The 55,034-nt window shown below is 66.9% G+C and carries 54 protein-coding genes and 1 pseudogene (1 of these 55 running past the window's edge); 22 read left to right on the forward strand and 33 right to left on the reverse strand.

Annotated elements, in window-relative coordinates; translation table 11 throughout:
- Positions 1–2,773, reverse strand: partial view of an alpha/beta fold hydrolase gene (locus tag ACSQ86_RS25450; protein WP_436309796.1) — the 5' portion only. 998 nt of this gene lie to the left of the window's left edge; 2,773 of the gene's 3,771 nt are visible here — the first part of the coding sequence; it begins with the start codon at positions 2,771–2,773; the stop codon falls past the left edge of the window.
- Positions 2,770–4,314 carry a hypothetical protein gene (locus ACSQ86_RS25455; RefSeq protein ID WP_436309797.1) on the reverse strand — a complete coding sequence of 515 codons (1,545 nt, stop codon included), beginning with the start codon at positions 4,312–4,314 and terminating at the stop codon, positions 2,770–2,772. Before ACSQ86_RS25455 ends, ACSQ86_RS25450 begins: the two co-directional genes overlap by 4 nt.
- A gap of 222 nt (positions 4,315–4,536) precedes the next feature.
- Between ACSQ86_RS25455 and ACSQ86_RS25460 the strand changes: the two genes are divergently transcribed.
- Complete coding sequence (locus ACSQ86_RS25460; RefSeq protein WP_436309798.1) at positions 4,537–5,190, forward strand: N-acetyltransferase family protein; 654 nt, start codon at positions 4,537–4,539, stop codon at positions 5,188–5,190.
- Between the two features lie 65 nt (positions 5,191–5,255).
- Positions 5,256–6,692: a cytochrome P450 gene (locus ACSQ86_RS25465; protein WP_436309799.1), complete on the forward strand. Its 1,437-nt coding sequence runs from the start codon at positions 5,256–5,258 to the stop codon at positions 6,690–6,692.
- On the opposite strand, the gene ACSQ86_RS25470 is transcribed toward ACSQ86_RS25465, so the two are convergent.
- The 3 genes from ACSQ86_RS25470 to ACSQ86_RS25480 are packed head-to-tail and all read right to left on the reverse strand — an operon-like array spanning position 6,675 to position 9,651.
- Positions 6,675–7,277 carry an SCO family protein gene (locus ACSQ86_RS25470; protein ID WP_436309800.1) on the reverse strand — a complete coding sequence of 201 codons (603 nt, stop codon included), beginning with the start codon at positions 7,275–7,277 and terminating at the stop codon, positions 6,675–6,677. The genes ACSQ86_RS25465 and ACSQ86_RS25470 overlap by 18 nt on opposite strands.
- Positions 7,274–7,711 carry a hypothetical protein gene (locus ACSQ86_RS25475; RefSeq protein WP_436309801.1) on the reverse strand — a complete coding sequence of 146 codons (438 nt, stop codon included), beginning with the start codon at positions 7,709–7,711 and terminating at the stop codon, positions 7,274–7,276. Before ACSQ86_RS25475 ends, ACSQ86_RS25470 begins: the two co-directional genes overlap by 4 nt.
- Before the next feature lie 32 nt (positions 7,712–7,743).
- Positions 7,744–9,651, reverse strand: a complete 1,908-nt coding sequence (locus tag ACSQ86_RS25480) for a galactose oxidase-like domain-containing protein (protein WP_436309802.1) — start codon at positions 9,649–9,651, stop codon at positions 7,744–7,746.
- 203 nt (positions 9,652–9,854) lie between these two features.
- On the opposite strand from ACSQ86_RS25480, the gene ACSQ86_RS25485 reads away from it, so the two are divergent.
- Positions 9,855–10,322: an SET domain-containing protein gene (locus tag ACSQ86_RS25485; protein WP_436309803.1), complete on the forward strand. Its 468-nt coding sequence runs from the start codon at positions 9,855–9,857 to the stop codon at positions 10,320–10,322.
- On the opposite strand, the gene ACSQ86_RS25490 is transcribed toward ACSQ86_RS25485, so the two are convergent.
- Positions 10,319–11,605, reverse strand: coding sequence for a lytic murein transglycosylase (locus ACSQ86_RS25490; protein WP_436309804.1), 1,287 nt, complete (start codon positions 11,603–11,605; stop codon positions 10,319–10,321). The two genes, ACSQ86_RS25485 and ACSQ86_RS25490, sit on opposite strands and share 4 nt — an antisense overlap.
- A gap of 34 nt (positions 11,606–11,639) precedes the next feature.
- Complete coding sequence (locus tag ACSQ86_RS25495; RefSeq protein ID WP_436309805.1) at positions 11,640–12,275, reverse strand: FABP family protein; 636 nt, start codon at positions 12,273–12,275, stop codon at positions 11,640–11,642.
- A 134-nt stretch (positions 12,276–12,409) separates the two neighbouring features.
- Between ACSQ86_RS25495 and ACSQ86_RS25500 the strand changes: the two are divergent.
- A pseudogene (locus ACSQ86_RS25500) lies at positions 12,410–13,149 on the forward strand (hypothetical protein).
- Between the two features lie 4 nt (positions 13,150–13,153).
- Here ACSQ86_RS25500 and ACSQ86_RS25505 read toward each other — a convergent pair.
- The 5 genes from ACSQ86_RS25505 to ACSQ86_RS25525 are packed head-to-tail and all read right to left on the reverse strand — an operon-like array spanning position 13,154 to position 17,566.
- Positions 13,154–13,945 carry an IclR family transcriptional regulator gene (locus ACSQ86_RS25505; RefSeq protein WP_436309806.1) on the reverse strand — a complete coding sequence of 264 codons (792 nt, stop codon included), beginning with the start codon at positions 13,943–13,945 and terminating at the stop codon, positions 13,154–13,156.
- An 18-nt stretch (positions 13,946–13,963) separates the two neighbouring features.
- Positions 13,964–14,656 carry an amino acid ABC transporter permease gene (locus ACSQ86_RS25510; RefSeq protein WP_436309807.1) on the reverse strand — a complete coding sequence of 231 codons (693 nt, stop codon included), beginning with the start codon at positions 14,654–14,656 and terminating at the stop codon, positions 13,964–13,966.
- Positions 14,653–15,420 carry an amino acid ABC transporter permease gene (locus ACSQ86_RS25515; RefSeq protein ID WP_436309808.1) on the reverse strand — a complete coding sequence of 256 codons (768 nt, stop codon included), beginning with the start codon at positions 15,418–15,420 and terminating at the stop codon, positions 14,653–14,655. The genes ACSQ86_RS25510 and ACSQ86_RS25515 overlap by 4 nt, the downstream gene beginning before the upstream one ends.
- 30 nt (positions 15,421–15,450) lie before the next feature.
- The gene (locus ACSQ86_RS25520; RefSeq protein ID WP_436309809.1) at positions 15,451–16,350 is read right to left on the reverse strand and encodes a transporter substrate-binding domain-containing protein; all 900 of its coding nucleotides are present in this window, start codon (positions 16,348–16,350) and stop codon (positions 15,451–15,453) included.
- Positions 16,351–16,387: 37 nt separating this feature from the next.
- Positions 16,388–17,566, reverse strand: coding sequence for an aminotransferase class V-fold PLP-dependent enzyme (locus tag ACSQ86_RS25525; protein ID WP_436309810.1), 1,179 nt, complete (start codon positions 17,564–17,566; stop codon positions 16,388–16,390).
- Positions 17,567–17,993: 427 nt separating this feature from the next.
- Between ACSQ86_RS25525 and ACSQ86_RS25530 the strand changes: the two genes are divergently transcribed.
- Positions 17,994–18,260 (forward strand): hypothetical protein, encoded by a 267-nt coding sequence (locus tag ACSQ86_RS25530; protein WP_093103801.1) that lies wholly within the window; start codon positions 17,994–17,996, stop codon positions 18,258–18,260.
- 139 nt (positions 18,261–18,399) lie between these two features.
- On the opposite strand, the gene ACSQ86_RS25535 is transcribed toward ACSQ86_RS25530, so the two are convergent.
- On the reverse strand, positions 18,400–18,819 hold the full coding sequence (locus ACSQ86_RS25535) for a cupin domain-containing protein (RefSeq protein ID WP_436309811.1): 420 nt from the start codon (positions 18,817–18,819) through the stop codon (positions 18,400–18,402).
- Positions 18,820–19,112: 293 nt separating this feature from the next.
- Here ACSQ86_RS25535 and ACSQ86_RS25540 point away from each other — a divergent pair, with 293 nt between their 5' ends.
- The 8 genes from ACSQ86_RS25540 (at position 19,113) to ACSQ86_RS25575 (ending at position 25,439) form a co-directional block, all read left to right on the forward strand.
- A complete protein-coding gene (locus ACSQ86_RS25540) occupies positions 19,113–19,577 on the forward strand; it encodes a DUF6130 family protein (RefSeq protein WP_436309812.1) in 465 nt (154 codons plus the stop codon).
- Positions 19,578–19,738: 161 nt separating this feature from the next.
- The gene (locus ACSQ86_RS25545; RefSeq protein WP_436309813.1) at positions 19,739–20,044 is read left to right on the forward strand and encodes a hypothetical protein; all 306 of its coding nucleotides are present in this window, start codon (positions 19,739–19,741) and stop codon (positions 20,042–20,044) included.
- Positions 20,045–20,136: 92 nt separating this feature from the next.
- Positions 20,137–20,364, forward strand: coding sequence for a hypothetical protein (locus tag ACSQ86_RS25550; RefSeq protein WP_093103798.1), 228 nt, complete (start codon positions 20,137–20,139; stop codon positions 20,362–20,364).
- Positions 20,365–20,465: 101 nt separating this feature from the next.
- Positions 20,466–21,650 carry an amylo-alpha-1,6-glucosidase gene (locus tag ACSQ86_RS25555; protein ID WP_436309814.1) on the forward strand — a complete coding sequence of 395 codons (1,185 nt, stop codon included), beginning with the start codon at positions 20,466–20,468 and terminating at the stop codon, positions 21,648–21,650.
- Positions 21,651–21,731: 81 nt separating this feature from the next.
- Complete coding sequence (locus ACSQ86_RS25560; protein WP_436309815.1) at positions 21,732–22,376, forward strand: DUF3348 domain-containing protein; 645 nt, start codon at positions 21,732–21,734, stop codon at positions 22,374–22,376.
- Positions 22,377–24,182, forward strand: coding sequence for a hypothetical protein (locus ACSQ86_RS25565; protein ID WP_436309816.1), 1,806 nt, complete (start codon positions 22,377–22,379; stop codon positions 24,180–24,182). It abuts the gene before it with no gap.
- Positions 24,182–24,829, forward strand: a complete 648-nt coding sequence (locus tag ACSQ86_RS25570; protein ID WP_436309817.1) for an OmpA family protein — start codon at positions 24,182–24,184, stop codon at positions 24,827–24,829. The genes ACSQ86_RS25565 and ACSQ86_RS25570 overlap by 1 nt, the downstream gene beginning before the upstream one ends.
- Before the next feature lie 25 nt (positions 24,830–24,854).
- Positions 24,855–25,439 (forward strand): DUF2894 domain-containing protein, encoded by a 585-nt coding sequence (locus ACSQ86_RS25575; RefSeq protein WP_436309818.1) that lies wholly within the window; start codon positions 24,855–24,857, stop codon positions 25,437–25,439.
- Between the two features lie 30 nt (positions 25,440–25,469).
- Here ACSQ86_RS25575 and ACSQ86_RS25580 read toward each other — a convergent pair whose 3' ends face one another.
- The 4 genes from ACSQ86_RS25580 to ACSQ86_RS25595 form a co-directional block, all read right to left on the reverse strand.
- The gene (locus ACSQ86_RS25580) at positions 25,470–26,249 is read right to left on the reverse strand and encodes a transporter substrate-binding domain-containing protein (protein WP_436309819.1); all 780 of its coding nucleotides are present in this window, start codon (positions 26,247–26,249) and stop codon (positions 25,470–25,472) included.
- A 241-nt stretch (positions 26,250–26,490) separates the two neighbouring features.
- Entirely contained in the window at positions 26,491–29,004 is a 2,514-nt protein-coding gene (gene ligD / locus ACSQ86_RS25585; RefSeq protein ID WP_436309820.1) for a DNA ligase D, read from the reverse strand.
- Positions 29,005–29,019: 15 nt separating this feature from the next.
- A complete protein-coding gene (locus ACSQ86_RS25590) occupies positions 29,020–29,874 on the reverse strand; it encodes a tetratricopeptide repeat protein (protein WP_436309821.1) in 855 nt (284 codons plus the stop codon).
- Positions 29,871–30,770, reverse strand: coding sequence for a Ku protein (locus tag ACSQ86_RS25595; RefSeq protein ID WP_436295251.1), 900 nt, complete (start codon positions 30,768–30,770; stop codon positions 29,871–29,873). The genes ACSQ86_RS25590 and ACSQ86_RS25595 overlap by 4 nt, the downstream gene beginning before the upstream one ends.
- A 90-nt stretch (positions 30,771–30,860) precedes the next feature.
- On the opposite strand from ACSQ86_RS25595, the gene ydiK reads away from it, so the two are divergent.
- The gene (gene ydiK, locus ACSQ86_RS25600) at positions 30,861–31,937 is read left to right on the forward strand and encodes an AI-2E family transporter YdiK (RefSeq protein WP_436309822.1); all 1,077 of its coding nucleotides are present in this window, start codon (positions 30,861–30,863) and stop codon (positions 31,935–31,937) included.
- 12 nt (positions 31,938–31,949) lie between these two features.
- Here the strand turns inward: ydiK and ACSQ86_RS25605 are convergent, their stop codons facing one another.
- A complete protein-coding gene (locus ACSQ86_RS25605) occupies positions 31,950–33,077 on the reverse strand; it encodes a heparan-alpha-glucosaminide N-acetyltransferase domain-containing protein (protein ID WP_436309823.1) in 1,128 nt (375 codons plus the stop codon).
- A gap of 196 nt (positions 33,078–33,273) precedes the next feature.
- Here ACSQ86_RS25605 and ACSQ86_RS25610 point away from each other — a divergent pair, with 196 nt between their 5' ends.
- Complete coding sequence (locus ACSQ86_RS25610) at positions 33,274–33,789, forward strand: DUF1772 domain-containing protein (RefSeq protein WP_436309824.1); 516 nt, start codon at positions 33,274–33,276, stop codon at positions 33,787–33,789.
- Here the strand turns inward: ACSQ86_RS25610 and ACSQ86_RS25615 are convergent.
- Both ACSQ86_RS25615 and ACSQ86_RS25620 read right to left on the reverse strand, forming a co-directional pair.
- Positions 33,740–34,066 (reverse strand): hypothetical protein, encoded by a 327-nt coding sequence (locus ACSQ86_RS25615; protein WP_436309825.1) that lies wholly within the window; start codon positions 34,064–34,066, stop codon positions 33,740–33,742. The genes ACSQ86_RS25610 and ACSQ86_RS25615 overlap by 50 nt on opposite strands.
- A 159-nt stretch (positions 34,067–34,225) precedes the next feature.
- On the reverse strand, positions 34,226–36,898 hold the full coding sequence (locus ACSQ86_RS25620; RefSeq protein WP_436309826.1) for a C1 family peptidase: 2,673 nt from the start codon (positions 36,896–36,898) through the stop codon (positions 34,226–34,228).
- Between the two features lie 165 nt (positions 36,899–37,063).
- Between ACSQ86_RS25620 and ACSQ86_RS25625 the strand changes: the two genes are divergently transcribed.
- From ACSQ86_RS25625 to ACSQ86_RS25650, 6 genes are all read left to right on the forward strand, one after another.
- Positions 37,064–37,891 (forward strand): TIGR02594 family protein, encoded by an 828-nt coding sequence (locus tag ACSQ86_RS25625; protein WP_436309827.1) that lies wholly within the window; start codon positions 37,064–37,066, stop codon positions 37,889–37,891.
- 102 nt (positions 37,892–37,993) lie between these two features.
- Positions 37,994–38,341 (forward strand): hypothetical protein, encoded by a 348-nt coding sequence (locus ACSQ86_RS25630; RefSeq protein ID WP_436309828.1) that lies wholly within the window; start codon positions 37,994–37,996, stop codon positions 38,339–38,341.
- 144 nt (positions 38,342–38,485) lie between these two features.
- Positions 38,486–39,667, forward strand: coding sequence for a glutamate carboxypeptidase (locus tag ACSQ86_RS25635; RefSeq protein ID WP_436310300.1), 1,182 nt, complete (start codon positions 38,486–38,488; stop codon positions 39,665–39,667).
- A gap of 143 nt (positions 39,668–39,810) precedes the next feature.
- Positions 39,811–41,037 (forward strand): molybdopterin-dependent oxidoreductase, encoded by a 1,227-nt coding sequence (locus ACSQ86_RS25640; RefSeq protein WP_436309829.1) that lies wholly within the window; start codon positions 39,811–39,813, stop codon positions 41,035–41,037.
- Positions 41,038–41,355: 318 nt separating this feature from the next.
- On the forward strand, positions 41,356–42,447 hold the full coding sequence (locus tag ACSQ86_RS25645; protein WP_436309830.1) for a phosphatase PAP2 family protein: 1,092 nt from the start codon (positions 41,356–41,358) through the stop codon (positions 42,445–42,447).
- A 51-nt stretch (positions 42,448–42,498) separates the two neighbouring features.
- On the forward strand, positions 42,499–43,230 hold the full coding sequence (locus ACSQ86_RS25650) for an MBL fold metallo-hydrolase (protein ID WP_436309831.1): 732 nt from the start codon (positions 42,499–42,501) through the stop codon (positions 43,228–43,230).
- Between the two features lie 22 nt (positions 43,231–43,252).
- Here ACSQ86_RS25650 and ACSQ86_RS25655 read toward each other — a convergent pair whose 3' ends face one another.
- Both ACSQ86_RS25655 and ACSQ86_RS25660 read right to left on the reverse strand, forming a co-directional pair.
- A complete protein-coding gene (locus ACSQ86_RS25655; RefSeq protein ID WP_436309832.1) occupies positions 43,253–44,251 on the reverse strand; it encodes a 4-hydroxythreonine-4-phosphate dehydrogenase PdxA in 999 nt (332 codons plus the stop codon).
- A gap of 20 nt (positions 44,252–44,271) precedes the next feature.
- Entirely contained in the window at positions 44,272–45,240 is a 969-nt protein-coding gene (locus tag ACSQ86_RS25660; RefSeq protein WP_436309833.1) for a Bug family tripartite tricarboxylate transporter substrate binding protein, read from the reverse strand.
- Between the two features lie 80 nt (positions 45,241–45,320).
- Here ACSQ86_RS25660 and ACSQ86_RS25665 point away from each other — a divergent pair, with 80 nt between their 5' ends.
- Entirely contained in the window at positions 45,321–46,274 is a 954-nt protein-coding gene (locus ACSQ86_RS25665; protein ID WP_436309834.1) for a LysR family transcriptional regulator, read from the forward strand.
- A 13-nt stretch (positions 46,275–46,287) separates the two neighbouring features.
- Here ACSQ86_RS25665 and ACSQ86_RS25670 read toward each other — a convergent pair whose 3' ends face one another.
- From ACSQ86_RS25670 to ACSQ86_RS25720, 11 genes are all read right to left on the reverse strand, one after another.
- On the reverse strand, positions 46,288–47,130 hold the full coding sequence (locus ACSQ86_RS25670) for an ABC transporter substrate-binding protein (RefSeq protein WP_093103765.1): 843 nt from the start codon (positions 47,128–47,130) through the stop codon (positions 46,288–46,290).
- Positions 47,131–47,165: 35 nt separating this feature from the next.
- Complete coding sequence (locus tag ACSQ86_RS25675) at positions 47,166–47,900, reverse strand: amino acid ABC transporter ATP-binding protein (RefSeq protein WP_436306358.1); 735 nt, start codon at positions 47,898–47,900, stop codon at positions 47,166–47,168.
- A gap of 75 nt (positions 47,901–47,975) precedes the next feature.
- Positions 47,976–48,734, reverse strand: a complete 759-nt coding sequence (locus ACSQ86_RS25680) for an amino acid ABC transporter permease (RefSeq protein WP_436309835.1) — start codon at positions 48,732–48,734, stop codon at positions 47,976–47,978.
- A 3-nt stretch (positions 48,735–48,737) separates the two neighbouring features.
- The gene (locus ACSQ86_RS25685) at positions 48,738–49,439 is read right to left on the reverse strand and encodes an amino acid ABC transporter permease (RefSeq protein ID WP_436309836.1); all 702 of its coding nucleotides are present in this window, start codon (positions 49,437–49,439) and stop codon (positions 48,738–48,740) included.
- Between the two features lie 27 nt (positions 49,440–49,466).
- Entirely contained in the window at positions 49,467–50,219 is a 753-nt protein-coding gene (locus ACSQ86_RS25690; protein WP_436295236.1) for an SDR family oxidoreductase, read from the reverse strand.
- Between the two features lie 112 nt (positions 50,220–50,331).
- Entirely contained in the window at positions 50,332–51,099 is a 768-nt protein-coding gene (locus ACSQ86_RS25695; RefSeq protein WP_436295235.1) for a LamB/YcsF family protein, read from the reverse strand.
- 13 nt (positions 51,100–51,112) lie between these two features.
- Positions 51,113–51,529 carry an acetyl-CoA carboxylase biotin carboxyl carrier protein gene (locus ACSQ86_RS25700; RefSeq protein WP_093103757.1) on the reverse strand — a complete coding sequence of 139 codons (417 nt, stop codon included), beginning with the start codon at positions 51,527–51,529 and terminating at the stop codon, positions 51,113–51,115.
- Position 51,530: 1 nt separating this feature from the next.
- Entirely contained in the window at positions 51,531–52,517 is a 987-nt protein-coding gene (locus ACSQ86_RS25705) for a biotin-dependent carboxyltransferase family protein (RefSeq protein WP_436309837.1), read from the reverse strand.
- Positions 52,514–53,182 (reverse strand): 5-oxoprolinase subunit PxpB, encoded by a 669-nt coding sequence (gene pxpB / locus ACSQ86_RS25710; RefSeq protein WP_436309838.1) that lies wholly within the window; start codon positions 53,180–53,182, stop codon positions 52,514–52,516. Before pxpB ends, ACSQ86_RS25705 begins: the two co-directional genes overlap by 4 nt.
- Positions 53,179–54,531, reverse strand: a complete 1,353-nt coding sequence (gene accC, locus ACSQ86_RS25715; protein ID WP_436310301.1) for an acetyl-CoA carboxylase biotin carboxylase subunit — start codon at positions 54,529–54,531, stop codon at positions 53,179–53,181. Before accC ends, pxpB begins: the two co-directional genes overlap by 4 nt.
- 12 nt (positions 54,532–54,543) lie before the next feature.
- On the reverse strand, positions 54,544–54,960 hold the full coding sequence (locus ACSQ86_RS25720) for an acetyl-CoA carboxylase biotin carboxyl carrier protein (protein WP_436309839.1): 417 nt from the start codon (positions 54,958–54,960) through the stop codon (positions 54,544–54,546).
- Between the last annotated feature and the right edge of the window lie 74 nt (positions 54,961–55,034).

Consider the following 55,034-nt stretch of genomic DNA (forward strand, 5'->3'; position numbering starts at 1 on the left):
CGCCGACGTCCACGCTGTGCGGCACCGGCACCGGTGCGTGCAATGCGCGCCGCTGTAGCTGGGGGAGGTCGAGCGCCGGGAAGTTGTTCAAGTCCGCCAGCAGTCCGCCGTAGGCGCGGAACAGCGTCGTGGCGAAAAAGCCGCCGAACTTGGCCAGGTAGGCGGCGTTGATGGCGTCGCGCGCGGCCGGCACCTGCTGCTCCACCTCGCCCAGCAGGTTCGCGGGCGGCTCGAGCTTGATGGAGGAGGCCTGCCACAGGAGATCGTCGAGGTCGAGCGTCAGGATGCCCTGCGCGACCAGCGGGCTCTCGGCGCTTTCCACGTCGTGCACGCGCACGAACAGCGTGGTGGTGTCGGTCCAGGGTGAGGACCCGGGCCGCTGGTGCAGCAGCTTGTGGCCCTTGAAGCGCAGCCGCGAGTCGCCGCGCTGCAGCATCATCTCGTAGGTCATGGTCCAGGTTTCCACGCGCTGCGCGTCGGCCGGCAGCAGGTGGAACACGCCGCTCACCACCGGCATCGGCTCGTGCCACAGCGCCGGGCAGGTGACGGTGCCGGAGATGGTTGCGGCGTGGGTCGGGTCCGAGACCATCGCGTGCAGGTCGTGGGTATGGATGGTCAGCTCGAAGCACATCGTCTGGTTGCGCACGCGGCCCCAGGCGCAGGCGACTTCGTAATCGTCGGCGATGCGGCGCGCCGCGTCGGGGCGCGCGACCACCGCCTCGGTGCTGATCCAGCCTTGCATGGTTTCGGTGAACTGGAAGCTCGGGCTGAGCAGCGCCGGATCCTTCTCGATGAGCTTCTTGATCGCGTACTTCGCCAGCTCGATGGCGCCTGTTTCGAGATTCCCGGTCACGCTCTGGAGCAGCGCTTCGGCGTCGTGCGCGATCGACGAGATCTCGCGCTCCAGCCGCTCCAGCAGGCCCGAAGGAGGCGCGGCGGGAGGCGAGGATGCGCTGCTGCGCGTCGGCAAGATCTGGCGTGGCTTCAGGCCGAGGTCGATCGCCCAGCCTCGCGCGTCGCACAGGTTCTGGCTGGCGCGCTCGGCCAGCGCCGTGATGGTCAGCAGCGGATTCACGCCTGCCGCGCCCGGCAGCACCGCGCCGTCGCAGACGTACAGGCCCTCGTGCACCGCACCGCCGTCGTTGCCCGAGAACACCTGGCTCTGGTGGTTGACCACGCCATCGCGCGCACTGTCGCCCATGCCGCAGCCGCCGAGCGGGTGCACGGTGATCAGCTTGCGGCCGAGCGATTCGGCCGACAGCGGGTTCGGGATGAACTGGCCCTGGACCGCGTCGTTGGCGGCCTTCAGCCACGCCTCGTCCCTGGCGATCGTGGGGCTGGCGCCGGCGTTCGGCCAGTCGATGCGCAGCCGGTCGTCCTCGAGGTGCAGGCGGCCGGCCGCCTCGTCCACGCTCATCACCAGGTAGGTCTGCGTGCGGGCCACCGCGCCGCTGTAGGCCAGTTGGGTCAGGCTGCCGGGGTCGCCCTGCACCGCCTCGCCCAGGGCCTGGGCATCGAGCAGGCGGGACTTGGCTTGCGTGGCGCCGTACGCGAACTCGCCGCCCAGCATGGCGTCGGCGAAAAACAGCGCCGGCGTCAGCAGCGGGGCCAGCGCGCCGGGGATCACGCCCTCCTCGATCACCAGCCCGTCGCCCACCTCGGGCGTCTGGCGCATGTCGATCACGCCGGTGATGCACGGCCCCGGCAGATCGGCCGGCGCGACCTCGTTGCGCCCCGTGCCCACGCCGTTGATCTTGCGCTGGACCGCCTGGCCCTCCGCATCGGTGCCGGACTGCCAGTAGCTGTTGTAGCCCAGGGCGAGCACATCGCCGTTGCCGGAGAAGCGCTGGCCGAGCCGGTCCGACAGCGGCAGTCCGTGCGCCTTGGAGCGCAGCAGGATCTCGGTCGAGCCCAGGGCGCCTGCGCCGAGCATCACCACATCGGCGGTGACGCTGCGCCGGCCAGCGGTCCCCTGCGCGGCCGGGCCGTCCGGACCCCGCAAGCCGACCTCGTCGAAGAACACGCGCCAGCGCGCGCCGTCGCGCTCGACGTGGCTGACCCGCGCGCCCGTGAAGATCTGCGCGCCGTGGCCGTGCGCGTCGGGCAGGTAGTTCATGCGCGTGGTGTTCTTCGCACCCACGTTGCAGCCGCTGGTGCAATCGCCGCACAGGTTGCAGCGCGGCTGCGTCACGCCGAACGGGTTCACCTGGTCGACGAAGTTCACCGCGATCGGCGGGCGCTTGAACGGCTTCTTCATCGCCGCGGCCGATTTCTGCAGCGCCAGCAGCTTGTTCAGCGGCGGGAAGTCTTCCGAATCCTCGGGATAGGGCGAGGGGTCGAGCATCTGCCGGGCGCGTGAGATGTAGGGATCGAGCAGCTTCGGGTCGCGGCGGAACTCGGCCGGCCAGGGCGTGGCGTCGAACAGGCGCGGATCGATCTCCAGCGCGACGTTGGCATTGATCAGCGAGGTGCCGCCCAGGCCGCAGCCCACCATCGCCAGCATGTCGTCGTTCAGGTGCAGGTTGTACAGGCCGTCGGGCGCGCCGAGCTTGCCGCGCGCACCGTCGATCTGCATGTCGGCCTGCGCGGTGGCGATGTCGTTCGGGAACTGGCCGGGCAGGATCTCGCGGCCGCGCTCCAGCACGCAGACCGTCTGGCCGGCACGCGCGAGGCGCGAAGCCGCCACGCCGGCGCCATAGCCGGAACCCACCACGACCACCGTGTAGTGCGAGGCGATCTCGTCGAGTGAGCGGGAAATGGGCTTCATCATCATGCGTTCGCCTTTGCCATCGTCTTTGCCCGGGCCTCCATCTCGGCCCGTGCGTCCGCAATCACCGCGACCGAGGCGGTGAAGAATTCGTCGAGCAGCAGCGTGGCGCGGCTCTGCGTGGCCTGTTGCGCGTTGCGCGAGAACGCCTCCCAGGCCGGTGCCGTGCGTTCGATGCCGGCGGCCAGCGCCGCCAGCATCGGGTTGTCGCGGTCGCGGAAACCGCCGATGCCGCGTGCGTGCACGGGGGGCATGCGCCCGTTCACCGGATCGTTGAACAGGCGCAGCGACGCGACGTTCAACGCATCGTCGATGAACATGGCCGAGGCGCCCTGCGTGGTGGTCATGGTGGGCTGGTCCATCACCCAGCCGCCGGTGTTGAAGATGCCGACCGGCCGGTCGAAGCCGGCCACCGGCAGCTCGTCCTCGAAAGGCTTGTGGCTGTGGCCGAAGACGAAGCTGAAATCCAGCTCCGACGGCTTGAGCCCGGCCTGCTCGAGCTGCAGCTTCACCGGCCCCGACAGGTACCAGCGCAGGTCCGCCACGTCGTCGGCGCTCATCACTTCGGCATAGCCGTCGCGCTGCGACTCGGCGCCCCGGCCCAGCGTGGCGTCGAGCGTGCCGAGCACGAGCTGGCTGACCGTGATGCCCTGGAACACGTCCATGCTCCCGCTCATGCCGAAGTTCTGGTCAAGCTTGGCCACCAGCAGGGCGGCCAGCCGTTGCGAGAAGTCGTGCGATGCGGCGGCATCGCGCATCACCTGGTAGAGCTTGCCGGCGCCGGCCCCGGTCATGCCGGAACTGCCGAGGTCGGACCACATGAAGTCGACCCAGGCGCCGTTCTGGCCCTCCAGGTCCGAGATCGTCACGGTGCCGGGGTTGCGTCCCGCGCTCCGGCCCGGAGCCTGCGCATTCAGGATCGTCATCACCCGGTACATCGGGTCGATGTAGTGCCCGTGGTGCAGCACGACGCAGCGGCGGCGCGACGCATCGAGCAGGCCGAGATTCGGGTAGGCGATGTCCACCCGCGCGTCGGCCAGGCCCGGGCAGCCGGCCACGAGGCGCGTCAGCATCGACGAAGCGATCCGGGCGGCACCGGCCACATCTCCCGCTACAGCGTCCTCGAACAGCGCGGTGTGCTTGATCAGGTCGTCCTCGATGCGGCCCTGCTGCAGCGCGTCCTGGAACTGCTGGTCCTGTGCGATGCGCCAGAGATGGTGGTCGTGGTTGCCGGGCACGTACAGCACGCGCGGGGCGAACACCGGACGGCCGCCGTCCTGCATCACCGTTTCCACGAAGCACCGGAAGGCCGCCGCCACGTCGCCCATCGGCGACAGGCCCATGTCGAGCACGTCGCCCAGCAGGATCAGTGTCGGGGGCGGGCCGTCCATGGTGAACAGCAGCTGGCGCAAGGCGCTGCCGAAGGCGATCTGGGTGTCGCTGGGGCGGCCGGGATCGGGCCGTCCCTGCGCGTCGGCGTAGGTCAGGGTGCTGTAGGCGGCGCCGAGGTGAAGGTCGGACAGGCAGACATAACGCGGTGCATTCAAGGCCATGGTTCGTGGGCGGATCGGTGGACCCGGCCGGGTCCGTGCCGGGACTGTCGCCGAAGGCGGCCGCGGCGTCATGAATTCGGCCCTTAAGCGTTCTGAATTCGGGAGGCCGGCGGCCGCCTGAAGCGGGCTTCAGCACGCTTCAGTACTACTTAAGGACTGGAAGGGCGCGGCGCGAGAAGCTTGGCACTCCTTTTCACCAGCCAACGGAATAGCCCCATGCTCAAGCTGAACACCACCCCGGCCGCAGCCATTGCCGCGACGCGGCGTGCCGTGGGACTGCCTCGGCACGTGCGGCTGCGCAACGGCGTACCGGCCCAGATCCGTGCCCTGCGTTCCGACGACGCGAAGCGCTTCGGCGGCTTCGTCGCCAGGCTGTCGGCCGCCTCGCGCTGCGAGCGCTTCGGCCGCGGCTTCGGTGCCTGCTCGCCGGCCATGCTGCTGGATCTGGTCAACGTGGACGGCGTTCGCCATGCCGCTTTCGTCGCCACGCTGAGGCTGGACCACGACGAGGAGGTGATCGGGGAGGCGCGCTACGACGTCGGCGCGGACGGCGACTGCGCGGAGCTGACGCTTGTCGTGGCCGACTTCTGGCAGGGCCAGGGGTTGGCCGAGCAATTGCTCGATCGCCTGCTCGAAGCGGCGCGCGATGCCGGCCTGCATCGGCTTGTCGGCGAGGTGCCGTCTTCCAACCGCCGGATGATCCGCTTCATGCAGCGCATGGGCTTCGTCGCGTGCGCCCAGGGCGCCGATCGGCCGGTGCTGCGCATGGAACGTGGCGTGGCCCCGCGGCTGCAGCAGGCGCCCGCGCCGCGGCCCGTGGACGTGCTGCGGCGCTGGCTGAGCAACCAGCTCTTCCAGTTTGGCTTCTGAATGGCCTCCCGTGGGTCGAGATAAGATGCCGCGCTTTTAGCGCGCCGGCGCACGAAGGGACCGACATGGCGATCACCACCGATGGACCGCGTGCGGATGCACCTCTGCGGCGTATTCGCGAGCTGCCGGGGCCGCGCGGCCTGCCTCTGCTGGGCAATGCCCTCCAGATCGAGCGCGAACGCCTGCACCAGAAGGTCGAGCAGTGGGCGCGCGAGTACGGCGAGATCTACCGGTTCCGCATCGCCTCCCGCGAGTTCGTCGTCATCTCCAACCCGGGGACGGTCGCCGCGGTGCTGCGCGACCGGCCCGACGGATTCCAGCGCGGCGCAAAGCTCAACGCGGCGGCTCGCTCGCTGGGCTTCAATGGCCTGTTCACCATCAACGGCGACGAATGGAGGCGGCACCGGCCCATGGTGCTGCGCGGCCTGGACCCGACCCACATCAAGGCCTTCCATCCCACGCTGGTGAAGGTCACGCAGCGTTTCGAGGGCCGCTGGCGCCGGGCCGCGGAGGCCGGACAGCCGATCGACCTGCAGGCGGACCTGATGCGCTACACCGTCGACGTGACCGCGGGCCTGGCCTTCGGCACGGACATCAACACGTTGGAGTCGGACGAGGAGGTGATCCAGCAGCACCTGGACAAGCTGCTGCCCGCGCTGGCCAAGCGCGTGCTGTCGCCGCTGCCGCGCTGGCTGACGCGGCGCGACCGGGCGGTGGAAGCGGATCTGGCGGCGGTGCACGGCGCCGTGAACGGCTTCATCGCCGCCGCGAGGCAACGGCTCGCCGACGAGTCTGAACTGCGCGAGCACCCCCGCAACCTCATCGAAGCCATGGTCGCCGAGCGCGACCGGCCCGGCTCCGAGCTGACCGACGAGGACGTTTCCGGCAACATGCTGACCATGCTGCTGGCCGGCGAGGACACGACGGCCAACACGCTGGCGTGGATGGTCTGGCTGCTGCATCGCCATCCCGAGGCCGCGCAACGGGCCGCCGAGGAAGTTCGCCGCGTGATCGGCGAGGGATCGCATCCCACCCACGAGCAGCTGGGCCAGCTCGATTTCGTGGAAGCCTGCGCGCACGAGACGATGCGGCTGAAGCCGGTCGCCCCGCTCCTCATCCAGGAGGCCGTGCGCGATACCGTGGTGGACGGTGTGGCGGTGCCTGCCGGCACGCCGGTGATGTGCCTGATGCGCCCCGGGGCCGTGAATGCCGCGCATTTCGCCGATCCCGAGGCGTTCCGGCCGGAACGCTGGCTCGCCGGGGATGGCCCGGGCCGGGCCGCGGGCTCGGCCAAGCGGGTCGCCATGCCTTTCGGCGCCGGGCCGCGCACCTGTCCCGGCCGCTACCTCGCGCTGTCGGAGATGAAGATGGTGGCCGCCATGCTGCTCGGCGCGTTCGAGATCGCGGACGTATCCACCGCCGACGGCACGGAAGTGCAGGAGCGGCTGGCGTTCACGATGTCGCCCGTAGGCCTGAGGTTGCGGCTACGCAACGCGCCGTAGCGCGGCCATGACCTCGGCCGCCGGCGGCAGCTCGCTGGTACGCCAGACCAGCCGAGCGTGGCGATCGAACAGATAAACCTGGCCGGTATGGCGGTCGCCCGCGGCCGCGCCCCCCTTGAACAACGAGAGCATCGGGTCGAGCGCCTCGGGGGCAGGCGCCGCCGCGCTCCATATGGGCCTGGCGCCGAAACGCCGCAGCCAGCCGCTCAGGGCGGCGGGGTCGTCGGCCAGCGGGTCGATGCTCAGCGACAGCAGGCGCGCCGCCGCATCGCGCTCGGCCAGCAATGCGGCCTGCAGCGCCGAGAACAAGGCGCCCTGGATCGGGCAGACCGTGCTGCAGCCGGTGAACATCAATTGGACGGCGGTCGGGGCGCCGCGCAGCTGCGCCGCGAGCGTCGGCGCGGCGCCGTCGTGGCGCCGCAGCGGCAAGGCCGGGGCCGCCACGGCCGGCATCACCGGGCCGACGCCGGCGTTGGCACGGGCGGCCGGCGGCACCCCCAGCCACGCCAGCGCACCGGCGGCAAGCAGGCGCCGGCGCCCGGGGGATGCAACCCGGGATGGGACGAGGGGGCGATGCGCGTTCATTCGGGGGGGCCCTGCGTCAGGTAGTCCCACAAGGCCGCGCACTGGCCATCGTCGGCATCGAAGCGCGGCATGGCTCGGGGCAACACGATGTGGGCCGGATCGACGCCGGTGCGCAGCGTGCGGCAGAAGGACGCCTGCTCGTACGCGACGGGCGGGCCGCCCCGGCGCGGGCGGGCTTCGCGCAGCTGGCGCCGGTCCAGCGGCGGCGCGAAATTGGAGGCCGCGGCGGTGGACTTGCCAGGGCCGGCGTGGCACTGGGTGCAGCGCGTCGCCGCGACCGGCAGCGGCGCGCTGTGGCCGGACAGCGTGCCGGCGAGCGGCTCGGTGCCCTCGAACAGGCGCGCGCCGCGCGCCACCGAGGCCGGCACGGTGGGTTCGCGCCACCCGCGCCACGCCAGGCCCGCGGCCAGTGCGGTTGCGAGGGCCAGCGCCATCGGGAGCCTCAGCTTGCGAAGCGCGCCGGCCACTAGCGGATGTTGATGGTGCGCGCCACGCTGGGCACGCCGCTGCCGTCCAGCGCGAACAGCATGTAGTTGCCCGGCAGCACCACGCCGCGATCGGCCGGAATGCCCAGCTGGTAGTTGCCTGCCGTGCCCGTGAAGGAGAGCGGGATGCGACGCTGGTCGGTGTTGACCGAGTGAGTGGCCGACGCCATGCGCACCAATGCAAAAGTGGCCGCCGCGCGGTCGGTGGCCACGGCGATCTGGCTGCCCCATGTGGCGGTGGCCGGCGCGGCCGTGATGGCCGGGCGGGGTGCCGGCGTTCCGTCGGGCGCCAGCAGGTAGGGTGGCGTGTAGATCTCCGCGTCAGGGTGGTCGGCAGGGCAGGCGCACAGCCCGCCGCCGCCCGCCAGCACGCGTCCGTCCAGCAGCAGCAACGCCACGCTGTGGTAGTTGCGCGGTCTCTGCATCGGCGGCAGGGTGATGAAGCTCTCGAGCACCGGGCTCCACAGCTCGGTAGCCAGCACGCTGTAGGAGTCGGAGAAGGTCACGGGCTGCGTCTGGCCGCCGATCACAAGCACCTCGCCGTTGGGCAGCACCACGCTGTTGACGAAGGTGCGGCCATAGGCCATGGGCGAGACCTTGCGCACCGTGGGTGGGTTCGGCGCGCCCGCATTGATGTCGATGATGTAGGCGGTCTTGAAGGCGTTGCCGCTGTCGTGGTTCGGCGCGCCGCCGAGCTTGAGGATCTTGCCGATGTCGTACATCACGGCGCTCGCGGTCATGGCGTACGGGTCGTCGCTGCGCGGGCCGGCCTGCAGGATGGCACCGCTGCCGAGCGTGTCGATCCAGTGCATCGCGGCGGCGGGACCGGCGTGGAACACCCAGCCGCCGGCGGCGCCGAACAGCCACATGTGGTTGTCGCCTCGGTAGACCCCGGACGCGTCCGGGCCGGCCAGCGGCGGGTTGGAGACATTGCTCGCGTCCGGCATGTTGGCCGGTACGCCGGACAGCGTGCGCCAGGTCCTGGTGCTGGCCGACCACACCTCGCCATACTTGCCGCCCAGTCCGCCGTTCCACGAACCGCCGACCGTGAATACGGAGCCGTCGGACATCGTGGTGCTGGACTGGTAGGCACGTGCGATCCCGAGTTGCGCACCCGTCACCCAGCCGCCCAGCGCCGGGTCGTAGATCGAGGTCTTCACCGCATCGCTGCCGCCGGTGACCAGCACGCTGCCGTCGGCCAGCAGGCTGAGGCCAGGGCAGAACATCTGGTGGCCCGTGGCCGTGACTGTCAGGGGGCTCGACGATCGCGTGGCGGGATCGAACACCGAGGTGTAGGTGTAGGCCTCGTTGCTGCTCGAGCTGAAGCTGGTGGGCGAGCGGGCCGCCCACAGCAGCAGCTTGCCGTCCGGCAGGTTGGCGGCCGAGGCAGGCACGAGCGGCAGCGCGATCGGATCGGACCAGGGCTTGACGGCAGCGGTGGACTGCGCCGCGGTGTATCCGGCTGCCGTGAAGCTGTACTCGTTGGATGGCAGCCACTTTCCCTTGAATCGGGAGCGCAGCCGGACCACGAGTCCCGCGCCGTCCGTGGGCAGGTTTGTCACCGTCAGCATGGTCGCGCTGGTCACGGTGTCGACCACCGGTGTCGCCGAGGAGGTCGACTGGATCGCGAAGCCGTACTGGTTGGCGCCGGTGTTGGTCCAGACGAAGGTCGCGCTGCGGCTGGCGAATTTGGTGCCGGGGGGCGGACTGGTCAGGATCGCAGGCTCTCCGCCCGGCGCCGGCCTGCTCGATGCGGACACGTCCGCGGGCGCCGCGTTGGCGCCCTGCGCTCTGCCGCCGCCTCCGTCGTCGCCGCCGCACCAAGCCAGGAACACCAGGGACGCATAAGCAAGGCCGCGCAAGGCGCGCGCCGATGGAACGCTGGTCATCGTTCCTCCTTTTTTGATCTTCATCCGACAGGTGCCAGCTTAGTCCTTGCGCGCGCAAGAAACAATACAAAAGTATTCAAACATGGCGCGCGGCCCAGCTGTTCGGATGAAACCGCCGATCTGGAGCGACTTCAGAAAGAACCTGTTCAACTACCCGATACAGCCTTCGGCAAGTTCGGGCTCCGTCTACAAATCCGACTCACATGGCAAAGGTTCGCAAACACCATTCCTCTACCCCCTGCCTCAGGGTGGGGCCCAGCGAAGTCCACGGCCTCGGCGCCTTCGCGACGCGCGCGTTGCCCGCTTTCGCATTGCTGGGTATCTACGAAGGCCGGCGCTACTCACAGCAGGAGATCGCCGCCAAGGTCTGGGATGGCCAGCTCACTTACCTGTTTACCTTGTCCAATCGGGAAACCATCGATGGCGCCAAGGGAGGCAATGGCACTCGGCACCTGAATCACGCCTGCGACCCGAACTGCGAGGCGGTCGAGGAGTACGACGACGCAGGCCAGTTGTTGCTGAAGTTCCAGACGATCGCTCCCGTGAACGCGGGGGACGAACTGTTCGTCGACTATTGCCTGACAGCGGACGACGGCTCGCCGGCCTCGGACTATCCCTGCCGTTGCGGGTCTCCCAATTGCCGCGGCACTATGCTCGCAGACCTCGGCTAGCGCTGTTGCAGGCGCTGAAGCAACTCTGCGCTCGGATAGCCGTCCGCGGGCAAGCCGACACTGCGTTGATAGCGGCGCAGGCCGTCACGGGTGGCGGGGCCCATCACGCCGTCGGGCGCTCCGCTGGCAAAGCCACGCTGATTGAGCGCGGTCTGGAGCTCGATCAGTTGGCTGCGCGTGAGAGCGGCCAGATCCCGCGGCCAAGGGGACTGCACGTCGGGGCCGCCAGTCATGCGTTGCGCAAGAAGGCCGACCGCGAGCGCATAGCTGGTCGAGTTGTTGTAGCGCAAGATGGCTCGGAAGTTCGATCCGACCAGGAAGGCCGGCCCGCGAGCGCCCGCGGGCAGCAGGATCGTGCCGTCCGCAAACTCCGGCAGTGGCTGACCGTCCGCGCTTCGCAGCCCCTCGCCGGCCCATTGAGCCGTGGACTGGCGCACGGCTGTGTCGGCCCGACCGTAGTCGAAGCCAGTCGGCAACCGGACCTCGACGCCCCAAGGCTTGTCCGCCTGCCAGCCCGCGCGCGACAGGAAGTTCGCGGTCGAGGCCATCACGTCCGCCATGCTGCCCCAGATGTCACGCCGACCATCGCCATCGGCATCCACCGCGTAGGCCAGGAAGTTTGACGGCAGGAACTGGGTCTGGCCCATGGCACCGGCCCAGGAGCCGACCAGGTGTTCGCGATCGATGTCGCCGTTGTCGACGATCTTCAGCGCCGCGAGCAACTCAGCGCGCGCCCAGTCCGCGCGACGCCCCTCGAAGCCCAGCGTCGCCAGCGCGTCGATAGTCGGGGTACTGCCGTAATTGCTGCCGTAGTTGCTCTCCATGCCCCAGATGGCGACCACGATGCTGGGCGGGACGCCGTAGCGCGAGGCCGCCGCTTCGGCTTCGTTGCGAACCTGCAGGAGCTTGTCCTGGCCCGCCGCAACACGTTGGGGGGTCACGGTTCTATCAAGATAGTCCCAGACCGTGCGCGTGAGTTCGGGCTGCACACGATCCAGTTCGATGACGCGCGGCAGGTACTGGACACTGTCGAATGCGCTGCGCAGCGTGGCCTCGCCGATGCCTCCTGCGCGCGCGGTCGCGCGGAAGTCCGCGACCCACTGTGCGAACCGCTTGCGGAGCTCTGCGTCGTCCACGGCCGCGGGCATGGGCGTCGGGAGCGCCGTTGATGGCTGCGATGGCGCTGTAGATGGCACGGAAGCGCAGCCGCCCAGCAGAGCGACCGCGAGCGCCATCAGGGCAAGCCGGGGGAAATGCAGCGATGGGAAATGGGCTTGGTGCATTCTGACTATTCGCCACCGATCCTGGCGGCGACGCTCAATCCTGCATTGCCAACGGATTGGGAGCCGGCTCACCGATCTTCGTGAGTGTGTTGCGGTCGGTGTGATGAAAGGGTTCGGCAAGCCCTTGGATCTGCATGACGGTATCTTGGTTGTACGACCAGGTGCCATCGGCATTGAACGCGACCTCGATACGCCACTCCAGCGTGGTGAAAGCATGCTCGATGAACGCGTTGGACACGATGCCGTTCACGAGGCTCCCGCGCGTGGCGACGAGTTCAAAGCAGTCTGCGTCCGCCTTCACTTGGCCGCTCGCCATCGCTACCTGGCCTCGCGGAATCGCCAGTGTGTGCATGACGGTGCCGGTGGCAGGTTCCCACAACCAGTAGCCGACCTGATCGTGATACATCTTGGTCAGGCCCGGCTTGTGGATGTAGGTGTGATAGCGCAGGCCATACAGCACTTGCGGGCCGTTGGTCTGGGGATCGATCGGCTGCAATTCGTAGTGCTCTACATAGACCTGCGTCTTCGGTCCCTGCGCCTTGGGCTTGACGTCCACGCCCTTCTCGCCCTGCCACACGCCCGCCATCCTGCGCAGCGGGCCGAGGTTGGAGAGGGTTCTTCCATCCAGGTTGGAAGGCTCGGTGTAGATGTCTTCCGGAAACGTTGGCATGGGAGAGGCCGGGAAGTTGAGTTGCAGTCGGCGAGTTCGATCGCCTGATTCTGGCCGCATCCTGCCACAACAGCGCCAACCGCAGCACGGCTGCTTGCGATGGGCGATCCATCGCCGGTTACTACACTGGTCGGATGAGCCACCCCCCTCAACCGCATCGCGTGCGAGACCTTCTTGCTTCCTATTTCTGGAGTGGCGATGCCATCCGCAGTCGAAGCGTGAGTGATGTGGTGCTGTCTGGCACGGTCGACGTGCCTGCTCCCCCTGCAAGGCTGATGGCAGATTGGGAAAGGGAGACATCGTTGCGCTTGGGCCTGGAACCCGGAGACGTCGAGGCATTGCCTCTGGCGCGAGCGCGTGCGCGCTGGCCGGACTACAGGCACTGCGTGAAGGCGGCATCCGATTGGACGCGCACGCTCGGTCTGCCCGAGGTGCTTGCCTCCTGTGACGTAGCCCTCATGGCCTGCTGCGGCGCGAAGTACCACCATGACGGCGCACGCTATGGCGGTGCGGCCTTCTGCAATCTCTTCCTGAGCGAGGACCGGGGTCTGGACCTGCATTTCCCCGCTACAGGTCATCGAATCCCGCTTGCCAGGGGAACGGCAGTGATATTCGATACCGGCCAGCCGCACGCCGTCATCAAGCGCCGCAGCGGCGGCTTCCATGTGGCCGACTTCGCGCCCGACCAGGATTGCACCCAGGTATTCCTGACCTGGGAACTTCCTATCGGAATGCCGATGTCGCGCGCGCACTTCGGATCGACTTCGACATCGATCCTTCGACCTCGTTGCAACTGGATGAAGAGCAAGTCTGGCTGAACGGCGCACGGGCCAGTGTGTGTCCGGATTCGGGCCGGTGGTGCCGAGACCGCTGAGATCCTATCTAGGTTGGATCGCCCGCCTGATCCGATCTGCGTAGGTCGTCAACGTAGGTACCATCGCGACGACTTCCTCGAGCGTGCGTCGGCTCTTCGGCGCAGAAATCGTGAGCGCCGCCACGACCCGGCCATCTGTGCCCTGTATGGGTACTGCGGCACCGACGACGCCCACGATGTACTCGGACTCGTTGGCCGCATAACCTTGGTTCTTCACCTTTCGGAGGCGCTCGAGAAGCCCCTTCGGTTCGGTGACGGTCTTGGGCGTCAGCGGCTCCCAGGGGCCGGAGGCCATGAACTTTGCGAGTTCATCCGGCGGCAACGCTGCAAGAAAGACCTGACCGCTGGACGTGCAGTGCAGCGGCGCCTTTTGCCCAGCCTGGAACTGCAGCGTGAGCGGCGACTGGCCCATGACGCTTGCGATGTACTCGACCTCGCCGAAGGACATCAGTGCCAGCCCACAGGTCTCTCCGGTCTTTTGTGCAACGGCGGTCAACAGCGCCTGGATGGGCGCGTAGACAATCGTGGAGCTCAGGATCGAGGTCGCCAATCCGACCAGCTTGGGCGCGACGGCGTACTTGCCCTTGACCGGCATCTTCTGAAGAAAGTGCAGGTCCTCCAGCGAGGCGATCATCCGGTGAGCCGTAGGCCTGGGCAGATCGAGGAGGTAGACGATATCGGCTGCGGAGATCATGCCCATCTTGGCCGCCAGGTTGAGGACCGCGAACAGCCGTTCGACGGGCGTTCCTGCGACGGCTGTCGAAGTTTTCCTGGCCTTCCTGGTCGATGTGCTCATGACCGGATTATTGGGACTCTAGCGCCGTCCTGGAACTGCATAGCGATTCTTCAGTACGGCAACGAGTTGCGACGTGATCGAGCAAAGCACCATGTAAATCACGGCGACCGCCAGGTACATCTCGACGAGGCGCCCATCACGTTGGGCGATCTTCGACGCTGCACCCAGGAGATCGGTCACGGAAAGCACGTAGACCAGCGACGTGTCCTGAAACAGGATGATCGTCTGCGTGAGCAGGATCGGACTGACAACCCGCAGGACCTGCGGGAGGATGATCAGCCGATAGCTCTGCCAGGTGGACATTCCCAACGCTCTGCAAGCGCCATACTGCCCCTTTGCTATCGACTTGAACCCGGCGCGGATGATCTCGGCGTAGTAGGCGGCCTCGAACAATGTGAAGGTCACGAAGGCCGTCCACACAGGTCCGATCTGCACCGGCCTTGAAGCTCCCGTCATCCACATCAGCACGAGCGGCATGAGGAAGAAGAACCAAAAGAGCACCATGATCAGCGGCACTGAGCGAATCAGCGTGATGTACGCGCTTGCCAGTTGCGATGCCACCGGAACTTCAAGGTGCCGCACAAGAGCCAAGCCGATACCGAGTACCAACCCTCCGACGAAGCCGACCGCGGTAAGCTCCAGCGAGAACACCAATCCTTTGAGCAGGAACGGGTAGGCCTGCGCAATCACGGAGAAATCGAAGTGATTCATGGCTTTGCGGCCTCCTTCCTCAGCAAGAAGAAGCGGCGCCGCGCGATCGTGAGTTCCGAGCCAGGCGTGCGAAGGCGCCGTTCCAAGCCATGCATGATTGCGTAGACGAAGAGAGCGAGCAGCAGATAGAGAAGGGTTGCCGCGCCAAAGGCTTGGAACGTCTTGAAGGTGAACTCGTTGATCTGTCGGGCTTGCGCGGTGAGTTCGAGAAACCCGATGGTTAGTGCTACGGACGTGTTCTTGAAGATGCCCATCACCTCGCTGGTCAGCGTAGGCATGATGATTCGCAGCGCCTGCGGAAGCAGGATGGTGCGATACACCCTCAGCTCGCTCATGCCGAGTGCCCTGGCTGCTGAACGCTGGCCGTAGGGCAACGCCTCGATACCCGCTTTGACTTGCTCGGCCACGCGCGCTCCGGTGTAGAGCGAAAGCGCGATGAGGGCCGGAACGAACGCACCCCAGGGGGGCGGCATCTTCTTCATCGCGCTGCCGAGATCGGCTGGTAGCAGTTCCGGCAGTACGAAATACCAAAGGAACATCTGGACGATGATTGGAATATTGCGGAAAACCTCCACATAGAGCCGCGCGGCCAGCGCTATGCCCCGGTTGGAGGATGTCCGGCAGCATCCGACCAGCACCCCCAAGACGAAGGCAAAACACCAGCCTGCCAGCGCCAGAGCCACCGTCCAAGCCAAACCATTGAGCAGCCAGGTGAGATACAGCTCCTCTCCGTCCTGGACTGTTTCGAAAAGGACTTCGAACACGCCGAGCTCCGGTCAGTTGCAGATGGTTCTTCAGTCGATCCTGTCGCTGGGCGCCTTGACTCGCCCCTTCAGCTTTTCCGTCATCGGAAAGGAAAGACTCACGTTGCGCGGCGGAATCGGCGACTCGAACCACTTCTTGTAGAGCTTGTCGTACTCGCCGCTCTTCATGAGGTTGCCGAGCACGCCGTCGACCAGGGCTTTGAACGCTGGATCGTCCTTGCGCAGCATCAAGCCGTAGTAGATGTTGTCGAAGCCGCCCGGCACGAGGGCAAACGATGCCGAGTTGCGCGAGTTGGCCTTCTCGCCCGCCAGCAGGATGTCGTCTTCGAGCCAGGCTACGGCACGGTTGCTGTCGAGCGTGAGCATCGATTCGCCGTGATCCTTGGCCGCGATCGTCACCAGCTCCATCTTCTGCTCTTCGTTGAACTTGCGCGCGAAGCCAACGGCATTGGAGCCCTGCGTGACCACGACGGTCTTGCCCTTGAGGTCCGTGGGCTTCTTCACGCCGGAGTCCACGCGCACCAGCCAAAGCGGCTGGCTGACGAAGGTCGCAACGGAAAAGCCGACCTGCTTCTGCCGCGCCGCATTGTTCGCGGTGCCACCGCACTCGACGTCGACAGTGCCGTTCACGACCAGCGGGATGCGATTCGACGAGTTGACCGCCACGTACTTGACTTCGAGCTTGGGCAGGTTCAGCTGCTGCTTCACCTTGTCCACGATGGCCGCGCACAGGTCCATCGAGATGCCAACGGGTTTCTGCTGGCTGTCCAGGAATGAGAACGGCACGGACGACTCGCGGTAGCCGAGCGTGATCGCTCCGGTTTCCTTGATCTTCTGCAGCGTATCGCCGCCCGCCTGGGCGAAGGTGGGCATGCTCGCAACCAACAGGCTTGCTGCTGCGATGGTGAGAAAGGACGACTTCAAGTTCATGAAAGATTCTCCTGCGGGCAATGGAAATGGATGGCGCTCAGTCGACCTGGGTCGCAGCGGTCGGATGGCCGGTTCGGTTCAAGCGCTGCTGGATCAGCGACACAACCTGGTCAACGTCCTCGGCGGTGTTGAACATGCCGAAGGAGATGCGAACACCGCCTCGCTCGGGCGACACGCGAACCTGGTTCTGCGTGAAATAGTCGTGCCACTCGGCAACCGGCAGATCCATCACGTAGATGTGCGCACGGCTGGCACGAGCGCGCGGTCCAACGAGGCGCACGTCGAGCTTTTCGAGTTGGGCGATCAGCCGATCACCGAGCGCGAGCACATGCTCTTCGATTCGCTCGACGCCGGTCTTCTGAATGAGACCGATCGAGCTCGACAGGGCATGCAGATCCGGAAGGTTGTAGTTGCCGAACTCGAAGCGACCCGCATCCTTGCGCGGTGCAAGATCGTCAGGCCGCGCTATGTAGTCTTCGGGGGGATTCGCCAGGCTGCTCATTGCCAGGTACGCCGGTTGAAGCTCATCGAGGCCGGCCTTCACGTAGAGGATGCCCAGGCCCTGGGGTACCAGCAAACCCTTGTGGCAACCGGCGGCGAGCACAGAAACGCCCAGTTTCTTGACGTCGACCGGAACCACGCCGACCGACTGCATCACGTCGACAACCAGGTAGATGCCCTTTTGCGCGCACAGGCGGCCGATGCTGGCGATATCGTGCCGCTGGCCAGCATGGAAGGTCACGTGAGACAGCGAGATCACCTTGGTCGTGGCGTCGATGAAGCGCTCGAAGGTTTCCGCCGTCGCGATTTCATCGTCTGCCACCTTCACGAAGCGTACCTTTACGCCCTTGCGCTTGAGGTTGAGCCAGGCATAGGCGTTGTTCGGATGGTCGCCTTCGAGCATGAGGACCGTGTCCCCGCTCGCGAGCGGAACGGCATTGGCGGCGATGTTCAGTCCTTCAGACGTGTTCTTGGTGAAGGCGATCTCGCCGGGCGACGCGTTGAGCAGCGCAGCAACGTCCTCACGAGCGCGCTCCACGCGGCGCATCCATACCGGCTTCGGCCCGGCCATTTCGTTGCCTTCGGCGAGAAATTCCGCGAGCGCCTGGCGGACGCAAGTCGCCATCGGCGTCTGGTGCGCGGAGTCCAGGTAGAGCATCCGCTTGGTGACGGGAAACTCCTGGCGGATGGAGTCGAGTTCGAGAGTGGCTGACATGGTTTCCTCGGTTCATCAATCGGTGCCCCGAAACGGGGCGACTGGTGCACGGAACGCGTGATCACCGTGTAACGTCGATTGATGCGATGGCCCATCCTAGGAGCGCCATTGAGCCACCACGTCTCAATATTCGGCCAGGTCGAAGTCCGGGCTTACGAGGAAAAGCACCTGCAGGCCGCTCCAGAACTTGCGTCCGAATTCTGAGACGGAATTTAGTCGCCGAGCACCTCGGAGAGCGTCTTTCAAGCACTGTTCGGAGGGTCACCTCATTTTTTTGCGTCGCACTTTTCGGACGCGTGTTCAGTCCTCGGCGCCGCATGGGCAAATGCGAAGGGAGAGCCCCTGACGGACTGGCCAGTGGAATCTGTCATGTTGTTAGCATGGGTCGATTGAATGGTCGACCCGATAGAGAGAAGGCACAAGCCGTATGACGAACGCATCCAACCGACGAGACGAACTGAAGAAGCTGGTGCTCTGCGCCTCGTGCGCCGCAATCCAGCGCAACTGGCGCCGCGCGCCCGGGCATGCCGAACTCGTTCAGATGTCCAGTCGCAAGGCGGAGCGCAGCGATGGCGATAGCGGCGGTCACACGGTCACCATCACCAGCTACCGTTGTGACGCCTGCGGCACGCGGTGGGAGTACGAAAACGACAAGACGAACCAACAAGCGGGCTGGTCGGTCGTAGGGCAGTAGGTTCGCGCCTCAGGGTCGAAGGCCTGCTGTTGGCCCGACTGTCGAAGCCCAGCATCTTGCGGGTAACGGCCGGTTTCGCTGCGGAGCGAAAGTTCAGATGCGGAGGTCGACGGACAACAAGGGGCCCGAAGCTGGTCTCTCACTTCCCCGGCACGACGAGCGGCTTCCCTTTTTCGACGATGTACGTGGCGAGCTCCGCCGCGTTGCCGCTGCCGACGTTCGTCACCGTGTGGTTCGCTCCGGCCGGAATGAACAGGACCTCACCGGCCTTGAGCGTCACCGGCGGCTTGCCCTCGAGCTGGTACTCCAGCAAGCCTTCGATGGCATAGACGATCTCTTCGCCCGGATGGCTGTGCTTGGGAGCCACCACCCCGGGGGCGAAATCGACGCGCACCTGGACGACCTCGCGTCCCGGCGCGGTGAGATCGTGCCGCTGGAGATCGGTGCGCGCGATTCCCGGCGGCTGCGCCTGCGGCATGTGGGCGTAGGCAGGGGACGAGAACACGAACAGGCTGACAAGCGCCGCACTGGCGGATGCGATGGCGAAATAGGTCTTCATGGCTGGCTTTCAAAAAGTTGAAGAGTGCATTGGAGACGGCGCTCGTATCTGCGATGTGTCGAGCGGCCGTCGATTTGCATTCCCGTGTGTTCTCGCGCCTGTCAGACACAGTGGCGTACAGAACGACTGCCGGCGTGCGGCGCATGGCGCGTGGGCGACGCGCAAACCCAAGATGAAACGTACTGTGTTGATTTCTCGTGCCGATACAGAGGCATACGTTCTGCGCTCCGGAGGCTCAGTTCCCCACTGAAAATTCGGCCGTCGTCAACCAACCCTCTGCGAAAGAAAACGCCATGCCATCTGCTTTCAGACACCTTGCCGTCGCCGCTGCCGCCGCTGTTTTCTGCGTCGCAGCCTGGGCGCAAACTGCCACGGATATCGGCCGTCCCGCGGCTGTCATTCCGCTCGAATCGGAACCGCCGCCGAAACTCGTTGTGTATCCGCCGTTGGCCGAGCCTCTGGCTCGGGGCGTCGTCATCGTTCAGCACCGGACCGAGAACCTGCGGATCATCCCGGTCTTCGGCAAGAGCGCCGCCGAGGTATCGCCCCGTGTCGGCCACCTTCACGTGACAGTCGACGACCGGCCCGGCACCTGGGCCCACACGAGCGGCGATCCCATCATCGTGGTGGGTTTGAAGCCTGGCGTGCACAAGATGCTGATCGAACTTGCCGATCCGAGTCACAAGATCCTTGCCAGCGAAACGATCGCCGTGACTGTCCCGGAGCAGAAGGCGTCAAAGTCCCACGAGCACGGATAAGCCGTGCATGGGGCGATGCGCCAATTCAGGAGTCCTCATCGCCATCGCACGCCACGGGTGCAGCGGTCAGATTCACGACGATCTTGTTACTCCGCGCTGCGCTCCCGAGTGAATAGAGTTGTCTTGCGGCGCCATCCGAGGCGCGCCACAAGGAGCCGGCGATGACCAGTAAGACAAGCAAGCAGGCTTCCGGCCGAGTAGCACGGGCGCTCGAAATCTATCGAAGCATTGCCGCGTGCAATGCGTACATTGCACGCGGCAATGACGTCCACGCGCTCACAGCGGCGTTGATGTTGCCCTGCTACCAAGCTGAGTTCGGGAGCCTGGCGCTTGAGCTGACCCACGTGGAGGAGAACGAGCTAAGGTCTGTCCTCCGGCGGATTCGGAACTCTGAACTTGCCCTTCAAGAACGCGCGTCCGAAGCCATTGCATGCGAAAGCTCTGTCGCAGCGGATGGGGCGGGCTGAGGCAGTACCGGATGCGGACCCGTTGACGTGCCCGCCCTTTTTCGAAGCAGAATCCAGATTCCTCAACTTGGACCCCGGGGAGGAGGGACAAAATGGAAATGGAAGAAGTCAACGCGCGACTGCGTTCGCTCGAGTTGCGAGCTGTCGCCCAAACCGCGGCGATCGCGGTTCTGCTCCAGGAGCAGCCCAATGCATCGGCAAAGCTGCACCTGGTCGCCGAGCACCTTGTCGACGCACCCCCGATCCCGATGTCTGACGAGGACCTGGTGAAGGTCGCGGCGTATATCCAAGCAATGCTTGGTGGTCCCTGGATCGACTGACTGCTGCCGCGTCGCGATCTTCGCCAGAACGGGAGGGGATTCGTTCAAAGTCAACGGCAGCTCCCGCTGCCAAGCGGCGCCCCACCGCCCCCTACGCCCCCATGAAGAACCTAGACGCCCCCACGCTCGCGCTGATCGACACCTGCTCCCAGGCTTCACTCGAACTGCTGGAACGCAACCTGACGCCGCACGGCATCCTGGCCGCGAGCCGTACCGAGGCGGCCGAGGCGCGGCGCTACACGCGCATCTTCGGGCGCGACGCCGCGATCTGCGTGATGGCGATGTGCGGCAGTGGTGTGCCGGCGCTGGAGCAGGGAGCGGTGGCCAGCCTCGACGCGCTCGCGGCACAGCAGGCGGCCAATGGGCAGATCCCCAAATACGTCGACCCGGAAGGCCGCGATGCCGACTTCTGGTACCTGGGCTGCATCGACGCCACCTTGTGGTGGCTGATCGCGGTGGATCATGTGCGCCGCCATGGCCGCGTCGGTCGCTCGCACTGGGGCCGCGAGGCAGGCCGCGCGCTCGGCTGGCTGCTGGCGCAGGAGCACCAGCACTTTCGGCTGCTGCAACAGAACGAGGCCAGCGACTGGGCCGACATCATGCCGCGCTCGGGTTACGTGCTGTACAGCAACGCGCTCTGGTACGAGGTCAAGCGTCGCTACGCAATGGACGAGGCCGAGGCGACGCAGTACCACTTCAACCACCTGTTCAATCCGTTCCAGCGCAACCTGCCCGAGTACCATCGCGCCCGACTGCTGCGGCACTATGCGCGCCGCGGCCGGCGCGACCCGGGCCTGTACCTCAGCTTCGTCAATCTCTCGGTCGTCGGCGACGAGGGGGATGTGTTCGGCAACGTGCTGGCCATACAGAGCGGGCTGGCCGATTCCTCCATGGCACGCCGCATCGTCAAGACCATCAGCGCGGCGCGTGCCTGCGATCCCTACCCTGTGCGTGTGGTGCTGCATCCGCTGTCGCGTCAGCATGCGCTGTGGCGGCCGTATATGGCGCGCCATCAGCAGAACATGGTGCACCAGTACCACAACGGCGGCATCTGGCCCTTCGTCGGCGGCTTCTGGGTGATGGCGCTGGCCCGGGTGGGCCTGCACTCAATGGCCTGGCAGGAGCTCGCGCGACTGGCGCGCGTGAACGAGCTCGGCGACTGGCGTTTCACCGAGTGGTTCCACGGCCGCACGCTGGCGCCGATGGGGATGGCCGGGCAGAGCTGGAATGCGGCGACCTTTCTGCTGGCCAGGCGCGCCCTGCTGGGCGGCGGCGCAGGCTGGTGACGTCTCGTTACAGAGGCGACTCGGCCAGCCCGTCCGGCGCGAGTGCGCGGTGTAGACTGCCGGGCTTTTCCTTCTGGCGGTATGGTGCAAGTGTCACGGCGCACAGGTTTCACCGGATCGGCGCTCATTCGCTTGCTCGCTCAACTGACCGACACCGACGTTCCCGAATCCAAGCAAGGCTTCGCGGATCGATTGGGTGAATGGCTCCGTTGGACCGACGCCATCTCGCTGTCCGCGGCGTTGAATGGCGGTGCGGCGACTGCGCCATCCGGCGCGCGCGCTTCCGCACGCGCCGAGGAAGCCGAATGCACCCGCGTGCGAGCCGCGTTGGCGAAAGCCATCACCACAGACAGCGCACTCGGGGCCGACTTCTCCGCATACCGTCGGCGCTACCTCGCCAGGCAACAGGCGATCGAGGCGGCCATCGAGCCCTTGCGCGGTCGCCTGCGGGCGAAGCTGGCGGCCAGGTCGCCCGCCATGGCCCGGCTTGCTGCCGTGGATGCCGTCATGGAACAGTCGCTGGGTGCGCACGAGCAGCGCTTGCTGTCGACCGTGCCCGGGTTGCTCGAAAAGCATTTCGGGCGCTTGCGCCAGGCCGACAGCGGGGCCCAGCCCGAAGGCTGGTCAAACGTTTTCTGCAAGGACATGCAAAGCGTGTTGCTTGCCGAGCTGGATATTCGATTGCAACCGGTCGAAGGGCTGCTCGAAGCCCTTCGCAAAGAGTGAATGACTAGATTTCTTCAACACTTCGCATTTTTCGTGGGCTTGGGCGCCGTCTGTTGGGTCGGCGCCGGGTACGTCGGCTCGAACCCGTTGGCGCTGGTGATCACGCTGCTCGTCGGCGCGTTCTATCTGATGGGCGCGCTGGAACTGCACCGCTTCCACCAGGCCACGTCCACCCTGGCACGCGCCTTGGCGGACATGCCCGATCCCCCGGCGAGCCTGGGCCATTGGCTCGACCAGCTGCATCCTTCCTTGCGGAACGCGGTGCGCCTGCGCATCGAGGGTGAGCGCGTCGGCTTGCCCGGCCCGGCCCTGACGCCGTACCTCGCGGGGCTGCTGGTGCTGCTGGGGATGCTGGGCACCTTTCTCGGCATGGTGGTCACGCTGAACGGCACCGGGATCGCGCTGGAGAGCGCGTCGGACCTGCAGGCCATCCGCTCCTCCCTGGCCGCCCCCGTCAAGGGGCTGGGGCTGGCCTTCGGCACGTCCGTTGCGGGCGTGGCCGCGTCCGCGATGCTGGGCCTCGTCTCCGCCTTGTGCCGGCGCGACAGGCTGCAGGCCGCGCAGCTGCTCGACACGCGCATCGCGACCACCTTGCGTGCCTTCTCCCTGGCCCATCAGCGCGAGGAGTCCTTCAAGCTGCTGCAGCGACAGGGCCAGGCGATGCCCGAGCTGGTCGATCGGCTGCAGGCCATGATGGCGACGATGGAGCGGCAGAGCCAGGCCTTGAACGAGCGCCTGCTCTCCAGCCAGGACAGCTTCCACAGCAAGGCCGAGGCCGCGTATGCAAGCCTGGCCTCCTCCGTCGACCGCTCGTTGAAGGAGAGCCTGGCCGAGAGTGCCCGCGTTGCCGGCGCGACGATCCAGCCGGTCGTCGAAGCCACGATGGCCGGGATCGCGCGCGAGGCGACCTCCTTGCACGGCACCATCGAGCACGGCGTGCAGCGGCAACTGGAAGGCCTGTCGACCCGCTTGGAGCAGCATACGGCTTCACAGCTGCGCACTGTGGCCCAGGCGCAGGCCGACCTGCAGGCGGAGATGGCGTCGCGCGACCAGCAGCGGCTGGCGGCCTGGACCGATGCGCTCGAGGCGATGGCCATGTCGCTGCAGCAGGAATGGCAACAGGCGGGCGCGCGCAGCGAGAGCCAGCAGCAGCAGCTCTGCAAGACGCTGGCGCAGACCGCCGAAGAGATATCGGCCCGGACGGAAGCGCACGCGAGCAACACGATCGCCGAGATCGCCCAACTCGTGCATGCCGCCTCGGAAGCCCCCCGGGCCGCGGCCGAGGTGATTGCCGAACTGCGCCAGAAGCTTTCCGACAGCATGGCGCGCGACAACACGATGCTGGAGGAACGCGGCCGCATTCTGGAAACGCTGCAGACCCTGCTCGACAGCGTGAACCATGCGTCCACCGAACAGCGCTCGGCAATCGACGCGCTGGTCGCCGCGTCGGCCGACTTGCTCGATCGTGTCGGCACGCGCTTCACGGACAAGGTCGACGCGGAAACCGGGAAGATGGCCGACGTCGCCGCACAGATCACCGGCAGTGCCGTCGAGGTGGCGAGCCTGGGCGAGGCATTCGGTTTCGCGGTGCAGCTGTTCAGCCAATCGAACGACAAGCTGGTGGCCCATCTGCAGCGCATCGAAGGCGCGCTCGGCAAGTCCATCGCGCGCAGCGACGAGCAGCTGGACTACTACGTGGCGCAGGCCAGAGAAGTCATCGACCTGAGCATCATGTCGCAGAAGCAGATCGTCGAGGATCTGCAGCAGCTCGCCAGCAGCCGGGCACCGGTGGGCAGCGAAGCGTGATGACGGAGGACGTCGACGCCGGCCTGGAGCCGACAGTGCCGGTATGGGCCGTGTTCGGCGATCTGATGTCGGGGCTGCTGGGCGCCTTCGTTCTGATCCTGGTGTGCGTGGTCGGCATGCAGCTGGACCTCACGACGAAGCTGGAAGCCGAGGTCAGGCAGCGGCAGGCTGCAGCGCAGCGACTGCAGGCCCTCGAGCAGGCACTCGCGGGGCCGCTGGCGGCGGGCCGGGTGACGCTGAACAACGGGCGCATCGGCATCAGCGGCAGCGTGCTGTTCGCCGTCAACTCCGCCGAGTTGCAGCCCGAAGGCCGGCAACTGTTGAAGAGCCTGAGCGCACCGCTGGCCGCCTACCTCCAGGGCCGCGACGAGATCCTGATGGTGAGCGGCTTCACCGACGACCGGCAGGTGCGGGGAGGCAACCGCCAATTCGCCGACAACTGGGAGCTGTCGGCTCAGCGGGCCTTGACGGTGACCCGGGCCCTGATCGAGGAAGGCATCCCGTCGTCCTCGGTATTTGCCGCAGCCTTCGGTTCCGAGCAGGCAGTGGCGTCGAACGCCGATGCCGACGGACGATCCAGGAACCGGCGCGTGGAAATGGCGCCCACGCCGAGACCGTCCAACGCAAGCATGAAGTCCCGTGAGTAGCGAGGGGACATGCGCAACCGGCGCGATGATCGATGCACGGCGCGAGCGTGGCGATCATCGCTTCGATCCCGTCCGCTTTCGTTTCATCGAAGCGCTGGCCAGGCGGGCGGCTGCGCACGGCGGCGATGCGCGTCGCATCCTGGACGACAGGGTCGCCAAGCTGCTTGCGGCGTATGACGAGGATCTCGAAAGGGCTCCTCGCGCGGACAGCACCACGACGCAGGAAGGCCAGCCCCATCGCGGCGCGCTCGCGGCGCTCGTCGACCACGTCGCCCGGCATGCGTCTTCATCGCGTGGGGACGGCGCGGCGCTCGACTCGAAGACGCTCAGCTATTTCAGAAACACCTGGTCGAGGCTCAGCGCCGATCGACGGCTGACGCAGTCGCTGGCGACGGTGCCGCAGAACGCCGGCCCCCTCAACTCGCGTCACCTCGTGCATCGATCGCTCATGTTGATGCGTGAACTGTCGCCGGAGTACCTCCACCGCTTCATGTCGTACGTCGACGCTTTGCAGTGGATCGATCAGGCGAACGGTGGCAGTGCCTCGGCGGGTACGGATACCCCGCGCACCGAGGGCAACAGGAAGAGCGCTCGGAGCCGATCCGGCTGATGCCGGGCGCGGAGCCGCGGCTAGAGAGCATCATTTGAGCGGAGCGACAATCACGCCGCGTAAACCGGCTCTCTCAATCGCGGCTTTGACCAGACCCTCGGACTTCGCGTCCTCAACGAACTGGCGCGTGTATGCCGCTCCGAGATCCCGTCCCTTCGGCATCGCCATAGCGTGCGGATCGATGCCAGGTCGACCGTCGAGGACTCGAGAACCAGGCAATTGATTCGACATCTCGAACAGGATCGGCTTGATGCTGCCCATGACGTCCGCTCTCCCGGATTTCAGCGCCTCCAATGCGCCAGGGTTGCTTGATGCTCGGATCACCACAGCATTCTTCAGCGTGCGAGTAAAAAAGACATCGGGTCCGGACTTCTCCTGCACGGCAACTCGAGTCCCGGGGCGATCCACATCAGCCATTGTTGAGATCGATGAACCGCCAGGGATGAGGTAGCCGAATTCGACCTCCAGGTGAAGCGCGCTGAAATCCCACTCCTTCGCCCGCTCGGGACTGAACCCAAATTGGGCGACGTCCCAAGCCCCCGATTTCCCGCCGTCGTGAAGGGCTCCGATCGATGGGTACAGCACCGGCTCAAATGGAACCCCTATGCGCCGGGCCATCTCTTTTCCGAGGTCGAATCCAACCCCCTTCATCTCACCCGACACGGAGTCCCGTGCCACGTTCAAGGGATTGCCAAGCTGGAGCCCAACGCGAAGCTTGCCGGTTGGAGCCAAAGCCTGTCGCGCTTCCGGTGTCGGAGCGGTTCTGATGCCCGCACAGCCCGCAAGCAGCAGTCCAAGGACTGCAGTCATCAGCCAATGAGCCGTTCGCATTGCGTCCTCCGTTGAAGTCGCTCGCGGTGCTTCCCGAATGGAGATGCCTTTGGGTCAGCAGACATTGCCGTCGAAGGTCTGCTTCTCCTGGAAGCATTCTGCTCCGAGTTGAACGCCCTGCCTATCGTGGTCGACGAGCCCCGGGCGAGCCGATCGACGCGCGCACGGGCCGCGTGCCCTCACCCCAGCCCTCTCCCGGAGGGAGAGGGAGCAAGGCCCCTCATCCCCGAAACCCCAGCATCTTCATCGCCGGCCCAATCCCCTGCGCCGACTTCGCATAGTCCTTCCAGGGCTCGTTCCCCTTGTCCAGCCGCGTATGGATGTTCCGCACCGTCCATTGCGCCCCGCTCGTCAGGTGCCGCACCTCCGCCCACTCGACGGGCACCGACACCCCGAGCCCCGGCCGCGCGCGGGCGGACCAGGCGCAGACGGTCGTGGCGCCGAAGCCGTTGCGCAAATAGTCGATGAAGATCTTGCCCACGCGGTTGCGCGGGCCGCTCTTGGCGACGAACATCTTCGGCAGGATGCGGGCCAGGTGGCGCACGATGGCTTCCGAAAAATCCTTCACCGTGTCCCAGTCGTGATGCTTGCGCAGCGGCACCACCACGTGCAGGCCCTTGCCGCCGCTGGTCTTGCAGAAGGACTCCAGGCCCAGTTCGTTGAGGAACACGCGCACGACCTCGGCGCCTTGCTGCACCGCCGACCAGCCGACGCCCTCGCCCGGGTCGAGGTCGAAGGTCATGCGGTCGGGTTTGCCGGTCGCGGTCTTCACGGCATTCCAGGTGTGGAACTCGATGACGTTCATCTGCGCGGCCGACAGCAAGCCTTCGGGCGTCGCGACTTCGATCATCTGTTCATGGCCCGGCCAGATGGCGGGGTCGAGTTGCCGGATGCCTTCCATGCTGCCCTTGTCCAGGTGCTTCTGGAAGAACAGCTCGCCCGTGATGCCGGTGGGCGCGCGCACGATCGACACCGGCCGGCCCTTGAGGTGCTCCATCATCAGCGGCGCGACGAGGCCGTAGAAGCGCACCAGCTCGATCTTCGTCACGCCGCTCTTCGGGTCGATCACGCGCTCCGGGTGGGTAACCTTGAGCTTCGGTGGCAGCGTGTGCGCGATGGGCTGCTGTTGCTCGACATCGGCGTCCGCCAGGTGCACGGGCTTCTCGCGCACGATGGCCCGGGCCGGCTTGTCGGTGCGCAGCGCCTCGAACACCCCATGCCGGATGTGGCCGCCGGCGGTCCACTCCGAGTACGTGACCTCCGCCACCAGCGTGGGCTTGACCCAGTGGGCGTTGCGTTCGTCTTCGGTCCTGTTCTTGAAGGGGCGCTGGTCGATCTCGATCTTCTGCAAGCGCGTCAACATGTCCGCGAGTGAGCGGTCGTTGAAGCCGGTGCCGACCTTGCCGGCGTACACCAGATCGCCCTTGTCGTCGTGAACACCGAGCAGCAGCGAGCCGATGCCGATGCGCGAGCCCTTCGGGTCGGTGTAGCCGCCGATGACGAACTCCTGCCGCTGGCTGCACTTGAGCTTGATCCAGTCCGTCGAACGGCGCGAGCTGTAGCTGCTCTGCTTGCGCTTGCCGATGATGCCCTCGAGCCCGAGCTTGCAGGCCGAGGCGATGATGTCCTTCGGCGCCGCATCGAAGGCTTCGCTCAGGCGGATGCCGCCCGGCGCCTCGGCGAGCAGCGCGCGCAGGAACTCGCGCCGCTCGATCAGCGGCACGCCGCGCAGGTCGTGGCCGTCGTAGTACGGCACGTCGAACAGGAAGAACTCGATGCCCTGCGTCCTGGCGCTCTCGAAGGCGTTCTGCAGCGCCTGGAAGTCGGTCCGGCCGGATTCGGCGAGCACGACGATCTCGCCGTCGAGCCAGCCGGGCTTGAGCTTCATGCGCGCGAGCGCCTGCACCAGGTGCGGCAGGCGGCTGCTCCAGTCGTGGCCGTTGCGCGTGATGAGCCGCACGCCCTGGACTGCATCGATGCGCGCCAGCATGCGGTAGCCGTCGAACTTGATCTCGTAGATCCATTCGCTCGGCCGGCCGGGCGGCGCATCGACCAGCGTGGCCAGCAGCGGCGACAGCTTCTGCGGGATCTCTGCCTTGACCGCGCCCGCGGGCATGCCGCGCGCACCGGCGCGCTTCTTTGCCGGTGCGGGCGCGGGTGCGGCCGATTCCGGCTTGGGCATCGGCAGGTCGGCCACGCTGTCCGGGAACTCGTCGACGACGCTGAACTCGGCCGAAGGGCGCTCGTAGGCATCGCGTTCCTTGATGAGCAGCCAGGCGTTCTGCTTTTCTTCCTTGCTCTTGATGCGCACCAGCACCCACTTGCCGCGCAGCTTGTAGCCGTGCAGCTCGAATTTGAGGTCGCCGTCACGGTAGCCCTCGTGCGGGTCGCCGATCGGCGTCCAGGTGCCCTTGTCCCAGATAACGACCTTGCCGGCGCCGTACTGCTTCGGCGGGATGGTGCCTTCGAAGCTGTTGTACGAGATCGGGTGGTCCTCGACGTGCACGGCCATGCGCTTCACTTGACGGTCGTAGCTCGGGCCCTTGGGCACGGCCCAGCTCTTCATCGCGCCGTCGAGCTCGAGCCGCACGTCGTAGTGCAGGCGCGTGGCCCAGTGCTTCTGCACGACGAACTGTCGCGCGTGGGTGCTTTCGGCTCCGCCCTCCGCCGGTTCCGGCGTGAGCGCGAAGTTGCGCTTGGCCTTGTATTTCTTGAGCGGGTCGGCGCGGGCCATCGCGGTCGCCGCCGGCTAGACCCGCGGTTGCAGCCGCCGGAATGCGCTGAAGTGGCGGATGGCCATCTGCTTCTGTCCGGCATGTGCATAGAGCAGCCCGGCGTTCTGGTGCGCGTCGGCAAAGTCGGGCTGCAGGCGCAGGCATTCCTCGTAGCTCGCGAGCGCGGCGGCCACGCGGCCGAGGTCTTCGAGCGCGACGGCGCGGTTGTAGTGCATCAGCGGGTCGTCGGGGCAGTGCGCGAGGCCCTCGTCGTAGAGCGCCACAGCCTCGCGGCTGCGGCCGGCCTCGCACAGCATGAAGCCGAGGTTCAGGTAGGCGTGGGCGTGGGCCGGGTCCTGCTCGAGGATGAGGCGGTAGGTGTCTTCGGCGGCGGTGGGGTCGGAGGCTTCCAGCTCTTCCGCCGTTTCGAATAGGTCTTCGAGGTCGTCGGACTCGGGCGTCGCCGGCTCGGCGGCGCGCTGGGAGATGAAGCTCACCGAGCCGGTCGACGGTGCCACACTGAAGTCCATCACGAGCTGGCCCGTGTCGGGCTCCCATTGCGCGTTCTCTTCGCGCACCGTGATGCGGTCGCCGGCGGCCGTGATGCGCAGGCCGCTCACGGGCACTTCGGGCGGCAGCGTGTCGCGCAGTCGCCGCAGCGAGCGCAGGATCTGCCGCGTGGGAATGCGCGCCACGCGCAGGTCGTGCGCCGAGCGCAGCAGCACGACGTCGCGAAACGAAAAGCGCAAGGCGCGCCCGGGTCCGCGCGACGGGTCGACGAAGCCGAGTTCGATCAGCTTCGAGACGGCATGCCGGGTCAGGCCCAGCATCTGCCGGACGCCGCGCAAGGTGTAGGGGTGCGTGCTTTCGAGCGGTGAGCTGTTCGTCACTTCTTCATGCGCGCGCGCACCGGCGGCGCGGCCTCGGCCACCTTTGCCGCCCGGGGAGCACGCTTTGCGCCCTTGCTTTCGACTGCGGGTGCGGGCTGCTTCGCGCCGGGCTTGACGGCGCGCCCGAGGCTCGCGCGCAGCATTTCGGTGAGATCGATGACCTGGGCGCCGGCGGCAGCATCTTCCGGATGCTCGACCGCCACCACTTCCTGGCCGGCGATCTTGGCGTCGATCGCGACCAGGATGCGCTTCTTCTCTTCGTCCTCGAAGAGCGTGGGCTCGTAGTCGTCGGCGGAGATCTGCTCGATGAGCTGCAGCGCCAGCTTGAGCTCGGCGGCCGAGGGCGGCGGGAGCTGCTCGATCTCCAGGTCTTTCATCGACCGGACCTCGTCGGCAAAGAGCAGCTGCTGCAGCACCAGGCCGTCGTCGTTGGCGCGCACCTGCACCACGTACTGCTTGGACTTCCAGGCCCAGCGTGCCAGCGCGCAGCGCCCGCTCTGCTGCATGGCGGCCTTCAGCAGGTTGTAGGGCTTGCCGCCGCGCTTGTCGGGCGCGAGGAAGTAGGCCTTGTCGTAGTAGAGCGGGTCGACCGCCTGCTCGGGAATGAAGGACACGATGTCGATCACGTGGCTGCCGCCCTCCTCCAGCGCCTTGAGCTCCTCGGGCTTGAAGATGACGTAGCGGTCCTTCTCGAACTCGTAGCCCTTGACCATTTCGGTGCGCGGCACGACCGTCTGGTCCTTCTCGGAGATGTATTGCTGCTTCACGCGTGAGCCGTCCTTCGACAGCAGGTTGAAGCGGATGGTCGCCGAGCTCTCCGTCGCCGAATACAGCTTGACGGGGATCGACACCAAGCCGAAGCCGAGCGACAGCGACGCTATGGAACGAGCAGCCATGGGATTGCCTCCAGGCGAACGAAGGAAGGCAGCATGCCATTTTTTGGCTGCCAGGAGAATAGGCGCACTTCCCCTCACCCAACCCCCACCATGTCCGACCCCCGCCCCGACCTCGCCAAAACCACCTTCGGCGTCCTGACCCTGGTGCTGCTCATCGGCTCCTCGCTCTGGATCCTCCGCCCCTTCCTGGGCGCGACGATCTGGGCCGCGATGGTCGTGGTGGCGACCTGGCCGGCCTTCCTCTGGATCCAGGCGCGGCTGTGGAGGCGTCGCAGCCTGGCGGTGGCCGCGATGGTGCTGATCCTGCTGCTGCTGTTCGTGCTGCCGCTCACGCTGGCGATCTCGACCATCGCCGCCAATGCGGAGGAAGTCGTCGCATGGATCAGGTTGCTGATCAGCCGGGGCCCGCCCCAGTTGCCCGGCTGGGTGGAGCGCCTGCCCATCGTCGGGCCGAGGCTCGCCATGGCCTGGAATGAACTCGTGGCATCGGGCGTGGCGGGGTTGGAGGCGAAGGTCACGCCCTATATCCGGCAGGTCACGGGATGGCTGTTCGCGCAGGCCGGCGTCGTGGGTGCGCTGACCCTGCAGTTCCTGCTCACGGTCGTCATCGCCGGGATGATGTATGCGGGCGGCGAATCGGCGGCGGCGGTGGTCCGGCGCTTCGGCCTCAAGCTCGGCGGCCAGCGCGGGGAAGACGCGGTGGTGCTGGCCGGCAAGGCGATCCGCGGCGTGGCGCTGGGGGTGGGCGTGACCGCCTTCGTCCAGGCGGTGGCGGGCGGCATCGGTCTTGCGATTGCGGGCGTGCCATTCGCGGCCCTGCTCACGGCCGTGATGTTCATGCTGTGCATCGTGCAGGTCGGCCCGACGCTGGTGCTGGCGCCGGCGGTGATCTGGGTCTTCTGGAGCGGATCGACCGGCTGGGGCATCTTCCTGCTGGTGTGGACGGTGATCGTCGGCACGATGGACAACTTCCTTCGCCCGCTCTTGATCCGGCGCGGCGCCGACCTGCCGCTGGTGCTGATCTTCGCGGGCGTCATCGGCGGGCTGCTCGGCTTCGGGCTGGTCGGCATCTTCGTGGGGCCGGTCATGCTGGCGGTGTCCTACACCCTGATCGACAACTGGCTTCGGGATGCCGAGGCGCAGACGGCCGATGCGGCGCGGCAGTAGCGCTGGCGAGGGTCAGACGTAGCGTGTGACCCAGTTCGGCCGCTCCCGCTTCTTGCGGTAGTACCAGGCGCAGGGCCAAAGCATGAGGGCCAGCAGCAGCAGCCAGATCAGATAGGTTTGCGCCAATCCCCACTTCGTGTGCACGACGGCCGCGGCCAGACCCAGCACGTAGAAATGGACGACGTAGAAGAAGAACGGCACCCGGCCGAAGACCACGAACGGGCGCAGCCAAACGGGCAGGCCGCTGCGCGTGACCCACCACAGCACGGCCAGGCCCGCGAAGATCGCGGCGAAAGACCAGGCGAGGAAGGGCAGGTCCGGCGGGTACTTGGCGAAGTTCCAGAACGCCAGGCTGGCGACCTTCGTGTACGCGTAGGCATTGCCATAGCCGCCAGCCAGGCGGATCGCGAGAAACAGCGCCAGGCAGACGCCGGCCAGCCCCAGCCAGAACCGCGCCGGCTGCAGGCGGTGCAGCGCGTCGCGGCCCGCGACGAAGCCCACGACGGAGATCGCGGCCCAGGGGATCACCGGGTAAAGCGAACGAAACGCGCCGCTTCGAACCGGCTCGTAGAGCACCGCCCGCAAGGGCAGCGGCAGCGCCGACACGTCGAGCAGCGGGTGCAGCGCCAGCACCGCGATCGCCGCCGCCAGCAGCAGCTTGCCCGGCGCGTCGCGCACGAGCGCGAGGATGATGATGGCCGCGCCGATCGAACTGAGCACCACGAAGGAATAGAAGCCCATGGCGGCGCGCGGCAGGCCCATGACGAGCGCGTCCACCGCGATCAGCACCAGGCCGCGCAGGATCAGCCGCCGCGTCACCTCGGCATGCGGCAGGCCGCGCTGCTCGCGCGCAGCGCTGGTCAGCGCCACCATGAAGCCGGCCATGAAGAAGAAGGCCGGCGCGACCGGCACGCCCGTGAAGCGCGTCAGGAACTGCAGCAGGTCGCCGGGCACGGGCGCCGCGGCCGCGGCCGCGGCCAGTTCTTCGCCGGCCCGGCCGGCGTTGAACATCAGCGAGGCGTGGTCCAGCGCCATGTGCGCGATCAGGAGGCCGCGAAAGGCGTCGACGTAGCCTTGCCGCGCGATCGGCGCGTCGATGGCGCTGGCCTGGGCGAGGATTGCGGAGGAAGGGCTATGCATGGGGGAGTCTCGAGGGGCGTGGCCAGTGTCGGGCAGGCGCGCAGCGCAGGTCTTGGAGATTGGCGACATGCGCGCGGTGTCGCAACCTGGACGATGGAGCACGAGGCCGGGACGACACGTGATTGAAATTCACGCACCGCCAGGGCCCAATAGCGACCTTTGCAATTCCAGGAACGCACTGCAGAAGGCAAACGACATGGCAACCCTGAACGCACTCATGCTCCCCCTTACCGTGCTCGCCGCCGTCGGCTTGGCCGTCATCGCCGGCCTGCTCTTCGCCTTCTCGACCTCGGTGATGAAGGCGCTGTCGCAGCTGCCGCCCGAGCAGGGGATGGCCGCGATGCAAAACATCAACGTGACGATCCAGAACCCGGTGTTTCTCGGCGTGTTCGTCGGCACCGCGGTGCTGTGCGGGGTGCTGGTGCTGCGGGCGCTGCTGCATGCGAACGATGCGGCCACCTGGTGGCTGCTCATCGGAGCAGCGGCCTATCTGATCGGGACCTTCGGGGTGACGATGGTCTTCAATGTGCCGATGAACAACACGCTGGCGCGGGCCGAGGCGTCTGCAGCGGTGGCCGCGGTGCAGTGGCCGGCTTATGTGGGGCCCTGGGTTCGGTGGAACCACCTGCGCACGGTGATGGGGGTGCTGGCTGCGCTCTCGTTCACGGTGGCGGCAGTGCAGTGGGCGCGTGCGGGAGCGTCGGGCGCCTGAGGTCGGGCAGGAGGCCCCACAACCAGCGCGCTCCTTGCGATGGCGGTGCCGCGTCGACCGAGATATGCCCGCCGGTCGCCGTGGACTGCTCCTCGAAGGCCCTGAGCTGGGCAAGATCGGTTTCGAGTTCGCTCTCGAGCGTCGCGAGTTCGCCCCTGAGCTTCTGGATCAGTGCCGGCATCGTCCGGATGCGCTCGCGCTTGCGCTTGATCTCCTCCTTGATCTGCACGATCGCTCGCTTCACGATGTCGCCATCGATGGAGTTGGTGGTGGCCATGGCCTATCTCCTGAGGTGGGCTCGATGCGCCGGTTGTACGCGCAGCAGCGTTGCATCGCCTCCTCCCGGCTGGGGAGGCCGAAGGCGGCGGCCCCGGTGCGAGTCGCAAGCGCCGAAGTGGCCTGCCCTCGCCAACCGTCGGGCACCTCGCGTACGTCGCTACACCCTCTCCCGAGTGCGCTGGTCAATCTGCATGCGCCGATCGCGCAGCGACGATTCGGTGTGCGGGAACATCGGCTTGGCGCTGCGAATCGGGATCGCCATGTCCGGGAGCTTCACCGCGAGCTTCGCCTGCGCCTTGCCGGCACCTGCCGCAATGCGCCTGAAGGTCGACATGACTGTCTTCTTGTCGTCGTCGAAGTCGCCGTGGTGCATGGCCTCCGATGCGCTCAGCGAATCGTCGGGCTCGGTGTTGGGCGTGAGCACGAGTTCGGCGCCGTGGGCATTGAAGATCTTGCGCAAGGCAGGATCAAAGGCTTTCTCCATCCCGAGGATCGACACGCCATCGCGAAAGAACGGGATGCGCGCCTGGCCCTCGAAGGCATTCGAGACCAGGTAGAGCAAGGACTTGTTGTAGATCTTGGCGCAGTCGTCATCACGCTCGGTCTTGTCCTTGAGCGCATACACCGTCAGCTTGCGGAGCGCCTTTGATTCCATCGCCGGCACGTAGAACTCCTTGAAGAGTTCGACCGTGCAGGCCGGCGCCCACAGGGTGCAGGTCTCGATCGGCAGGCCGCGCGCAGCCAGGAGCTTGACGATCGGCGCGTGCAGGATCGAGCCCGCGCTGTGGCCCACGAGATGGATCTCGAGGGCCTGGCCGTTCTTCTCGGCCTTTTTCGCCAGCTTCTTCAGGTGATCGACGACCAAGGTCGAGGCACAGCCCTGGCTGGCGGCGCGCAAGGCGTTCTCCTTCATCTCGCTCCAGGCGGCCTTGCCGCTCAAGACGCGGGCGAGCGGCTCCAGCGCGTCGTCGAGCCGATCCAGCATGAAGTCCTTGGTGGCGTCCAGCGCGCCTTCTGGCCGTCGACGGCTCACCGCGTCCTTGAGGATGTTCGAGAAGGTGGTCCAGTAGTCGGTGCGCCAGATGAAGGCCAGCGGGTAGACCTCAGCCTTCAACAGCTCCGGTCGGTATTCCGCGAGGCGCTGCACCGCGGCCTGTTCGCTCACCAGCCCGCCATGGGCATACAGAAGGACCCGCAGCTTCTTCCAACCATGGGTCGCCGCCGGGATGTCCTGCTCGAAGATGTGACTGAGCTCGTCGGGCGTCGAGCCGTAGTCGCCGCCCGCCTTCAGCTCCCCGTCATTGCCGACGCTCACGATATGAGGCCGCAGGTCTGCGAAGGAATAGGCCACGCTCTGGTTGGCGGTGGCCGAATGCGTGGCGGCGGCCGATTGCTTCGCGCGCAGCGTCACCGGCGCCCCCAGGCGGGCCACCCACACATCGGTGCCGTTGGCGATCCAATCGTCATAGGTGATCCGCGCAAAGCCGCGCAGGCCCCATGTCGGACCCCAGGAGTTCTGCAGCCAAAAACCTTGATCGTCATAGGCCACGACGGCGAAGGCATGGCCGCCGGTGATCACCTCCGACTGCACGATCAGGCCGTCGGCCCCTACGCTGCCCCATCCCTCGTGGACCGTGGCCGTCGCATAGAGCACGCCGACCTCGGCGATGGCCGCGTGCATGGCGACCAGGTCTTTGTGGTTGACGCGGAAATAGGCGCCCAGCGGCCGGCGGACGCCGTCTGCCACGCGCTGCTCGGTCATGCCCCGGCGGTCGACCTTGCCGGGCTGGTAGGGATATAGCTCCTCGGAGCAAATGCCGTGCTTGTGCCAGCCCTTCATCGCGCCGCGCGCGCTCGAGCCGCTGTAGTTCTCGCCGGGCCACTCGTCGTAGCGGCGCGCCAGGTCGTACAGCATGCGCGGGCTGACGGGAACGCTGTCAGGCACCACCCGCCTGCGCTGGAGCAGATAGTTCGCGACGGTCGCCAGGCCGAAGCCGGTGCACGCGCCTTCGCTGCCCTGGTTCAGGATCGGCACCTTGTGCTCCAGGTACTCGCCCAGCGGAATGTGGGTCGGCACCTCGATGAGTGTGGGCGTGTACATCAGGTCGCGGAAGTCGAGCGTGTCCGGCCGCACTGCGAGCGATTCGGAAGGCGGCGGCACAAAGGCTGGCGGCGGCGGCTCCAGCTGGATTGACTCAGCGCCGCGCATCAGTGCATCGGCCGGCTCCGCGAACGTCTTCGCGGTCTTTGCCTTGGCATGTCTGGCGCTCGCGGCCGGAAAGGAGGGGGCCAGCACCAGCTTGGCCCGCTCGTAGAAGCGAACCCTTTCAGCCGCGCCGTTCTGGCCGCCGTTGATCCTGCGCGTGATCTCGGTGAAGTTGTCCGCATCGGCGAGCTCGTTGAGCCCTTTGCGCTTCCAGTACAGCCCCGCCGTCTTGAACGCCAGCTCCGGCGCGGCGGCCAGCTCGGGCTGGCCGACGAGGTCGACCCCGAGCAGATCGCCGAACTTCTGGTAGTTGGCACGGCCAGTCAACTGAATCGGGCCGCGGCCCTTGAAGCGCTTGCCATCACCGGGCTGCGTGTTGCCGAGCGTCCGTGCCAGGTCGCTCGGCGGCTCGTAACGCTTCTGCGCCGGCGTCGGCCCCCAGATCTCCTCCATGAAGTTGAACTCGCCCGACTCGTGCGCCAGCTGCGCGATGAATGCGGATGTTCGTCGCAGATTATTGATCTCGAATTCCTCCATCGCCGCGTTCAGGGGGTCGACGTACAGGAGGCGCTTCTTCTGCGAAGCGTGGAGCATGATCTGCGCGAGTTGAAGGTCGGTGAGCATGGGATGCCCTTTCGCGAGTGACGGGGACTGGCTCGCGGCAAATTCTGCCTCTCACGCAGAATCTGACGAAGCGGCCTGAAGGACTATGTCTGTCGATCTAGCCAAAGGGATGTACGAGTGATCAGCCCGCTGCGGCAAAATCTCGGGCAACTCCGAGGAGGTGCGATGGGAACCAGTGACAAGGACTCGCTATCGACCGCTGTGCTGACCGATGGCTCGGATTCACAACGCCGTCTGAGCTTCAAGAAGCTGGCATCCTGGATCGCCATCGTCGTGACCGTCGTCGCTGGAACGGCCGCGTTCGTCAAGAACGTCGACACGATCTGGACCACGGCCTCCGGCTGGTTTCGAGGCAAGCCGCAGCCGACGCCGGGCACTGAAATCAAGGTGACTGCCGAGACGCTGGTCGCCATTGCAGACGCCATGGCCAAGACCGCTGCTGCAAAGTCCGGAGGCGCGGCCAGCGAAGAGGTGAAGAAGGATTCGGCGAATCTGAAGAGCGCGGCGAAGGAGATCGAAGCGCCGTTGTCGGTCGGGACCGCGGCGATACCGGCACCGCCCTGGTTGAAGCTTGCCTTGGCCGAACTGGGCCAGTCAGAGATCCCAGGGCCCGAGTCCAATCCACGCATTCTTGAATACATCCATTCCTCACCTCATCTCAAGAATGTCACTGACGACACGATGCTTCCTTGGAGCGCGCTCTTCCTCAACTGGGTGATGAAAGCGTCGGGCGTTCCCGGCGTGGATGATGGTCGCAATATCGCGTGGCTGACGTGGGGGAGCGAGCTGAAGGAACCCAAGCAAGGCGCCGTGGCGATCTTCAAGCGCCCGGAAAGTGATGCGTCCCCGTCGCGCGGGCAGGCCTATTCGTGCCTCTACCTGGGCCAAACCGCGACCTACATTCTTTGCCTGGGCGGCAACGTCGGAAATGCCGTTCGGATCACGTCCAGGCCCAAGGAGAACCTGGTGGGCTACCGATGGCCTCCCGCCTGATTCCGTGGTTGAGCCGTACTCGACGTAGAACGTTTCCTCGTTGCCGTCTTCGACCTGCTTCGCGCGCAGAGGGTTTGCGAGAAGGGTTAGGCTGGAGGCCTGATGACACCCTCCAAGGAAAACGCCGATGCCGGCTCTGTCTGGATCCGGTTCTGGTCGCCGACTTCCGCTTTGGAGCCGACTCCGGCCCATGCAAGTGCGCCTGAGCGTGCGGCGATCAGGAGCCGGAACTACGTCTGGCTGAAAACGTACATGGACATCTACATCCTGCGCTGGGGTGCACTGTGGGCAGCCTGCCTGGTTCTCGCGCTCCTTGCCACGGACGATGCAGTGCCAGGGGTACTGTTTGCGATCGCGCTGGCCTCGACCATGGCGTCTTTTTTTGGTCTGGTTTCCATGGTCTTGATCTATCGCCGAGCGGTCAGGGCTGTGAAAGATCGGACCGCATAGCGCAGACGGCTGGTCTCGGAGAAAACCTGGCCTAGACTCCCGCGTCTCTGTTCAACGAAGGATTTCCCGATGACATTCGCATCGACCACCTGTGCGCCTGCGGCACGTTGGCTGCCTCGTTTCTTGTTGGGGCTCGGCGCGGCAATGCTGGTGTCCACGCTTCATGCCCAGCCCCACAAGGAAGTTCTCGACCGATCTGCAGGCTACAAGGACGAAGCGCTGTTGCTGCTTGAACGCCTGGTCAACATCGACTCCGGCTCGGCCAACACCGCAGGCCTCGAGAAGGTGCGGGGTGTGGTGGTCGAAGAGTTGCAAAAGCTCGGCGGAAAGATCGAGACCTTTCCGGCTACGCCGCATCCCGGAACCAACGTCGTCGCGACCTTCGAGGGCACCGGAACCCGCAAGATCCTGCTGATGGCGCACATTGACACGGTGTTCGCCGACGGCACGGCGAAGGCCAAGCCCTTCTACATCAAGGACGGCCGCGCCTACGGCCCCGGCGTGATGGACAACAAGGGCGGCGTGGTCGCGGGGCTGTACGCGATCAAGATCCTGAAAGCGATGAACTTCAAGGACTACGGCCGCATCACCTTCCTGATCGACACCAACGAAGAGGTGGGTTCGCTCGACACCACGGCGCTGATCCGCCGCGTAGCCAGGGAACACGATGTCACCCTTAACCTGGAGCCCGGCCGCCCGGCGGACGGCCTGGTGGTGTGGCGCAAGGGCAGCGCCACGGCCACGGTGGAGGTCAAGGGGCGTGCGGCCCATGCCGGCGTGGCGCCGGACGCAGGTCGCAACGCTGCCATGGAGGTGGCCCATCAGGTCTTGCAGCTCGGCAAGCTGGGCGATGCGGAAAAGCTCACCACGATCAACTTCACCGTGCTGACAGCCAACGGCGCCACCAACGTGATCCCCGAGAACGCATCTGCCAGGGGCGACGTGCGGGCGGTGACGCGCGAAGAGTTCGATCGCATCGAGCGCGACCTGGCCCGCGTCTCGCAAAGCAGGCTGATCGCCGACACGCAGGTCAAGACGATGCTGTCGCGCGGCCTGCCGCCGATGCCGCGCACGCCGCAGTCCGACGCACTGGTCAAGACGGCCGAATCGATTTACGCCGAAATCGGCAAGAAGCTCACCATCGAAGGCTCGGGCGGCGCCGCCGACGCGAGCCTGGCCGCCGATGTCGGCGTTCCCACGCTCGATGGCTTCGGGATCGTCGGCGGTGGCATTCATACGCCGGACGAATATGCCGAGGTCGAGAGCGTGGTGCCGCGCTTCTACCTGCTCACCCGCATGGTGATGGAGCTCAGCAAGAAGCCCTGACATCACGCGCGCCACCGGGTGGTGCGCAAGGCTTGGACCATTCGTCGACCAGGCCTTCCGGTTTCTTGCATTTCCATGAAGCGCCGCCGATGATTCGAAGTCGTGGTGGTTCGCGCCGCGAGTCCCGGATCCAAGGAGTTGCCATGCTCAACGAAGTCCAGATCAAGTTCGATGCAGGTTCCACTTCTATATCAAGGAGACCTGCAATGGATGCAAAAGACATGGCACGACGACAGTTGATGCGGCAAGGCGGTGCGGCGCTCGCCGGTCTGGCGCTGCTGCACTCCCACTTGCTTGCCCAGGCCTTCCCGGCCCGGCCGGGCGAGGAGGTCATTCCCTGGCTGGATCAACCGCCACCGAACCCGAGTGGCGGTGTCGTCGAGAATCTGCCCCAGTGGGAAGAGCTGAGTTCCTTTTTGACGCCCAACGACAAGTTCTTTCGTGTGGCGCACTACAACAAGCCGGTCATCGACGAGAAGGCGTGGGCCCTCGAGATCACCGGGCTCGTCAAGCAGCCCAAGACCTTGACGCTCCCCGCGCTCAAGGCCCGACCTCGGAAAGAGGTCGTCTTCACACTCGAATGCTCCGGGAATCATGGGTTCCCGTGGTTCATCAGCGGAATTGGCACCGCCAGGTGGGCGGGGACGCCGCTCGCCCCACTGCTCAAGGAAGCCGGGGTGCTGAATCGAGGGATGGAAGTCGTCTTCGTTGGGAGCGACGCGGGTGAGGAGGAAGTCCGCCAGGCCAAGATGCCGCAGCACTTTGCCCGCAGCATGTCGCTGGTCGATGCGATGAACCCGAACAACCTGCTCTGCTATGAGATGAACGGCGCAGCGCTTCCGCAGCCCCACGGGTTCCCCGTGCGGCTTATCGCTCCGGGCTGGTATGGCATTGCGAACGTCAAACGGCTGAAGCGCATCGAGATATGGGACACCCGCTTCATGGGCCGCTTCATGGCGCGTGACTACGTGACGATCCGCGAAGAGCAGCGCAATCAGGAAACCGTCTGGACGGAAACGTCCGTGGGTCGGGCCCTGCTCAAGTCTGTACCGGCCAAGGTCACCGGCAGAAACGGCAAATACCGCATCGTCGGTGCAGCGTGGGGGCCATCCGTAGCGCGCGTGGAGGTGCAGATCGACGCGGGACCCTGGGTCGCAGCAACCATGGACCGGAGTGAGCAAGCCGATTTTGCGTGGAAGCTCTGGTCCCTGGAGTGGGCGAATGCGACGCCAGGAGAACACGCCATCACTTCACGTGCTGTCGATACCCAGGGGAATGTCCAACCAGCGATGGAGGATCCCCGCATCGCCAAGAAACGCACCTACTGGGAAAGCAACGGGCAAGTCACGCGGCGGGTCCGACTCACCTGATCGTTGTTCGCACAGGAGACTCCCATGCGTACCAGGTTCGCTGTTTCTGCTTTGTTGCTTGCGCTTGCGACGGCTTGCGCAACCAGCGTCCCACCGCCAGACAAGTCATCCGGTCCGCTCGCCGACCGAGGTGCCGGCGCGTGGCGTACGTGGGTATTGACCTCCGGACAGGAACTCCGACTGCAGCCTCCGCCGAACGCTGCCGCAACTGCCGCCGAGCTGGAGCAGCTGCGGACATTTGCAGCGCAGCGGGACTCCGCGGCCCAGGAGCGGATTCGGTACTGGGACTTCTGGTCGCCGTCTCATCGATGGAACGAAATGCTGATCGACGTCTCGGGGGCCAATCCAATCCCGGGTGGAGCCGTGCAGCGGGCGTTTGCAATGATGAACATCGCGATCAATGACGCGATGATCGCGGCTTGGGACACCAAGTACACATACAACCGTCAACGTCCTGGCGAGATCGACAGACTGTTTCCAGCTTCCGTGGCCACGCCCCGCAATCCTTCGTATCCGTGCGAGCACTCCGTGGCCGCAGGTGCCGCTGCCGCAGTTCTTGCGCACATCTATCCGAAAGAAGCGCAGCGTATTACCAGCGCGGCAGAGGAGGCTGCTCGCTCACGCGTCATGGCGGGGGCGGCTTTTCCGAGTGATACCAAGGCGGGACTGGAGCTCGGGCGTGCCGTCGCCGCACGCGTCATCGAGCGAATGAAGCTCGATGGCGGCAAATGGGCTGGCCCCGTACCCGCTGGTCCAGGTCTGTGGAAGGGAGCCAATCCCGTGGGTGTCGACGAAGTGGGTTGGAAGCTCTTCGTTCTCAACTCTCCGAGCCAGTTTCGCCCTGGGCCGCCTCCAGCGCACGACTCGCCTGAACGCGCCGCGGAGCTTGCCGAAGTCAAGGGATTCAAGCGCACGCCGTTCACGAACAGCAAGGTGAGCTATTGGCAGTTCGGACAGTTGGGGCAGCCGGGCGTCGCGTTTCGATTGAGCGAAGAGGTGGGGCGCCGGCTGGCAGAGGATGGAACGCACGCGAGTGCACCACGTGCCGCGCGTGCGTACACGCTGGTGCACGTCGCGCACTACGAGGGCTGGATCGCCTCGCAGGACGCCAAGTTCCACTACTGGACAGCGCGTCCGAATCAGTTTGACCCGGCGATAGCCACAGTGATTCCGACCCCGCCATTTCCGACCTATCCGTCCAATGCGGCTACGCTCGTCAAGGCACCGACTGTCGTTCTGACCTACCTGTTTCCGCGCGAGCGCGCGCGGTACGACGGCTGGGTACAGGAATTCGGAGAATCGCGCCTATGGGCGGGGATCCATTTCCGCAGCGACATCACGTCCGGCTGGGAGATCGGACGACAGGTGGGCGAAGCGGTCGTTGCGCGTGCAAAGTCTGATGGCAGCTAGAGGCCGCATCCTGCCCGTCGAGTTGCAGCCCACAACCCACAGGAGACGCGCATGATCACGAATCCGCAGGCCGGCACCAACGTGCAGGAAATCGCCTCGGGCATCTTCCGCATCAACACGCCGGTGCCGCTGCCCGACGGCAACCTGTTCAGCTTCAACCAATACCTGGTGGTCGACGACCAGCCGCTGCTGTTCCACTCCGGCCTGCGCCAGCTTTTCCCGCTGGTGAGCGAAGCCATCGCAAGCGTGATGCCGGTCGAGCGCCTGCGCTACATCGGGCTGTCCCATGTCGAGGCGGACGAGTGCGGTGCGCTGAACCTGTTTCTGGCCGCAGCGCCGCAGGCCGTGCCCCTGTGCAGCAGCATCGCGGCTATGGTCTCGATAGGCGACATGGCCGACCGCCCGCCGCGCGCGCTCGCCGATGGCGAAGAACTCGCGCTCGGCACCCACACGATGCGCTGGTTCGACACGCCTCATCTTCCGCACGGCTGGGAGTGCGGGCTGATGATGGATACGCACACGCGTACCTTCTTCTGCGGCGACCTCCTCACGCAGCCGGGCAACAGTGAGCGGGCGCTGGTCGATAGCGACATCCTTGGCCCCAGCGAGGCGTTTCGACGCCAGATGGACTATTACGCGCATGCACCGCAGACGGCCGCATTGCTGGCCGGGCTCGCGAAGCAGGAGCCCCGCACGCTCGCATGCATGCACGGCAGCGCATGGCAGGGAGATGGCGCATCACTGTTGCGCAGTCTTTCAGAGGCACTCTCGGCCTCGCATTGAGTTCCGCGCGCTCAGCCTTTACTTACCCTGCCCTGCCGGCCATTCGGACGCAGAGCTCGAAGGCTTTTTGCAAGCCTTCGATGTTCGCCACGCCCTTGCCCGCGATGTCGAAGGCGCTGCCGCTCGCCGAGGTCGCCACCGGCACCGGCAGCCCGCCGTGCAGCGTCACGCCCTGTTCGAAGCCCATGAGCTTCATCGCGATCTGGCCCTGGTCGTGGTACATCGAGACGACGGCGTCGAAGTCGCCGCGGCGCGCGCCGATGAAGACGGTGTCGGGCGAATAGGGGCCGCGCGCGTCGATGCCCTGCGCCTTCAGCGCGCGCACGGCCGGCTCGATGATCTCGATCTCCTCGCGGCCGATGGAGCCGCCGTCGCCGGCATGCGGATTGAGGCCCGAGACCGCGATGCGCGGCGCGGGCACGCCGGCACTGACGAGCGCGCCGCAGATGATGTGCACGGCGTCCTGCACGGCCTGCCCGGTGATGAGGGCCGCGACGTCTTTCAGCGGCACGTGCGAGGTCACGCGCGAAGTCCACAGGCTGCCGGTGATGTTGAACTCGCAGACGAAGCCCGGCACATCGAAGCGCTCCTGCATGTAGCGCAGCTCGTCCTCGTGCGCGAGGCCGCCCAGGCGCAGCGAATGCTTGTTGAGCGGCGCGAAGACGATGCCGTCGACCGCACCGCGGCGCACGGCTTCGGTGGCCAGTTGCATGGCCTCGAAAGAGGCCTTGCCCGAATGCGCATTCGACTCGCCCAGCACCGGCGGCTTGCCGCCCATGGTGTTCTGCACCAGCAGGCTGGGGCGGCCGGGCTCGAAGCGCAGCGCGTCCAGGCTTTCCAGTCTCAAGGGGTCGAGCGCGGGGCCTCCTGCGATGCGTTCGCCGCTTTCAAGCACCAGCGGATCGGCGATCAGCAGCAGCTCGGCAGCTTCGAGGTTCTGCGCGCGGCGCAGCAGCTTCACCGTCATCTCGGGGCCGATGCCGCTCGGGTCGCCGGGCAGCACTGCGATTCGGGGTTTCATCGACATCCTTTTCTCTTGAGTCAATCGGCGCGCATGCCGGTGTCCTTGACCAGCTTGCCGTAGCGCTCGAACTCGCTGCGGTTCATCTCCGCGAAGGGCTCGATGCCCATGGCCGTGATCTCGCCGCCCAGGCCCTTGATGCGCTCCTGCACGTCGCTCATGCGCAGGCTCTGGGCCAGCTCGGCGTTGAGCCGCTCCACCGCCGCGCGCGGCGTGCCGGCGGTGACGAAGAGGCCATACCAGGTGTTGACGTCGGCGCCCTGCACGCCCGCCTCGGCCAGCGTGGGCACATCCGGCAGTTCGGGCGTGCGCCTGGCCGCGGCGACGGCGAGCGCGCGGAACTTGCCGGCCTTGATCTGCTGCATGGCCGAGGAGGTGCTGTCGAACATCATCTCCACCTGCCCGCCGATGATGTCGACGTGCGCCTGCGAGCTGCCGCGGTACGGCACATGGATGGCCTTGGTGCCGGTGGCCAGCGCAAAGGCTTCGCCGCCCACGTGCTGCGTGCTGCCGATGCCCGAGGACGCATAGCGCAGGCCGCCGGGCTTGGCGCGCATCGCGGCGATGAGCTCCTTCACGTCCCGGTAGGGCGAGGTCGACGGCACCACCAGCACGTTGGGCATCACGGCCACCAGGCCGACGGGCTGCAGGTCCTTCAACGGGTCGTACTTGAGCTTGAGCAGGTGCGGCGCCACCGCCTGGCCGGTGTTGGTGGCCAGCAGCAGCGTGCTGCCGTCGGCGACGGCCCGCGCCGTGAGTTCGGCCGCGATGGTGTTGGAGGCGCCGGGCCGGTTCTCGACCACCACCGGCTGCTTGAGCGAGGCGCCGAACTTGTCGGCGAGCAGGCGCGCGAGGATGTCGGTGCCGCCGCCGGGCGAGGCGCCGACCATGATGCGCAGGGGCTTGTCGGGATAGACCGCCTGGGCGGGCGCCGCGAGCGGCACGGCGATCAGGCAGAGCGCCGCAAGGCGCCAGGACAGGAATGGCATGGGCGTGTCTCCGATCTTTGTGGTGCCCAGCTTAGGGATGTTCGCCATTCCAATCCAATCGAATGTTCTGAAGAATCCATATGCCGACGTATATGACTCAGCCCGGCTCCGATCTCCCGCCCTGGCGCCTGCTGCTGCGCTTGCGCACGCGGCAATGGGTGCTGCTGGCGCTGCTCGACCAGCACCGCCACCTGGGCCGCGCGGCCGCGGCGATGAACATCAGCCAGCCGGCGGCCACCAAGCTCTTGCAGCAACTGGAAGAGACCTTCGCGGTGCCGCTCTTCACCCGCGTCGCGCGCGGCATGACGCCCACGCCGTATGGCGAGGCGTTGGTGCGCCATGCGCGCTGGGTGCTGACGGATTTCGGCGCGGTGTGCGAAGAGGTGGAGGCTCTGCGCTCCGGGCTCAGCGGCGCGTTGCGCGTGGGCAGCGTGCCGGGCGCGGTGCCCGAGCTGCTGGCGCCGACGCTGGTGGCCTACCAGAAGAAGCACGAGCGCGTGGCGGTGAGCGTGGTGGTCGACACCAGCGACGTGATGCTGCGCCAGCTTGCGCGCGGCGAGGTCGACCTGATGCTGGGCCGGCTCACCGAAGACCACAGCGCCGAAGCCTTCGATTGCGTGCCGCTGCTCGGCGAGCCGCAGGTGGTGGTGGTGCGCAAGGCGCATCCGCTGTTCAAGCGCAAGTCGCTGACGCTGCGCGAGCTGGTCGACTGGCCCTGGCTGCTGCAGCCGCCGGGCTCGCCGCAGCGCGGGCGCTTCGAGGCGGCCTTGCGCGAGGCGGGCATCCAGCAGCGGCTGCGCATCACCGAAACCGCATCGCCGATCGCGATGACGGCGCTCTTGGAACACTCGGACATGGCCGCCGTGATGCCGGCGTCGCAGGCGGCACACTACGCGCGCCTGGGCGTGCTGCGCGTGCTGCCGGTGAAACTGCCGATCCGCGTGCCGCCGATCTACCTGATCACGCGGCGGGCGCACAGCCTGTCGCCGGCCGCGGCCGAGTTCGTTGCGCTGCTGCGGCCGGCGGCGGCCTGACAGGCGCGGACCTTCAGGGCAGCAGCTCGAACTTGAGTTCGGACAGCGGCATCACCTTTTCTTCGCGCGTCATCTTGTATTCGGTGTTCGGACCGAGCCACTTGGCCCAGATCTTGTCGATCTCGCCGGCCTTGTCCAGCGCCACCAGCGCCGCATTGACCTTGGCCAGCAGCACCGGCTCGTCCTTCTTCATGCCGACGCCGATCGGCTGCAGCACCATCGGCTCCTTGATCATCTTGAGCTCGACCCCGGAGGTCTTCGACTGGTTGACGAGCTTGGTGATGGTCATGGTGTTGGCCACCATGCCGACCGACTTGTTCTGCTGCACGGCCATGAAGGCCGAGCCCGTGTCCTGGAAGGTCACCGGCTCGGAGCCGTTCATCTTGATCGACAGCTCCGAGGTCGAGCCCTTGGTGGAGCTCAGGCGCTTGCCCTTGAAATCGGCCTTGGTGGTGCCGGGGTCGGAGGCTTTCACGGCCAGCATTTCCTTGGCCACGTAGTACGGATCGCTGAACTGGATCTGCTCGCCGCGGCTCTTGGTGTAGGCCAGGTTGGCCACGGTCACGTCGACGCGGCCGAGCTTGACCTCGGGCACGCGCGCCTCGACCGACAGCGGCGTGACCTTGGCGCTCAGGCCCAGTTGCTTGGCCAGCGCGTTGCACAGATCGACATCGAAGCCCACCATCTCGCGCGTCTTGGGATCGGGCGCGGCAAAGGGCGGCACATCGGCGAAGGTGCCGCACTTGAGTTCCTTGCGCTGGTTGATGTCGTCCCACTGGTCGGCATGCGCCAGGACGGACAGGGCGCCAAGGCAACAAGCGATGGCGGCGAGACGGAAGACGGTCTTCTTCGACATGATGAACTCCTGGTGAGGGCTGGGATGGGAAACGCCTAGTGCGCGCGCAGGTCGGACAGGAAGCGCTGCGCGCGCGGATGCTGGGGGCTGCTGAAGAAAGTCTCGGGCTCGGCCTTCTCGAGGATCCGGCCGGCATCCATGAACCAGATGCAGTCCGCGACCTCGCGGGCGAAACTCATCTCGTGCGTGACGCACATCATGGTCATGCCGTCGTTGGCCAGGCCGCGCATCACCGACAGCACCTCGCCCACCATCTCGGGGTCCAGCGCACTGGTGGGCTCGTCGAAGAGCATGGCCGGCGGCTCCATGGCCAGGGCGCGCGCGATCGCCACCCGCTGCTGCTGGCCGCCCGAGAGCTGCGCCGGATAGGCGCCGGCCTTGGCGGCCAGGCCCACGCGCTCCAGCAACTGCATCGCCTTGGTCCGCGCGGCGGCGCGCTTGACGCCGAGCACGCGCATCGGCGACAGCATGATGTTCTCCAGCACCGACAGGTGCGGGAACAGGTTGAAGCTCTGGAACACGAAGCCGATGCGGCTGCGCAACTTGTTGAGCGCCACGCTGCTCATCGGCGCGTGGATGTCGTGGCCGTCGAAGAGCAACTGGCCCGACTTGATCTCCTCGAGCCGGTTGACGGTGCGGATCAGCGTCGACTTGCCGGAACCGGAAGGCCCGCAGACCACCACCACCTCGCCTTTCTTGACTTCGGCGTTGACGTCGGCGAGCGCCTGGTAGTCGCCGTACCACTTGTTGATGTTGGAAAACAGGATCATGGGAACGTCTGCGTTCGTTGGGGTGGGCATGGTTCTGTCTCCTTTGCGTTTGTCCGACCGTCGTGCGCGGCCTTGTCAGGGATTGGCCGCCACCGGCGGCGGCAACGAGGCGCCCTCGGGCGACAGCGGGGCCACCGCCGCGCCGAGCCGCTTGTGGGCAATGCGCCGCTCCAGCCACTGCGCCAGCTGCGTGAGGCTGAAGCAGACCACGTAGTAGGTCATCGCCAGGATGAAGAAGACCTGGAAGGGCTTGGTCAGCAGCTGGTTGTTGATCTGGTTGGCCGCGAAGGTGAGCTCGTTCACGTTGATCACGTAGCCCAGCGTCGTTTCCTTGATAGTGGAGATGAACTGGCTCAGCATGCTCGGCAGCATGTTGTAGAGCGCCTGCGGCAGGATCACGTACCACATCGTTCCCAGGTGGCTGTGGCCGAGCGCGCGCGCCGCCTCGGTCTGTCCCTTGGGCAGGGCCTGGATGCCGGCGCGCACCACCTCCGACAGGTAGGCGCCCTCGTAGATCACCAGCGTGCACAGCATGGTGGTGAAGCCCGAGATCTCGCGGCCGATCAAAAGCGGCACGAGGAAGTAGACCCACAGGATCACCATCAGGAGCGGCACGCCGCGCACGACGTAGACCAGCACCGTCGCCGGCCAGCGCAGCACCGCCCACGGCGACAGCCGCGCCAGCGCCATCACCACCGACAGCGGGAAGGCCAGCACGATGCCCAGCACCGACAGGGTCAGCGTGGCGACGATGCCGCCCATCGGGCCGTTGGGATACTGGCCGATGAGCAGCAGCAGCCAGTTGTCGCGCAGGATCTCGAAGATGCTGAACATCTCTCACCTCGCTCCGACGATGCGGTAGTGCCGCGCCACCCAGCCGCCCGCGGCCATGATGAGCAGCGAGAAGCCGAGATAGAGCACCGTGGCCACGCTGTAGGCCTCGAAGGCGCGGAAGCTCTGGCTCTCCACTTCCTTGACCGCGTGCGTCAGCTCGGCCACGCCGATCGCCATGGCCAGGCTGCTGTTCTTGAACAGCGACACGCTGTGGTTGACCAGTGCCGGGATCGCATTGCGGATCGCCTGCGGCAGCATGACGTGGCGCATCGAGCCGATGTAGCTGTGGCCCAGCGCACGCGCGGCCTCGGCTTGGCCCGCCGGGATGGAACGCAGGCCCGATCGCAGGTCCTCGCTGAAGTAGGCCGCCTGGCACAGCCCGAGCGCGACGATCGAGAGGATGGCCTCCGCGTTGTGCTCGGACAGCCAGTTCTGCAGAAACTGGGGCAGCAGGCTGAAGATGCCGAAGTACCAGAGCATCAGCTGCACCAGCGTCGGCACGTTGCGGTGGTAGGAGACATAGGCCGCGACCACGCGCTCGGCGACGCGGCTGGCCGTCAGGCGCACGGTCAGCAGCACGATGGCCAGGCTCATCGCGAGCAGCCAGGAGCCGGCCGCGATCTTCAGCGTCATCTCCACGCCGTGCAGCAGCATCGCGCCGAACTCCGGCTTCAGCAGGACGGCCAGCAGGTCGAAGTCCTTCATGTGCCGTTCCTTTGATTTCCGTGGTTCTCAGGCCTGCGGCGCTTCCGGGCGCGCGGTGGAGAGCCCGCCGGGCACCTGCAGCGTCGGCGTGATCTCCATGTGGCCCACGTTCACCGCGACCGGCGCGGCGATGGCGAAGGCAATGGCGTCGGCAATGTCCTCGGCCCGCGGCAGCTCGAAGCCCTCGATGAAGCGCTTGTGCATTTCCTCCGGGTTGCCGTGCACGTGCGCGAAGATGTCGGTGGCCACCCGCCCCGGGCAGATCTCGGTGACGCGCACGCGCTTGCCGAAGACATCGATGCGCAACTGGCGCGACAGCATGCTCACCGCGGCCTTGGTCGCGTGGTAAGTGCTGTTGCCGCCGAAGTTGTAGGCCCCGGCGATCGAGCTGATGTTGATCACGTGGCCGCGGTCGCGCGCGGCCATGCCCGGCACGACCAGCCGGCACAGGTGCAGCACGGCGCGCAGGTTGACGTCGACCAGCAGGTCGATGCCCTCGGCGTCGGCCTTCAGGATCGAGCCGGGCCTATCGACGCCGGCATTGTTGACCAGCACGTCGAAGGGGATCTCCTGCGCCAGCCGGGTGATGCCCTCGAGGTCGCTCACGTCGATGGCGTGCGGGATGCAGCCCGTGCGCGCGGCCAGTTCGGCCAGCTTGCCGGCGCTGCGCGCAAGCGCGTGGACCTGCAGGCCTTCCTTGCAGAGGCGCTCGACGACCGCGGCGCCGATGCCCGAGGAGGCTCCCGTCACCAGCGCGGTCTTGTAGTCGGAGAAAGGCATCTTTGGCTTCTTTCGTTATGACGAATTCACTGTATCCAGCGCGACCTCGGGGCGCCAAGACGGAATGGCTGTGTAGAGATAAGCCGTCCTTATGTCGCCTGGTCGCCCGGTCTCAGGGCGCCATCTGGCGCGAGATCGGCAGCACGCGCCCCGCCGCCTCGACCACGCCGCGTACGGCCCGCGCCAGCTCCACCGCACCGGGCGTATCGCCGTGCACGAGGATGGAGCGGACGTTCATCGGGATCCTGCGCCCGCCATGGCTGGTGACCGTGCCCTCCTCAAGCAGCTGGCGCACGCGCGCCAGCACGGCCTCGGGCTCGTGGATGACGGCGCCGGGCAGCTTGCGCGGCACCAGCAGGCCCTCGTCGTCGCAGGCGCGGTCGGCCAGAAAGGTCCGCGCCACGCGCAGCCCGCAGCGCTCGGCCGCGTCTTCGATGGCACGGCTGGCAGACGAGCTGATGATCAGGCCGGGGTCGAAGTCCGCCACCGCGCGCACCAGCGGGCCGGCCAGCGCCGCGTCGGCGGCCGCCATGTTGCCCAGCGCGCCATGGAAGCTCATGTGCGTCATCCGGTGGCCGGCCGAGCGCGCCATGCCCGCGAGCGCGCCCAGCTGGTAGGTGACGTAGGTGGCGAGCTCCGCGACATCGATCTGCATCGGGCGGCGCCCGAAGCCGAGCAGGTCGGGAAAACCCACATGCGCCCCCACGTCCACGCCCCGGTCGCGGGCCATGCGCACCGTGCGGTCCATGATGACCGGGTCGCCGGCATGGAAGCCGCAGGCCACGTTGGCGGAGGAGACGATCTCCAGCAGCGCCTCGTCCTCGCCCATGCGCCAGGGGCCGAAGCCCTCGCCCAGGTCGGCGTTCAGATCGATGTCCATCGCGATGTACTCCTCATTCGTCGGCCTGCAGTTCGACCAGCAGGGTGCCCCAGCCCACAGGCTGGCCGTCGGGCACCAGGAAGGCGATCAGCACGCCGGACTGCGGTGCATGCACCGGCAGCAGCAGCGGGCCGATCTGCATCAAACCCACGGGCTGTCCCGCGGACACGCGTTCGCCGGGGCGCGCCAAGGGCGCGGCATGCAGCGGATGGGCGTGCAGGAAGTTGCCCACACTGGGCGCGGCAGCCACGCATGACGGCGGCGCCGGCGGCGTTCCCTCCTCCTGCGCACCCAGCTGCACGATCCCGCTTCCGGGCCCACCCCCACGCCCCAGCCGCAGCACGCCGTCGGGCGTGCGCAGCTCCAGCAGGCCGATGTCGGTGGCGGCCAGCCAGGCGGCGAGCTCCCGGACTTGCGCAGGGCTCTTCATGTCAGTTCATGCGCGGCGCGCTGCGGTGGAGGTCCACCATGCGCCGCACCCTGTCGAGCCAGGCCTCGATCTCGTCCAGCGCGGCCACGGCCTCGTCCCAGCTGCTTTCGATGAAGCGGATGCGGCTGCCGATCGGCGCCTGGCCGAGTCGCCAGAGATCGGCCTCGATCACGGTGCCGAACTTGGGGTAGCCACCCGAGGGCTGGGCATCGCGCATCTGGATGATGGGCTGCCCACTGTGCGGCACCTGGATCACGCCGGGCACGATGCCGTGCGAGCGCATCTCCATCGGCGCGATCGGCCGCAGCGCCTCGCCCTCGAGGCGATAGCCGTAGCGGTCGCTCTGGGCCGTGATCTTCCATTCGCCGGCCCAGAAGGCGGCGCGCGAGGCTTCCTCGAAGCCCAGGTATTCGGCGGCGGGCAACACCCGCACGGCGGGCAGGCCGTCCACCTGCAGCGGCAGGCTCAATGCCGGCGGCACGAGGCCGAAGCCGGTCTGGCAGGACTGCCCCTCGCCCACCGCGCGCAGCGCATCGCCGCGGCGCAGCGCGCGGCCCTCGTGGCCGCCGAAGGCGCCGCGCAGCTGGGTGCTGCGCGAGCCCAGGACCTCGGGCACGTCCACGCCACCGGCCAGGCACAGCATGGCGCGGCTGCCGCGATGCATGCCGCCCTGCGGCAGGCCCAGCGTGAGCGTCTGCCCGGCGCGCGCCTGGTGCACCCACCAGGGCAGGAGCGGCGCTTCATCGAGCCGCGCCGCGCAGTCGGCGCCGGTCAGCGCGAAGGCGCAGTCCTGGTCGAAGCGCAGCTTGAAAGGAAACACCGGCACCTCGATGGCGGCCGCATCGGGCCCGTTGCCCAGCAGCAGGTTGCCGGCCGCCAGCGCCAGCTTGTCCATGGCCCCGGAGGTGCCCACGCCCCAGCGCAGGCTGCCGGTGCGCCCCATGTCCTGCACGGTGGCCAGCGCGGCGGACGAGAGCACTTCGATCATCGGATCACCCCCTGGACCCGGAAGCGGATCATGTCGCCCGGCTGCAGCCTCGCCGGCGGGTCCTGCGACGGATCGAAGAAGGTCATGGCGGTGCTGCCGATCGTGTTCCAGCCGCTGGGGCCGGCCGAGGCCGACACGCCGGTCTGCACGCCGCCGATCGACACCGCGCCGCCCGGAATGCTCAGCACCGGCACCTTGCGCCGCGGCGTGGCGATGCGCGGGTCCATGCCGCCCAGGTAACAGTAGCCCGGATGGCTGCCGAGCGCGTACACCGGGTAGACCGGCGTGCTGTGGCGCTCGACGATCTCCTCCACGCTGAGCCCGGTGTGCGCCACCACGTCGGCCATGTGGGGGCCGCCCTCGCCGCCGTAGACCACCGGGAGCTCGACCACGCGCCCTTCGAGCGGCAGGGCCTCCGCCGCGTCCCAGGCGGCGTGCAAGCGGGCCTCCAGCGCTTCCAGGGCAGCTGTGTTGCGCGGCGCTCGCATGAAGGTGAGCATGAGGTTGTTCATGCCCGGCACCGCCTCGCGCACCTCCGGCCAGGCCTGCGCCTCTCGCGCGAGGGCCCAGATGCGCTGCTGCGAGGGTAGCGCGAGCTCGCCGGGTGCCTCGAAGAGCAGCGCCGTGGTGCCCAGCAGGCTGACGGATGCGGTCGGCGCAATCACGCGAGACTCCTTCGCTGCAGCCAGCGCTCGAGGTGGTGGATGTCCACGCCGCCGGCGGCGAAGCCCTGGTCGCGCAGGATCTCGCGGTGCAGCGGCACGTTGGTCGAGATGCCCTCGACGCGCATCTCGGCGAGCGCCAGGCGCATGCGGTCGAGCGCGTCGGCGCGCGTGCTGCCCTGCACGATCAGCTTGGCGATCATCGAGTCGTAGTACGGCGGCACGCGGTAGCCGGCACCGGCATGCGAGTCCACGCGCACGCCGAAGCCGCCTGGCAGCTGCCAGCCGCTGATGCGCCCCGGCGAGGGCGCGAAGGTATCGGGGTTCTCGGCATTGATACGGCACTCGATGGCATGCCCTTCACAACGCACGTCGGCCTGCGTGAAGCCCAGGCGCTCGCCGCGGGCCACGCGCAACTGCTGCTGCACGATGTCGATGCCGGTGGTCATCTCGGTCACGGGGTGCTCCACCTGGAGGCGGGTGTTCATCTCGATGAAGTAAAAGGCGCCCTGCTCGTACAGGAACTCGAAGGTGCCGACGCCGCAGTAGCCGATCTGCCGGCAGGCCGCGGCGCAGCGCTCGCCGACCTCACCCAGCAGCGCCTCGTCGATGCCGATGGCCGGCGCCTCCTCGATCACCTTCTGGTGGCGGCGCTGCAGCGAGCAGTCGCGGCTGCCGAGCCATAGCGCATTGCCATGGCTGTCGGCCAGCACCTGGATCTCGACATGGCGCGGATGCAGCAGGAACTTCTCGATGTAGACCTCGGGGTTGCCGAAGGCGCGGCGCGCCTCCTCGCGCGTGAGCAACATCGCCTCCGGCAGGGCGGCTTCGTCGTGCACCACGCGCATGCCGCGACCGCCGCCGCCGCCCGCGGCCTTCACGATCACCGGGAAGCCGATCTCGCGCGCCAGGGCGAGGACCTCGTCCGGGTCCTCCGGCAGGCTGCCGTCGGGGCCGGGCACGCAGGGCACGCCGGCGCGCCGCATCGCGCGCTTGGCCGCGACCTTGTCGCCCATGGCGCGGATGCAGGCGGCGCTCGGGCCGATGAAGACGAGGCCGGCCTGCTCGACACGTTCGGCGAAGCCCGCGTTCTCCGACAGGAAACCGTAGCCCGGATGGATGGCCTGCGCGCCGCTGACTTCGGCGGCGAACAGGATCGCGGAGGGGTTCAGGTAGCTCTGCCCGGGCGCGGCCGGGCCGATGCACAGGGCCTGGTCGGCCTGCGCCACATAGCTCGCCTCGCGGTCGGCTTCGGAGTACACCGCCACGGTCCGGAGCCCGAGGCCGCGGCAGGCGCGCTGGATGCGCAGGGCGATCTCTCCCCGATTGGCGATGAGCACGGTGTCGAACATGGCCATGATCCCCTATACGCCGTCGAAGCGGAACAGCGCCTGGCCGGCTTCGACTTCCTGTCCCGAGCGCACCAGCACCGCCTGCACCGTGGCGTCGCGTTCGGCGCGCACCTCGTTGAAGACCTTCATGGCCTCGATCACGCACAGCGTCTGGCCCGCCTTAACGGTTTGACCGGCCTGCACGAAGGGCGGCTCGGCGGGCGTCGGCTGCAGGTGCACCACGCCGTAGAGCGGCGCGAGGCATTCGGCCGACGCTGGCGCCGCAACGGGCGCATCGTGCGCCGCGATCGCTGCTCGCCGGCGCGGCGTCGCCGCCAGCGCCGACTGCTTCACCAGCCGCAGCATGCTTCCGTTCTCGCTGTACTCCAGCTCGCACAGGTCCGATGCGGCCAGCGCGTCGATGAGCGTCTTGATCTGTTCCTGATTCATGCCGGGCCGTCTTGGGCGACGGAACATCCTGGGTGGCCGACGCGTTCGACGAACGCGTGACGGCAGGCATGAAA

Origin of the sequence: Variovorax sp. LjRoot130 (genome assembly GCF_964253755.1) — a bacterium.
Lineage (GTDB): Bacteria > Pseudomonadota > Gammaproteobacteria > Burkholderiales > Burkholderiaceae_C > Variovorax.

Excerpts from the sequence above, each read along its gene's own strand:
- ACSQ86_RS25460 (WP_436309798.1), top strand. The coding sequence starts at position 4,537 with ATGCTCAAGCTGAACACCACCCCGGCCGCAGCCATTGCCGCGACGCGG.
- ACSQ86_RS25465 (WP_436309799.1), top strand. The coding sequence starts at position 5,256 with ATGGCGATCACCACCGATGGACCGCGTGCGGATGCACCTCTGCGGCGT.
- ACSQ86_RS25470 (WP_436309800.1), bottom strand. The coding sequence starts at position 7,277 with ATGAACGCGCATCGCCCCCTCGTCCCATCCCGGGTTGCATCCCCCGGG.
- ACSQ86_RS25475 (WP_436309801.1), bottom strand. The coding sequence starts at position 7,711 with ATGGCGCTGGCCCTCGCAACCGCACTGGCCGCGGGCCTGGCGTGGCGC.
- ACSQ86_RS25480 (WP_436309802.1), bottom strand. The coding sequence starts at position 9,651 with ATGACCAGCGTTCCATCGGCGCGCGCCTTGCGCGGCCTTGCTTATGCG.
- ACSQ86_RS25485 (WP_436309803.1), top strand. The coding sequence starts at position 9,855 with ATGGCAAAGGTTCGCAAACACCATTCCTCTACCCCCTGCCTCAGGGTG.
- ACSQ86_RS25490 (WP_436309804.1), bottom strand. The coding sequence starts at position 11,605 with ATGCACCAAGCCCATTTCCCATCGCTGCATTTCCCCCGGCTTGCCCTG.
- ACSQ86_RS25495 (WP_436309805.1), bottom strand. The coding sequence starts at position 12,275 with ATGCCAACGTTTCCGGAAGACATCTACACCGAGCCTTCCAACCTGGAT.
- ACSQ86_RS25505 (WP_436309806.1), bottom strand. The coding sequence starts at position 13,945 with ATGAGCACATCGACCAGGAAGGCCAGGAAAACTTCGACAGCCGTCGCA.
- ACSQ86_RS25510 (WP_436309807.1), bottom strand. The coding sequence starts at position 14,656 with ATGAATCACTTCGATTTCTCCGTGATTGCGCAGGCCTACCCGTTCCTG.
- ACSQ86_RS25520 (WP_436309809.1), bottom strand. The coding sequence starts at position 16,350 with ATGAACTTGAAGTCGTCCTTTCTCACCATCGCAGCAGCAAGCCTGTTG.
- ACSQ86_RS25525 (WP_436309810.1), bottom strand. The coding sequence starts at position 17,566 with ATGTCAGCCACTCTCGAACTCGACTCCATCCGCCAGGAGTTTCCCGTC.
- ACSQ86_RS25530 (WP_093103801.1), top strand. The coding sequence starts at position 17,994 with ATGACGAACGCATCCAACCGACGAGACGAACTGAAGAAGCTGGTGCTC.
- ACSQ86_RS25535 (WP_436309811.1), bottom strand. The coding sequence starts at position 18,819 with ATGAAGACCTATTTCGCCATCGCATCCGCCAGTGCGGCGCTTGTCAGC.
- ACSQ86_RS25540 (WP_436309812.1), top strand. The coding sequence starts at position 19,113 with ATGCCATCTGCTTTCAGACACCTTGCCGTCGCCGCTGCCGCCGCTGTT.
- ACSQ86_RS25545 (WP_436309813.1), top strand. The coding sequence starts at position 19,739 with ATGACCAGTAAGACAAGCAAGCAGGCTTCCGGCCGAGTAGCACGGGCG.
- ACSQ86_RS25550 (WP_093103798.1), top strand. The coding sequence starts at position 20,137 with ATGGAAATGGAAGAAGTCAACGCGCGACTGCGTTCGCTCGAGTTGCGA.
- ACSQ86_RS25555 (WP_436309814.1), top strand. The coding sequence starts at position 20,466 with ATGAAGAACCTAGACGCCCCCACGCTCGCGCTGATCGACACCTGCTCC.
- ACSQ86_RS25560 (WP_436309815.1), top strand. The coding sequence starts at position 21,732 with ATGGTGCAAGTGTCACGGCGCACAGGTTTCACCGGATCGGCGCTCATT.
- ACSQ86_RS25565 (WP_436309816.1), top strand. The coding sequence starts at position 22,377 with ATGACTAGATTTCTTCAACACTTCGCATTTTTCGTGGGCTTGGGCGCC.
- ACSQ86_RS25570 (WP_436309817.1), top strand. The coding sequence starts at position 24,182 with ATGACGGAGGACGTCGACGCCGGCCTGGAGCCGACAGTGCCGGTATGG.
- ACSQ86_RS25575 (WP_436309818.1), top strand. The coding sequence starts at position 24,855 with ATGATCGATGCACGGCGCGAGCGTGGCGATCATCGCTTCGATCCCGTC.
- ACSQ86_RS25580 (WP_436309819.1), bottom strand. The coding sequence starts at position 26,249 with ATGACTGCAGTCCTTGGACTGCTGCTTGCGGGCTGTGCGGGCATCAGA.
- ligD (WP_436309820.1), bottom strand. The coding sequence starts at position 29,004 with ATGGCCCGCGCCGACCCGCTCAAGAAATACAAGGCCAAGCGCAACTTC.
- ACSQ86_RS25595 (WP_436295251.1), bottom strand. The coding sequence starts at position 30,770 with ATGGCTGCTCGTTCCATAGCGTCGCTGTCGCTCGGCTTCGGCTTGGTG.
- ydiK (WP_436309822.1), top strand. The coding sequence starts at position 30,861 with ATGTCCGACCCCCGCCCCGACCTCGCCAAAACCACCTTCGGCGTCCTG.
- ACSQ86_RS25605 (WP_436309823.1), bottom strand. The coding sequence starts at position 33,077 with ATGCATAGCCCTTCCTCCGCAATCCTCGCCCAGGCCAGCGCCATCGAC.
- ACSQ86_RS25610 (WP_436309824.1), top strand. The coding sequence starts at position 33,274 with ATGGCAACCCTGAACGCACTCATGCTCCCCCTTACCGTGCTCGCCGCC.
- ACSQ86_RS25615 (WP_436309825.1), bottom strand. The coding sequence starts at position 34,066 with ATGGCCACCACCAACTCCATCGATGGCGACATCGTGAAGCGAGCGATC.
- ACSQ86_RS25620 (WP_436309826.1), bottom strand. The coding sequence starts at position 36,898 with ATGCTCACCGACCTTCAACTCGCGCAGATCATGCTCCACGCTTCGCAG.
- ACSQ86_RS25625 (WP_436309827.1), top strand. The coding sequence starts at position 37,064 with ATGGGAACCAGTGACAAGGACTCGCTATCGACCGCTGTGCTGACCGAT.
- ACSQ86_RS25630 (WP_436309828.1), top strand. The coding sequence starts at position 37,994 with ATGACACCCTCCAAGGAAAACGCCGATGCCGGCTCTGTCTGGATCCGG.
- ACSQ86_RS25635 (WP_436310300.1), top strand. The coding sequence starts at position 38,486 with ATGCTGGTGTCCACGCTTCATGCCCAGCCCCACAAGGAAGTTCTCGAC.
- ACSQ86_RS25640 (WP_436309829.1), top strand. The coding sequence starts at position 39,811 with ATGCTCAACGAAGTCCAGATCAAGTTCGATGCAGGTTCCACTTCTATA.
- ACSQ86_RS25645 (WP_436309830.1), top strand. The coding sequence starts at position 41,356 with ATGCTGATCGACGTCTCGGGGGCCAATCCAATCCCGGGTGGAGCCGTG.
- ACSQ86_RS25650 (WP_436309831.1), top strand. The coding sequence starts at position 42,499 with ATGATCACGAATCCGCAGGCCGGCACCAACGTGCAGGAAATCGCCTCG.
- ACSQ86_RS25655 (WP_436309832.1), bottom strand. The coding sequence starts at position 44,251 with ATGAAACCCCGAATCGCAGTGCTGCCCGGCGACCCGAGCGGCATCGGC.
- ACSQ86_RS25660 (WP_436309833.1), bottom strand. The coding sequence starts at position 45,240 with ATGCCATTCCTGTCCTGGCGCCTTGCGGCGCTCTGCCTGATCGCCGTG.
- ACSQ86_RS25665 (WP_436309834.1), top strand. The coding sequence starts at position 45,321 with ATGCCGACGTATATGACTCAGCCCGGCTCCGATCTCCCGCCCTGGCGC.
- ACSQ86_RS25670 (WP_093103765.1), bottom strand. The coding sequence starts at position 47,130 with ATGTCGAAGAAGACCGTCTTCCGTCTCGCCGCCATCGCTTGTTGCCTT.
- ACSQ86_RS25675 (WP_436306358.1), bottom strand. The coding sequence starts at position 47,900 with ATGATCCTGTTTTCCAACATCAACAAGTGGTACGGCGACTACCAGGCG.
- ACSQ86_RS25680 (WP_436309835.1), bottom strand. The coding sequence starts at position 48,734 with ATGTTCAGCATCTTCGAGATCCTGCGCGACAACTGGCTGCTGCTGCTC.
- ACSQ86_RS25685 (WP_436309836.1), bottom strand. The coding sequence starts at position 49,439 with ATGAAGGACTTCGACCTGCTGGCCGTCCTGCTGAAGCCGGAGTTCGGC.
- ACSQ86_RS25690 (WP_436295236.1), bottom strand. The coding sequence starts at position 50,219 with ATGCCTTTCTCCGACTACAAGACCGCGCTGGTGACGGGAGCCTCCTCG.
- ACSQ86_RS25695 (WP_436295235.1), bottom strand. The coding sequence starts at position 51,099 with ATGGACATCGATCTGAACGCCGACCTGGGCGAGGGCTTCGGCCCCTGG.
- ACSQ86_RS25700 (WP_093103757.1), bottom strand. The coding sequence starts at position 51,529 with ATGAAGAGCCCTGCGCAAGTCCGGGAGCTCGCCGCCTGGCTGGCCGCC.
- ACSQ86_RS25705 (WP_436309837.1), bottom strand. The coding sequence starts at position 52,517 with ATGATCGAAGTGCTCTCGTCCGCCGCGCTGGCCACCGTGCAGGACATG.
- accC (WP_436310301.1), bottom strand. The coding sequence starts at position 54,531 with ATGTTCGACACCGTGCTCATCGCCAATCGGGGAGAGATCGCCCTGCGC.
- ACSQ86_RS25720 (WP_436309839.1), bottom strand. The coding sequence starts at position 54,960 with ATGAATCAGGAACAGATCAAGACGCTCATCGACGCGCTGGCCGCATCG.